Source organism: Curtobacterium pusillum (genome assembly GCF_007680845.1).
GTDB lineage: Bacteria > Actinomycetota > Actinomycetes > Actinomycetales > Microbacteriaceae > Curtobacterium > Curtobacterium pusillum_B.
In genome coordinates this window covers 251,898-309,568 of the sequence record NZ_VEIY01000001.1, presented here as the reverse complement: position 1 = coordinate 309,568, position 57,671 = coordinate 251,898, and the positions used below count along the sequence as shown (strand labels likewise).

Annotated in this window: 52 protein-coding genes (2 of these 52 cut by a window edge); 21 read left to right on the top strand and 31 right to left on the bottom strand. The window is 70.0% G+C overall.

The window, feature by feature from the left end; all coding sequences use genetic code 11:
- Positions 1-765, top strand: the 3' portion of a protein-coding gene (locus FS825_RS01415; protein ID WP_144710165.1) for a shikimate dehydrogenase family protein. It extends 102 nt beyond the left edge of the window; only the last 765 of its 867 coding nucleotides appear in the window; the start codon falls outside the window, past its left edge; it ends in the stop codon at positions 763-765.
- Here FS825_RS01415 and FS825_RS01410 read toward each other — a convergent pair.
- Positions 758-1,144 (bottom strand): YchJ family protein, encoded by a 387-nt coding sequence (locus tag FS825_RS01410; RefSeq protein ID WP_144710163.1) that lies wholly within the window; start codon positions 1,142-1,144, stop codon positions 758-760. The genes FS825_RS01415 and FS825_RS01410 overlap by 8 nt on opposite strands.
- A 9-nt stretch (positions 1,145-1,153) precedes the next feature.
- Entirely contained in the window at positions 1,154-1,579 is a 426-nt protein-coding gene (locus tag FS825_RS01405; protein ID WP_144710161.1) for an organic hydroperoxide resistance protein, read from the bottom strand.
- 139 nt (positions 1,580-1,718) lie between these two features.
- Between FS825_RS01405 and FS825_RS01400 the strand changes: the two genes are divergently transcribed.
- The gene (locus FS825_RS01400) at positions 1,719-2,396 is read left to right on the top strand and encodes a hypothetical protein (RefSeq protein ID WP_144710159.1); all 678 of its coding nucleotides are present in this window, start codon (positions 1,719-1,721) and stop codon (positions 2,394-2,396) included.
- Between the two features lie 40 nt (positions 2,397-2,436).
- Positions 2,437-3,177, top strand: a complete 741-nt coding sequence (locus FS825_RS01395; RefSeq protein WP_144710157.1) for an SOS response-associated peptidase — start codon at positions 2,437-2,439, stop codon at positions 3,175-3,177.
- A 73-nt stretch (positions 3,178-3,250) separates the two neighbouring features.
- Here FS825_RS01395 and FS825_RS01390 read toward each other — a convergent pair whose 3' ends face one another.
- Together FS825_RS01390 and FS825_RS01385 are read right to left on the bottom strand one after the other, a co-directional pair.
- Positions 3,251-3,580 carry a hypothetical protein gene (locus FS825_RS01390; protein WP_260980961.1) on the bottom strand — a complete coding sequence of 110 codons (330 nt, stop codon included), beginning with the start codon at positions 3,578-3,580 and terminating at the stop codon, positions 3,251-3,253.
- 72 nt (positions 3,581-3,652) lie between these two features.
- Positions 3,653-3,982, bottom strand: a complete 330-nt coding sequence (locus tag FS825_RS01385) for a hypothetical protein (protein WP_144710153.1) — start codon at positions 3,980-3,982, stop codon at positions 3,653-3,655.
- Positions 3,983-4,241: 259 nt separating this feature from the next.
- Between FS825_RS01385 and FS825_RS18525 the strand changes: the two genes are divergently transcribed.
- A complete protein-coding gene (locus tag FS825_RS18525) occupies positions 4,242-4,712 on the top strand; it encodes a VanZ family protein (RefSeq protein ID WP_186377012.1) in 471 nt (156 codons plus the stop codon).
- Between the two features lie 21 nt (positions 4,713-4,733).
- Here the strand turns inward: FS825_RS18525 and FS825_RS01375 are convergent, their stop codons facing one another.
- On the bottom strand, positions 4,734-10,148 hold the full coding sequence (locus FS825_RS01375; protein WP_186377011.1) for an Ig-like domain-containing protein: 5,415 nt from the start codon (positions 10,146-10,148) through the stop codon (positions 4,734-4,736).
- Positions 10,149-10,470: 322 nt separating this feature from the next.
- Here FS825_RS01375 and FS825_RS01370 point away from each other — a divergent pair, with 322 nt between their 5' ends.
- Positions 10,471-10,656, top strand: coding sequence for a hypothetical protein (locus FS825_RS01370; protein WP_144710147.1), 186 nt, complete (start codon positions 10,471-10,473; stop codon positions 10,654-10,656).
- A gap of 73 nt (positions 10,657-10,729) precedes the next feature.
- Here FS825_RS01370 and FS825_RS01365 read toward each other — a convergent pair whose 3' ends face one another.
- The 13 genes from FS825_RS01365 to FS825_RS01305 all read right to left on the bottom strand — a co-directional run bounded on the left by FS825_RS01365 (position 10,730) and on the right by FS825_RS01305 (position 25,211).
- Positions 10,730-11,278, bottom strand: a complete 549-nt coding sequence (locus FS825_RS01365; RefSeq protein WP_144710145.1) for a cytochrome c-type biogenesis protein — start codon at positions 11,276-11,278, stop codon at positions 10,730-10,732.
- Positions 11,279-11,678: 400 nt separating this feature from the next.
- Positions 11,679-13,499 (bottom strand): DUF4012 domain-containing protein, encoded by a 1,821-nt coding sequence (locus FS825_RS01360; protein WP_144710143.1) that lies wholly within the window; start codon positions 13,497-13,499, stop codon positions 11,679-11,681.
- 35 nt (positions 13,500-13,534) lie between these two features.
- Positions 13,535-14,506, bottom strand: coding sequence for a GDP-L-fucose synthase family protein (locus tag FS825_RS01355; protein WP_144710142.1), 972 nt, complete (start codon positions 14,504-14,506; stop codon positions 13,535-13,537).
- On the bottom strand, positions 14,506-15,534 hold the full coding sequence (gene gmd, locus FS825_RS01350) for a GDP-mannose 4,6-dehydratase (RefSeq protein WP_222126869.1): 1,029 nt from the start codon (positions 15,532-15,534) through the stop codon (positions 14,506-14,508). The genes FS825_RS01355 and gmd overlap by 1 nt, the downstream gene beginning before the upstream one ends.
- Positions 15,531-16,334: a glycosyltransferase gene (locus FS825_RS19105; protein WP_395885510.1), complete on the bottom strand. Its 804-nt coding sequence runs from the start codon at positions 16,332-16,334 to the stop codon at positions 15,531-15,533. Before FS825_RS19105 ends, gmd begins: the two co-directional genes overlap by 4 nt.
- A gap of 27 nt (positions 16,335-16,361) precedes the next feature.
- A complete protein-coding gene (locus FS825_RS01340; protein WP_144710138.1) occupies positions 16,362-17,183 on the bottom strand; it encodes a glycosyltransferase family 2 protein in 822 nt (273 codons plus the stop codon).
- Positions 17,184-17,202: 19 nt separating this feature from the next.
- Positions 17,203-18,219: a glycosyltransferase gene (locus FS825_RS01335; protein WP_144710136.1), complete on the bottom strand. Its 1,017-nt coding sequence runs from the start codon at positions 18,217-18,219 to the stop codon at positions 17,203-17,205.
- The gene (locus FS825_RS01330; RefSeq protein WP_260981008.1) at positions 18,216-19,283 is read right to left on the bottom strand and encodes an EpsG family protein; all 1,068 of its coding nucleotides are present in this window, start codon (positions 19,281-19,283) and stop codon (positions 18,216-18,218) included. The genes FS825_RS01335 and FS825_RS01330 overlap by 4 nt, the downstream gene beginning before the upstream one ends.
- 26 nt (positions 19,284-19,309) lie before the next feature.
- Complete coding sequence (locus tag FS825_RS01325) at positions 19,310-19,921, bottom strand: acyltransferase (protein ID WP_144710132.1); 612 nt, start codon at positions 19,919-19,921, stop codon at positions 19,310-19,312.
- Positions 19,918-21,267: a lipopolysaccharide biosynthesis protein gene (locus FS825_RS01320; protein WP_144710130.1), complete on the bottom strand. Its 1,350-nt coding sequence runs from the start codon at positions 21,265-21,267 to the stop codon at positions 19,918-19,920. The genes FS825_RS01325 and FS825_RS01320 overlap by 4 nt, the downstream gene beginning before the upstream one ends.
- Before the next feature lie 60 nt (positions 21,268-21,327).
- Positions 21,328-22,791: a sugar transferase gene (locus tag FS825_RS01315; RefSeq protein WP_260980960.1), complete on the bottom strand. Its 1,464-nt coding sequence runs from the start codon at positions 22,789-22,791 to the stop codon at positions 21,328-21,330.
- Positions 22,785-23,690, bottom strand: coding sequence for a beta propeller repeat protein (locus FS825_RS01310; protein WP_144710126.1), 906 nt, complete (start codon positions 23,688-23,690; stop codon positions 22,785-22,787). The genes FS825_RS01315 and FS825_RS01310 overlap by 7 nt, the downstream gene beginning before the upstream one ends.
- Before the next feature lie 75 nt (positions 23,691-23,765).
- Positions 23,766-25,211, bottom strand: coding sequence for a tyrosine-protein kinase domain-containing protein (locus FS825_RS01305; protein ID WP_144710124.1), 1,446 nt, complete (start codon positions 25,209-25,211; stop codon positions 23,766-23,768).
- Between the two features lie 153 nt (positions 25,212-25,364).
- Here FS825_RS01305 and FS825_RS01300 point away from each other — a divergent pair, with 153 nt between their 5' ends.
- Genes FS825_RS01300 through FS825_RS01290 form a run of 3 tightly spaced genes read left to right on the top strand, consistent with a single transcriptional unit; the run spans position 25,365 to position 28,674 of the window.
- Positions 25,365-26,084 carry a CPBP family intramembrane glutamic endopeptidase gene (locus FS825_RS01300; protein WP_144710122.1) on the top strand — a complete coding sequence of 240 codons (720 nt, stop codon included), beginning with the start codon at positions 25,365-25,367 and terminating at the stop codon, positions 26,082-26,084.
- Positions 26,085-26,140: 56 nt separating this feature from the next.
- Complete coding sequence (locus FS825_RS01295; RefSeq protein ID WP_144710120.1) at positions 26,141-27,442, top strand: PP2C family protein-serine/threonine phosphatase; 1,302 nt, start codon at positions 26,141-26,143, stop codon at positions 27,440-27,442.
- The gene (locus FS825_RS01290) at positions 27,439-28,674 is read left to right on the top strand and encodes an MFS transporter (RefSeq protein ID WP_260980959.1); all 1,236 of its coding nucleotides are present in this window, start codon (positions 27,439-27,441) and stop codon (positions 28,672-28,674) included. Before FS825_RS01295 ends, FS825_RS01290 begins: the two co-directional genes overlap by 4 nt.
- A 114-nt stretch (positions 28,675-28,788) precedes the next feature.
- On the opposite strand, the gene FS825_RS01285 is transcribed toward FS825_RS01290, so the two are convergent.
- Together FS825_RS01285 and FS825_RS01280 are read right to left on the bottom strand one after the other, a co-directional pair.
- Positions 28,789-29,346 (bottom strand): arsenate reductase/protein-tyrosine-phosphatase family protein, encoded by a 558-nt coding sequence (locus FS825_RS01285; protein ID WP_186377009.1) that lies wholly within the window; start codon positions 29,344-29,346, stop codon positions 28,789-28,791.
- A gap of 5 nt (positions 29,347-29,351) precedes the next feature.
- Positions 29,352-30,641, bottom strand: a complete 1,290-nt coding sequence (locus tag FS825_RS01280) for an adenylosuccinate synthase (protein WP_144710118.1) — start codon at positions 30,639-30,641, stop codon at positions 29,352-29,354.
- A gap of 177 nt (positions 30,642-30,818) precedes the next feature.
- Between FS825_RS01280 and FS825_RS01275 the strand changes: the two genes are divergently transcribed.
- Entirely contained in the window at positions 30,819-30,992 is a 174-nt protein-coding gene (locus FS825_RS01275) for an antitoxin (protein WP_144710116.1), read from the top strand.
- 97 nt (positions 30,993-31,089) lie between these two features.
- On the opposite strand, the gene FS825_RS18520 is transcribed toward FS825_RS01275, so the two are convergent.
- Both FS825_RS18520 and FS825_RS01270 read right to left on the bottom strand, forming a co-directional pair.
- On the bottom strand, positions 31,090-31,260 hold the full coding sequence (locus FS825_RS18520) for a hypothetical protein (protein ID WP_158521898.1): 171 nt from the start codon (positions 31,258-31,260) through the stop codon (positions 31,090-31,092).
- Between the two features lie 107 nt (positions 31,261-31,367).
- Positions 31,368-35,006 (bottom strand): S8 family peptidase, encoded by a 3,639-nt coding sequence (locus tag FS825_RS01270; protein WP_144710114.1) that lies wholly within the window; start codon positions 35,004-35,006, stop codon positions 31,368-31,370.
- Positions 35,007-35,166: 160 nt separating this feature from the next.
- On the opposite strand from FS825_RS01270, the gene FS825_RS01265 reads away from it, so the two are divergent.
- The 6 genes from FS825_RS01265 to FS825_RS01240 all read left to right on the top strand — a co-directional run bounded on the left by FS825_RS01265 (position 35,167) and on the right by FS825_RS01240 (position 41,005).
- The gene (locus tag FS825_RS01265) at positions 35,167-35,826 is read left to right on the top strand and encodes a TetR/AcrR family transcriptional regulator (protein ID WP_144710112.1); all 660 of its coding nucleotides are present in this window, start codon (positions 35,167-35,169) and stop codon (positions 35,824-35,826) included.
- Positions 35,823-36,554, top strand: a complete 732-nt coding sequence (locus FS825_RS01260) for a hypothetical protein (protein WP_144710110.1) — start codon at positions 35,823-35,825, stop codon at positions 36,552-36,554. The genes FS825_RS01265 and FS825_RS01260 overlap by 4 nt, the downstream gene beginning before the upstream one ends.
- Positions 36,551-38,620, top strand: coding sequence for a YhgE/Pip family protein (locus FS825_RS01255; protein ID WP_144710108.1), 2,070 nt, complete (start codon positions 36,551-36,553; stop codon positions 38,618-38,620). The genes FS825_RS01260 and FS825_RS01255 overlap by 4 nt, the downstream gene beginning before the upstream one ends.
- 159 nt (positions 38,621-38,779) lie before the next feature.
- The gene (locus tag FS825_RS01250) at positions 38,780-39,583 is read left to right on the top strand and encodes an NAD-dependent epimerase/dehydratase family protein (protein ID WP_144710106.1); all 804 of its coding nucleotides are present in this window, start codon (positions 38,780-38,782) and stop codon (positions 39,581-39,583) included.
- Between the two features lie 105 nt (positions 39,584-39,688).
- Positions 39,689-40,696 carry a LacI family DNA-binding transcriptional regulator gene (locus tag FS825_RS01245; protein WP_260980958.1) on the top strand — a complete coding sequence of 336 codons (1,008 nt, stop codon included), beginning with the start codon at positions 39,689-39,691 and terminating at the stop codon, positions 40,694-40,696.
- A 30-nt stretch (positions 40,697-40,726) separates the two neighbouring features.
- A complete protein-coding gene (locus tag FS825_RS01240) occupies positions 40,727-41,005 on the top strand; it encodes a hypothetical protein (protein ID WP_144710104.1) in 279 nt (92 codons plus the stop codon).
- Between the two features lie 181 nt (positions 41,006-41,186).
- On the opposite strand, the gene FS825_RS01235 is transcribed toward FS825_RS01240, so the two are convergent.
- Together FS825_RS01235 and FS825_RS01230 are read right to left on the bottom strand one after the other, a co-directional pair.
- On the bottom strand, positions 41,187-41,822 hold the full coding sequence (locus FS825_RS01235; RefSeq protein ID WP_260980957.1) for a TrmH family RNA methyltransferase: 636 nt from the start codon (positions 41,820-41,822) through the stop codon (positions 41,187-41,189).
- A 141-nt stretch (positions 41,823-41,963) separates the two neighbouring features.
- Positions 41,964-42,641, bottom strand: coding sequence for a TetR/AcrR family transcriptional regulator C-terminal domain-containing protein (locus tag FS825_RS01230; RefSeq protein ID WP_186377008.1), 678 nt, complete (start codon positions 42,639-42,641; stop codon positions 41,964-41,966).
- Positions 42,642-42,838: 197 nt separating this feature from the next.
- Between FS825_RS01230 and FS825_RS01225 the strand changes: the two genes are divergently transcribed.
- The 3 genes from FS825_RS01225 (at position 42,839) to FS825_RS18515 (ending at position 44,887) form a co-directional block, all read left to right on the top strand.
- Entirely contained in the window at positions 42,839-43,636 is a 798-nt protein-coding gene (locus tag FS825_RS01225) for an HAD-IIA family hydrolase (RefSeq protein WP_144710098.1), read from the top strand.
- A gap of 2 nt (positions 43,637-43,638) precedes the next feature.
- Positions 43,639-44,445 carry a methyltransferase domain-containing protein gene (locus FS825_RS01220; protein WP_144710096.1) on the top strand — a complete coding sequence of 269 codons (807 nt, stop codon included), beginning with the start codon at positions 43,639-43,641 and terminating at the stop codon, positions 44,443-44,445.
- Positions 44,446-44,632: 187 nt separating this feature from the next.
- Positions 44,633-44,887 (top strand): hypothetical protein, encoded by a 255-nt coding sequence (locus FS825_RS18515; RefSeq protein ID WP_186377007.1) that lies wholly within the window; start codon positions 44,633-44,635, stop codon positions 44,885-44,887.
- Positions 44,888-45,301: 414 nt separating this feature from the next.
- Here FS825_RS18515 and FS825_RS01210 read toward each other — a convergent pair whose 3' ends face one another.
- The 3 genes from FS825_RS01210 to FS825_RS01200 all read right to left on the bottom strand — a co-directional run bounded on the left by FS825_RS01210 (position 45,302) and on the right by FS825_RS01200 (position 49,150).
- Positions 45,302-46,177 carry a L,D-transpeptidase gene (locus FS825_RS01210; protein WP_144710094.1) on the bottom strand — a complete coding sequence of 292 codons (876 nt, stop codon included), beginning with the start codon at positions 46,175-46,177 and terminating at the stop codon, positions 45,302-45,304.
- A 173-nt stretch (positions 46,178-46,350) separates the two neighbouring features.
- Positions 46,351-48,150: a phosphatase PAP2 family protein gene (locus tag FS825_RS01205; RefSeq protein WP_144710092.1), complete on the bottom strand. Its 1,800-nt coding sequence runs from the start codon at positions 48,148-48,150 to the stop codon at positions 46,351-46,353.
- Between the two features lie 118 nt (positions 48,151-48,268).
- Positions 48,269-49,150: a CPBP family intramembrane glutamic endopeptidase gene (locus FS825_RS01200; RefSeq protein ID WP_186377006.1), complete on the bottom strand. Its 882-nt coding sequence runs from the start codon at positions 49,148-49,150 to the stop codon at positions 48,269-48,271.
- A gap of 22 nt (positions 49,151-49,172) precedes the next feature.
- On the opposite strand from FS825_RS01200, the gene FS825_RS01195 reads away from it, so the two are divergent.
- Positions 49,173-49,862 (top strand): metal-dependent transcriptional regulator, encoded by a 690-nt coding sequence (locus FS825_RS01195; RefSeq protein WP_144710088.1) that lies wholly within the window; start codon positions 49,173-49,175, stop codon positions 49,860-49,862.
- Positions 49,863-50,193: 331 nt separating this feature from the next.
- Here the strand turns inward: FS825_RS01195 and FS825_RS01190 are convergent, their stop codons facing one another.
- Both FS825_RS01190 and FS825_RS01185 read right to left on the bottom strand, forming a co-directional pair.
- Entirely contained in the window at positions 50,194-51,489 is a 1,296-nt protein-coding gene (locus FS825_RS01190) for a sodium:proton exchanger (protein WP_260980956.1), read from the bottom strand.
- Between the two features lie 473 nt (positions 51,490-51,962).
- Positions 51,963-52,607 (bottom strand): HEAT repeat domain-containing protein, encoded by a 645-nt coding sequence (locus FS825_RS01185; protein WP_144710086.1) that lies wholly within the window; start codon positions 52,605-52,607, stop codon positions 51,963-51,965.
- A 113-nt stretch (positions 52,608-52,720) separates the two neighbouring features.
- On the opposite strand from FS825_RS01185, the gene FS825_RS01180 reads away from it, so the two are divergent.
- Entirely contained in the window at positions 52,721-53,674 is a 954-nt protein-coding gene (locus tag FS825_RS01180) for an aldo/keto reductase (protein ID WP_144710084.1), read from the top strand.
- A gap of 101 nt (positions 53,675-53,775) precedes the next feature.
- Here the strand turns inward: FS825_RS01180 and FS825_RS01175 are convergent, their stop codons facing one another.
- Together FS825_RS01175 and pyrE are read right to left on the bottom strand one after the other, a co-directional pair.
- Positions 53,776-55,950 (bottom strand): septum formation family protein, encoded by a 2,175-nt coding sequence (locus FS825_RS01175; RefSeq protein WP_144710082.1) that lies wholly within the window; start codon positions 55,948-55,950, stop codon positions 53,776-53,778.
- Positions 55,947-56,498: an orotate phosphoribosyltransferase gene (gene pyrE / locus FS825_RS01170; RefSeq protein ID WP_144710080.1), complete on the bottom strand. Its 552-nt coding sequence runs from the start codon at positions 56,496-56,498 to the stop codon at positions 55,947-55,949. The genes FS825_RS01175 and pyrE overlap by 4 nt, the downstream gene beginning before the upstream one ends.
- Positions 56,499-56,575: 77 nt before the next feature.
- On the opposite strand from pyrE, the gene FS825_RS01165 reads away from it, so the two are divergent.
- Positions 56,576-57,671: the 5' portion of a hypothetical protein gene (locus tag FS825_RS01165; RefSeq protein WP_144710078.1), read on the top strand. It continues 572 nt past the right edge of the window; 1,096 of the gene's 1,668 nt are visible here — the first part of the coding sequence; the start codon lies at positions 56,576-56,578; its stop codon lies beyond the right edge, outside the window.

Genomic DNA, 57,671 nt, shown 5'->3' with positions numbered 1-57,671 from the left:
GGGGTGCCGTTCACGTACGGGAGGCACGACGTCGCGTCCGGCGGACTGGACGCGTTCGTCGCGGGGCTGGGTCCGGAGTGGCGCGGCCTCAGCCTCACCATGCCCCTCAAGCGCGAAGTCCTCCCCATGCTGGACCGGACCACCGCGCTCGTGGACGAACTCGGCGTCGCCAACACCATCGCGTTCCGGACCTCGGGCGACACGGTCCTGCGGTTCGGCGCGAACACCGACGTCGAGGGGCTCGTGCGTCCGGTCGAAGCGCTCGGGCACCTGCCCGGCGAAGCGACGATCCTCGGCGGCGGAGCGACCGCCGTCAGCGCACTCACCGCCGCAGTCCGGCTCGGGGCCTCGCTCGTTCGGGTGTTCGTCCGGGACACCGCGAAGACCGGACCGCTGGTGGACCTGGCCGTGCGCCTCGGCGTCTCGCTCGAGGTGCTCCCGCTCACCGAGCTCGCCGGCACGCACCACGGGTTCGTCGTCTCGACCCTGCCCGGTGGCGCGGCGGACGACCTCGACCTCGTGCCGTCCGGGCCGGACGCCGTGCTGTTCGACGTCGCCTACGAGCCGTGGCCGACCGCCGTCGCGTCGCGGTGGGCGGACGCCGGCGGGCGCGTGCTCAACGGCCTCGACATGCTCACCGAGCAGGCGATCGGGCAGATCCGGTTCTTCCTCAGCGGGGACGACGACGAGCTGCTGCCCGCGGAGGGCGACGTGCGACGGGCGATGCGCGCCTCCGTCGGCCTGCCCGAGGTCATCGTCAGCTGACGACGCCGTCCACGTAGAACCAGCGTCCGCCCTCGCGGACGAACTCGCTCGTCTCCTCGAGCGTGCCGCGCTCGCTGTCGGAACGCCACCACGCGCGGAAGGCGACCGTGCCCCGGGAGTCGAACGGGCCTCCAGAACGCGTCGACAGGATGTCCAACCGTGTCCAGCGCTGCTCCGGGTCCAACTCGAGCGTCGCCGGTCGCGTCGTCTGGTGCCACGTCAGCAGCAGGTACTCGGGCAGGCCGAGTGCGAACGCCGTGAACCGGGAGCGCATGAGCCGCTCGGCCGTCGGCGCAGCAGCGCCCGCGTGCAGCGGCCCGCAGCACTCGCCGTAGGGGTTCCCGCTCAGGCAGGGGCAGCGCGACTCGTCGGTGACCACCCCGGAACGCTAGTCGACGATGGACAGCGTGACCGTGATGTTGCCGCGGGTGGCGTTCGAGTACGGGCAGATCTCGTGGGCACGCTCGGCGACGCGTCGACGCTGCTCGGTGGGGATGCCGGGCGTGTAGACGTCGAGCTCGACCGCGAGGCCGAAGCCGCCGTTCCCGGTGCTTCCGATGCCGACCTCGGCCGAGACCTCGGCGCCGGAGGTGTCGACGTCGAGCTCCTTGCCGGCGGCGTGCAGGGCGCCGAGGAAGCAGGCCGCGTAGCCGGCGGCGAAGAGCTGCTCCGGGTTGGTGCCCTCGCCGCTGCCGCCCATCTCCTTCGGCGGTCGGGTGTCGAGGTCGAGGCGGTCGTCCTCGCTGCGCACGTGCCCGTCGCGGCCGCCTCCGGTGGCGTGGGCGGCTGCGGTGTAGACGATGTCGAGGCTCATGGGTCGAGCGGATCGTGTGTTCCTGGACGGTTGCTGGGCCGCCGCACGGACTCGGGCCGCAGTGGCGGGGCCTGCGCCGTGCGTCGGGCGTGTCCCCCGGTGCGTACCGCTCCCAGAACCGACGAGTAGAAGGAACCTCGTGTTCAGGCTCGGGTGGCAGGTGTTCCGGACGCGGTCCGGCGACGCGCTCGATGCTGCGCGGGTGCGCCGTGCCGTCTGGATCTCCGCGATCGTCGCCGTGGTGGCGCTGGCCGGGCTCGTCGTCCTGCAGGTCGCGTTCGGGTGGGCCGGTCACACCACCGTGCGACCCGTCGTCGTGATCGCCCTCATCGGCACCGCGGTGGGGCTCGTCCTGTTCGCGTGCTTCCCCATCGCCTCCGCACCCGACCCTGCGGCGACGATCAACGGCCGACAGGTGCGGCCCGACGAACGCCTCGCCGCGCGGGATTCCGTACAGCAGTACTTCGGGCGGCGCGAGCCCACCGTCACGAGTGCCGACCGGGAGGCTGTACTCACCGACGTCCCGTTGGTGCAGCGTGCGCTGGTCCGGCGGATCGCACGGTTCGGTCCGGTCTGGCTCGGAATGGCGCTACTCGCGACCGCGGCGCTCCTGTTCGGCGGCCACCACGGCTTCGCGTTCGTCTGGATGTTCGCGTACGTGGTCTCCGTGCCCGGCATGGTGGTCCAGCTCGGCCGCGCCGAACGCGCCCGGCTCGCCGCCCTCGCCGTGCCGCCGTTCCCGGACGGCGGCGCTCCGTCGGCCGACCGGAGGCGGCGCGACCCGCTCGGCTCGAAGATCCGGCTGCCCGGGGAGTGAGGCCCGGGCGCCTGTCGGTGGCGACGGGCACACTGGGCGCATGTGTGGAAGGTTCGTCGTCTCCGACACCACGGCCGATCTCCTGCCGGAGCTCATCGGTGAGCTCGCCGGCCGGACCGAGCATGTCGATGCCGATACCGGCGTCGTCGGCACCGGACTCGTCCCGAGCTGGAACGTCGCGCCGACCGACCCGGTGTACGCCGTCCGGCAGCGCCACGGCGACCGGGAACTCCCCCAGATCAGCTGGGGCTTCGTGCCGAGCTGGGCGAAGGACTTCCAGAAGCAGCGCCCGAAGCCGATCAACGCCCGCATCGAGACCGTCGCGACGAGCGGCATGTTCAAGCGGGCGTTCGCCACGAACCGGTGCATCATCCCGGCGCAGGGGTACTACGAGTGGGTCGTCCGCCCCGACGGCAAGGAACCCCACTTCGTCCACGAACCCGACGGTGCACTCGCGATGGCCGGCGTCGTGAGCGCCTGGCCGGACCCGACCAAGCCCGACGGCGACCCCGACAAGTGGCGGCTGTCGCTGGCGATCATCACCCGTGACGCGCACGTCGCCCCCGGTGAGGTGCACGACCGGATGCCCGCCTTCCTCACGCCGGACGGCTACGACGACTGGCTGGCAAGCGGCCCCGGCAGCCTCGGCACGGACGACCTGCTCGCCCTGCTCGACCACGAGTCGCTGACCGTCGCCGCGGGCCTCGAGCAGTACGAGGTCTCCCGCGCGGTGAACAGCGTCAAGAACGACGGGCCGCAGCTCATCGAGCCGGTCGCGTAGACGGCTGACGGGAGGCGCGGATCACGTCAGCCGATCGGCTGAGGTGATCCGCGCCTCCCGTCAAGAGCCGGTGTCAGGAGACCTGTCGGATCACGTCCGGCAGGAGCACGTGCAGCCGCTCGGCGAGGCGCGCCTGCGCCTCTTCCAGGGAGCGGAAGTCGCCGACGTAGGCACCGAAGGTGTCGGCGACGAAGTAGTGGTCCCCCTGGCGGTCGACCGTGCCGCCGTAGTAGCCGCCGTAGTTGGCGGCCCAGAGGCCGGTGTCGGCCTCGGACCATACGATACGGACGCGCTCGGGGCGAACAGGAGCGATGACCTCTGCCTCGATCTCCGCGATCACCTCGATGGTGGCGGTATCGAGGGTCACCTCAGCCTGGGGGCGGTGGGCAACGGTCGTGCTCATGGTCGTGCTCCTTGCGGTCGGTGCTGTGGTGCTTCGTGCTGGTGGTGCTTGGTGCTGGTAGTGCTGGATCAGCTACGCGACCGGACGGATCACGGAGGGCAGCATCACGTGGAGCTGGTCCGCGAGCTGCGCCTGCGCCAGCTCGAGCGAGTCGAAGTCGCCGACGACGAGCCCGAAGGTGTCCGAGGCGACGTAGCGACCCGCGCGCTTGTCGATGGAGCCGCCGAAGTAGCCGCCGTAGTTGGCGATCCACTCGCCGTCCTCTTCCTGCGTCCAGGTGAGCTTCGCGCGTGCCGGACGGGTGTTCGTGTCGGCGAGGGCTTCGAGGATCGCGATCGTGTCGACGGTCTCGGTGTCGAGCGTGACCTCAGCGTTCGTGTCGTTCGAGACGGTGGTGCTCATGTCGTGCTCCTTCGCGATCCGGGGTACATCTGCTGACACCAGAACGCTACGAGATCAGGGGACGTGGCCGCCACCGATGCCCGTCGATTCACGGGTTTCGTCAATGCACTCCCTTCAGGACCCCCGGGTTTCCGGGCCGAGACGTCGCACTTCCGGGGTACAGGGGACAGATCGGGGTACTCGTTCCGTGGATGAACTGGTTTCGGCGTCGCCGGTGCTGCGTGGTGCGGGGCCAGGGCCGCCCGCTACGGTCGCTTGCGTGGCCGACCTCGATCCCGCCGATGCCCATCCGGGCCCTGCAACCTGGCACTCGCGCCGTGTGGCGACCGGGCTCGCTGCGGCGTACGGGATCGCGGTCGTGCTGATCGGGTTCTGGGGCTCCCCCGTGGACGCGAGTGCGGCGCCCTGGCTCGACCGGGTCATCGCGGCTGCTCAACGGATCGGTGCCCCGGCCACGTTCGACTACGCGACGATCGAGTCCCTGGCGAACGTGGTGTTCTTCGTGCCGCTCGGGTTGCTCGTCGTGTTGTTCGCCGGTGCTCGGTGGTGGTGGGCTGGTGCTGGCGCCGGCGTCGTCGTCAGTGCGTGCATCGAGACCGGGCAGGCGCTGTTCCTGCCGGAGCGGACGGCGTCGGTGGCGGATGTGTTGGCGAACGGGGTCGGCGCGACACTCGGGGCGTTGGTCGGGGTCCTCGTGCTCCGGGCGACCGAGCGGCGACGGCGGCCCTGAGAGGCCGCCGTCCACCGCCCGTCAGCTCGTCCGGCGGACCCGGCGGCGGACGATCAGCAGCACACCGGACAGCAGGAGCGCGAGCGCAGCGAGCGACAGCCCGACGATGCCGGTGGTCCCGGTGAAGGCGAGCTCAGCGCGGTGCACCACTGCGGCGAGCCCGGTCGGGTACACCACCGTGATCGTCGCGAGGACCTGCTGACCGGCACTGTCGACGACGCTGTACCCCACCTGGACCGTGCCGGTGAAGCCGTGCACCGGGGTGAACACGACCTTGCCTCCTGCGACCGTCCAGGCCCCTCTGCCGTCGACGGTGATGCTGTCGACGAGCGCGCCGGCCGGGTCGACCACGTGCAGCGTGCCGCGGTCGAAGGTGGCGCCGCCGGTGGCCGAGTCGTTGCCCAGCGGATCGACCGTCACCGGGTCACCAGCGGTGCCGGTGCTCTTGTCGTCCCGGGCGACGGCGTGCGCGAGGACCGTGATGGTCTGGGTCGCCGTCGTCGTCTGTCCGGCCTCGTCGGTGACTGTCGCGGTGAAGTCATCGACGCCGGTGAACCCGGTGGCCGGCGAGTACACGTACGCTCCGTCCTTCTGCAGCGTCACCGTGCCCTGAGCCGGCTTCCGGTCGACGACCGTCCAGAGCGCGGTCCCGTCGGAGGCGGCGAGCACGCCGTCCGTGGCGTCGCGTGCGACCGGGGACCCGGCGATGGTCGTCGCCGTGCCGTCGACCGCGGCGATGCCGACGGTGATCGTGACCCCCGCGTCGGTGCGCTGACCGGACTGGTCCTGCGCCGTGTAGCCGACGTGTTCGACACCGGAGAAGCCGTCGGCGGGGGTGTAAACGAACGTGCCGTCGGCAGCGATCGAGACCGTGCCGTGCTGCGCGTCACGATGGCCGACGACCGTCAGCTCCGTGCCGTGGTCGTTGCCGAGGACGCCGGGGCCGGAGATCGTGACCGGCTTCCCGGCCTTCGTGCTCGTCTCGTCGTCTGCCGCGGTCGGCGTGACCGTGATGGTCACGACGCCGGTGGCCGTGTTGCCGTCGGAGTCCTCCCCCGTGTAGCTGAAGGTGTCGGTGCCGGACCAGTCAGCCTCCGGCGTGTACGTGTACCCACCCTTCTTGCGCAGCTCCACGGTGCCGTGTGCGGGCTTCGTGTCGAGAGCGGCCGTCAGGTCGGAGCCCTGGTCGTTGCCAAGGACGCCCTGTGCCGCCGTCACCGTGAGGGTGCCGTTGGTGACCGTGGTGCCCGAGTCCGGCCCGGCGACCGCACCGACGAGGACCGTGACGGTCGACGTGGTGGTCTGGCCGCTGAAGTCCGTGGCGGTGTACGTGAAGCTGTCCGTGCCGGAGAAGCCCGGCTTCGGCGTGTACACGAGTCCACCCTCGGCACCGGGGGTGACGTCACCGTGCTCGGCGTCGCCGTGACCGGTGACGGTCAGGCCGGAACCGTGGTCGTTGCCCGTGAGCGTGCTGCCCGCGATCGGCAGTGCCGTACCGGCAGGGGTCTGCAGCTGGTCCGGCGTCGAGGTCGGAGCGACGGTGACGGTGACGGTGGTGGGCTGCGTGCTCCCACCGGTCGGGTCCTTCGCCGTGTAGGTGAAGGTGTCGGTGCCGGAGAAGCCGCGCCCCGGGCTGTAGGTGACGGTGCCCGTCCCGGAGATCGCCGTCGTGCCGTCCGTGCCGGCCGTGACGGTCACTACCCGCAGGTCGGTGCCGGAGTCGTTCTTCGTGACGACGACGTCGACCGGGGTCGATGCCTTGGTGTCGGCCGCGTCCGGGACGCCCTTCGGCAGCACCGTGATGGTCACGGTACCGGTCGTCATGTTGCCCTCGCCGTCCTCGACGGTGTAGTCGAACGAGTCGGGGCCCGAGTACCCGGGCTCCGGCGTGTAGGTGTACCCGCCATCGTCGTCGACCGTGGCGTCGCCGTGGTCCGGCTTCGTGTTGTCGGTGACCTTGAGACCGGTGCCGGCGGAGTCCTTCAGCACGCCGTCATCGTCCGAGACCGTGATCGGCTCGTCGGCGGTGGCGGAGCCGGCGCTGCCGGCGACCACCGGTTGGACCGTCACGGTCACGGTGCCGGTGCCGGTGTTGCCGTCGGCGTCGACCACCGTGTAGGTGAAGGTGTCCGTGCCGGAGAACCCGGGCTCCGGTGTGTAGGTGACGGTGCCGTCGTCCGCGACCGCCAGATCGCCGTGCCCGGCACCGTCAGCACCGGTGACCTCCAGCCCGTCGCCGTGGTCGTTCGCCGTCAGCTCACCGGAGGTGACGGTGACCGCCTGGCCCGCCTTCGTGGCGACGGTGTCCTTCTCGGTGCTCGGGTCCACCGTGATGGTGACCGTGCCCGTGGAGGTCCTCCCCGAGCCGTCGGTCAGCGTGTACGTGAAGGTGTCCGTGCCGGAGAAGCCGTCCTTCGGCGTGTACGTGTACGAGCCGTCGTCGGCGAGGTCGAGGTCGCCGTTCGCCGGGCCCCGGTCCACCACGGCCGTCTTGCCGGTGCCCTCGTCGTTCGCGAGCACGCCGTCCGCCTTCGCCACGGTCAGGGTCTGACCGGCGGTCACCGTCGCGGTGTCCGCGGTTGCGGTCGGGCCGACGACGATCGTCACGACCGCGGTGGTCTTCTGCTGCGAAGCGTCGGTCACCTGGTAGGTGACGGTGTCCGTGCCGGAGAAGTCGTCCTTCGGCGTGTAAGTCAGCTCGCCCGTGACCGGGTCGACCGAGGCGTCGCCGTTCCGCGTGTTCGTCACGTCGGTGACGTGCAGGTCGGAGCCGGCGTCGTTCCGCAGCAGGTCGGCGGCGGGGATGGTCAGCGTGATGCCCGCCTTGGTGGTGGCCGTGTCCGGATCCGCAGTGGGGGTCACCGTCACGGTCACGGTCACGGGCTGCGTGGTGCGACCCGGCCCGTCGGTCACGGTGTAGGTGAAGGCTTCCGTGCCCGAGAAGCCGTCCGCTGGCGTGTACTGCACCCGGCCGTCGCCCTGGACCGTCGCGGTGCCGTTCGCCGGCCCGGCGACGACCGTGGTCGCGAGGTCAGTGCCGTGGTCATTGTGCTGCACGTCGATGGTCACCGGTGTCTGCGCCGCCGTGGTCGCCGAGTCGGCGGTGGCCGCGGGGGTCACCGTGATGGTGACCGTCGCGGTGGTCGGGGTGCTCGACGTGTCCGTCGCCGTGTACGTGAAGGAGTCGGTGCCCGAGAACCCGGCGTCCGGCGTGTACGAGTACGTGCCCGAGGCGTCGTCGAGCGTCAGCGTGCCGTCGGTCGGCGTCGTGTGGCTCGCGATGCTGAGCCCGGTACCGAGGTCGTTGCCGAGCACGCCCGTCGCACGGGTCGTCGTGGTGGCGGTGCTGCCGGCCGCGACCGTGACGCTGTCGCCGACTGCCTTCGGCGTGACGACGATGCTCACCGTGACGGTGTCCGACGTGCCCTTGCCGTCCTGGTCGGTGACCGTGTAGTCGAACGAGTCGGAGCCGGAGAAGCCGGTGGCGGGGGTGTACGAGTACGACCCGTCCGGGTTGACGGTCAGGTCACCGTGGGCCGGCTCGGTGCTGCCGGTCACGACCAGGCCGGTGCCGAGGTCGTTGCCCAGGAGGCCCGGTGCCGGTCCCGTCGTCGTGGTCCCGGTGGTCGCGGTGACGGTCTCGGTCGTCGCGCTCGGCAGGACCGTGATGGTCACGGTGCCCGTGACGGTCGATCGTTCGTCGTCCTCCGCCGTGTAGGTGAAGGAGTCGGTTCCGGAGAAGCCCGCCTCCGGCGTGTAGGAGTACGTGCCGTCCTCGTTCAGCGTCAGGTCGCCGTGGGCAGCGTCGGTGTGGTCCGTCACGGTCAGGCCTGTACCGCGGTCGTTGCCGAGCACGCCGGTCTTCGTCGTGGTCGACGTCGCGGTGGCTCCGGCGCGCACGCTGAACGCGTCGTCGGTCGCCTTCGGCGCGACGGTGATCGTCACAGTGCTCGTCGAGGTCGATCCGCCGCCGTCCGTCGCCGTGTAGGTGAACTGGTCGGTGCCCGAGTAGCCGGCTGCGGGGACGTACGAGAAGCTGCCGTCCTTCGCCGTCATCGTGAGCGTGCCGTGCGTCGGGGCCGTGTGGCCGGTGACCGTCAGGCCGTCGCCGGCGTCGTTCGCGAGCACGCCGTCCGCGGAGATCGTCAGGCCGGTGTCGACCGGAGTGGAGTAGCTGTCGGCGACGGTGGCCGCGTGGGTGCGCAGCGCCGCGTTGGCGAAGGTCACGAGCACGTCGGTGCCGTCCGACGAGGTCGCCGCTGGGAAGGTGAACGTGGCTGTGGAGCCGGTGCCCTGGGCGATCACGCGGTTGCTGTCGTTGAGGCTCACCGCCTTCCACGTCGTCGTGTAGTTCGCCAGGACAGTGGTGCCGGACGCGGTCTGCGTCACCGTGTACTGCTTGGACGGCGTGGTGAGCACCGCGCCGGCCTGCTGGTCCTGAACCCCGGTCTTCGAGCCGGAGGTCGTGGCCGTCGTGCCGCTGTTGGTCGAGGAGATCCCACCGCCGGTGATCGCGAGGCCGAACTGGTCGCCCGTGTTCCAGCGGTCGTCGACGCTCGAGGCACCGGTCACGGTGTCGGCGTAGTTGCAGGTCGCGAGGTCGCTCGCGGCGAAGCTGCCGGCCACGGAGAACTGACGGACCGACTTCCCCGTCGTCGGGTCGAGCTGGTACAGGACCGTCGACGTCGTGGTCGGGGAGTTCGACACGTAGAGGTAGCCGTCGGACGAGAACGCGATGCCGGGCGAGTTCGTGCCGGACGGCAGCGTCGCGATCGCCGTCGCCGCGATCGCCGTGGTGCCGCTGGCCGTCGGGAGCTTGGCCGTGCTGACACGGTAGACCTTGTCGCTCGCGACCACGAAGAGGAGTCCGCGCGAGCTGAACGCGAAGTCGCCGTTGCCCGTCTGGAGCCCGGTGATCTGACCGACCTGGCCGAGGTACTTCTTGGTGGTCGGGTTGTAGGCGCCGAGCCAGCCGGCGTTGTCCCCGTAGTAGTAGATGCCCGTGGTCGGGTCGACCGCGCCTCGGATGACACTGCGCGTCGTGTCCGTCGCGACCGTGGTCGACGACTCCGCTACCGTGCCGTTCGCCGCCGTGTACTCCTTGAGCGTCGCGTTCGCACCGTTCGACGCCGCGTACATCTTCAGGCCCTCGCGCGAGATGCCCAGACCGTTGTTCGCGTCCGTCCCCAGCGTCGTGACGTCCGCGGTGGTGCCGGCGGTCGACGTGTTCGTCACGTCGATCGCGATGACCTTGCCGGCAGAGTTCGTGGCGTAGACCGTGTTCTGGTCGCACATGAACGCACCGTTCGACGTCGCTGTGACCGCCGACGCGGGAGCGGCACTGACCACAGCGGTGGTCGCGGTGATGCCCGCACCCGCGAGGAGTGCGGCGCCCAGCATGGCGACGAAGCGGAGCCCGTGACGGGTTCTGGGCACACGGGTGTCCTGCGGATGCGGCATCGGTCTCTTTCGGGTCGGGACGTGCGTGGGGGCGACGCGCACCGGACCCCGTTCAGGGATGGAGCCGGGCGTCGCCCGCCGAACCCGATACTGACAGCTCGCTGAGCACCTGAGGGGACAATCATGGTCCCCAGTAGGGGGGACCCTCCCCGAAGTGGTGTCACGTCATCGGAGCGTGCCCCGACCAGCTGCGTGAGCCCGCAACCGGAGCACTGATCACGCACGAGTGGTTGCGGGACCCCGCACCAGACCAACGAGGATCTTTCAACTCACCGCCCGCGGAACGTACGTTCCGAGCATGACCCGAAGCCGCACGACACTCGAGCGGTACCCCGCACGCGGGTACCACCTACACCTGGACCACTACGAGACCCGGGGCGTGCCGCGTCCGGTCCGCCGAGCCCAGGTCTTCCCCTGGTGGATCTGGGCGCTCGGCCCGCTCCTCACCATCGGTGTCGTGTTCGCGATGCTGCAGGCGACGTGAGTCCCCTCGAGCAGGACACGAAGAAGCCCCCGGAGCCGATCGGCTCCGGGGGCTTCTTCGTGGTGGTTCAGTGTCAGACGGTCTCGCGCTGACGACGGACCGAGCCGCGGACGACCAGCAGGCCGCCACCGAGGACGATCGCGCCGCCGGCGACCCAGAGGGCCAGGGCGGAGACGGTCGACCCCGTGAAGGCGAGGGTGCCGTCGGTGCCGTTGGCACCGGTGGAGACCGCGGTGTCAGCCGGCGCGACCGTGAAGGACGCGAGGCCGACGACGCCGGAGGTGGCACCCGTCGCGGTGAGGCTGTAGGTACCGGACGCGCCGGCCGGGAAGGTGACGCGGACGGCCAGCGAACCGGTCGACGAAGCCGTGTAGCTCTTCGAGACGGTCGTGGTCGGCAGCGCACCGAGCGTGACGGCACCGGCACCGGTGACCTGCACGTTGACGGTCTCGTTGTCCTGGAACGCGCCATCGCTGAAGTTCACGGCAGCGGTGCCACCGGCGGCGTACGTGCCGGAGACGGAGACGTTGGAGTCGGGCGTGTAACCGGCGGCGTTCGCGGCGGCCGGCGTTGCGAGCAGTGCGGCCCCAGCCAGCACGACCGCAGCGATGAGCTTCTTCATTGAGTGTTCCCCTAGTGATCTGATCCGTAGGACCCTGGCACCCAGAGTCCGCCCTCCGCCTCGTCGACCGTCCCCGGCCACATGGACATAGTGGGTGCGATGGCGAAGTTCTCTCAACCTAGCGGGTTTTCACAGCTTGTTGTCACGCCCAACGCAACAATGACGTTAACTTCACGTGTCCACCGCGCCACGTGGACACCGAAGTGCACTCAGCCTCGGCCGACACGCACGTTGCGGGTTGCGAAACTCCCGGTCAGGGCGCTGGTCGCCGTACCAATGAGCCCGGTGCGAGAGCAGGGCGGTCCCTGTCCGATCACCAAGGTGGACCACTCCGTCCCCTGTTTTGGGGGTCACGTCCTGAGGACACGAAGCGCAACAGAGCGCCGACGTCCGGCAGCCGTCAGCCCGCGGTGAGCGGATCGGTGCACTCGAACGACACCGGCTCTGCCTTCGACTGCCGGACACCCGGCGTCGACTCCGCCTCGACTCCGGCGTTGGCGTTCTTGGCGTCACCGAGGAACGCGACTCGCAGCGTCGTGCTCTGCCCTGGCGCGAGCAGCGTCTGCAGCTGCGCGACCGGGTGCCCGCCGTCCGACGTGGTCTGCAGCGCGACGGACTTGCCGTCCTCCGAGGAACCGAGGTAGATCGCGTTCTTCGGCGCGTACACGGCGATCAGGGTCTTCACCTTGCCCGGTTCGACGCCGAATGCACCCCCGCCGGTCACGTACTCCGGCAGGCTCGTGGCCGCGTCGGCCGGTGCGGTGTTCTTGATCGTCACCTCGACCACCGAGGTCGGCCGGCCGTCCTTCCGGCACACCGAGCTGCCGACCGCCACCGTCTTGTCCAGGTAGTAGTCCATCTTCGAGCCGGTGCCGTCGTTCAGGTACACGCCGTACTGGCGGGTGGTCGCGGTCTCCGTCGGGAGCTCTCCCGCCACAGCGGTCCCGCTCAGGCGCTTCTGCTCGGACGCAGTCGCGCTCCACATCCGCAGCCGGCCTTCACCGGCACCCTGCGTGAGCGCTGCGATGAACTGCTTCGTGTCGAAGTCACCGCTGGAGACCTTCTCGAACACGGCGTTGGCTGCGGACGCGAAGAACGCGTCCTGCATCGCCGGGTCCGGGTACTTCGCGTAGACGTCACTGAGCAGCAGCTTCACGGCGTTGTCGGACGTCAAGGTGTCGCCTGTCGGCAGCTGCACCGGACCGGTCGCCCTGAGGATGTAGCTCAGGGTTACGGGATCTATCGCCAGAACGCCGTCCACCTGCTCGCCGGCGTCGCGCTTCCACATCTCGCGTGCCAGCTTCGCCGACAGGTCGAACCGCGGGGTCAGCGTGACGTCCTGCATGTACTCGCCGGTGATCTTGCCGTACAGGCTGCTCGTGTCGGCTTGCAGGGGCAGCACCGGCTCGTCGTAGGGCCCGAACGACTGCCCGGCGCGCTGGTCCAGCAGGTGGATGCTGCCGTCGACGGCCTGGAGGCGCGCCACTGATCCCGGGATCCCCCCGCCAGCGCGCAGCTCGGCATTGTTCTGGAACAACAGCAGGTAGTTCCGGTCGCCGTCGTGCCCCAGCATGGCGGGCGCGAGCTGCACAACCCGGTTGGCAGCGGCCGCCTGGTCGGACGCCGTCAGCAGCGCGTTGCGCAGCTGCCCGACGGCCTTCGTGACCGGCGAGAGCGTCCCGCTCGTGTCGATGGCGTTCGCGGTGGCCTTCGCCTTCGCCAGCGTGGTCGTCGCCTTCGCGACGGCCGGCTGCGCGTCCACGATCGGCTGCAGGTCGACCTTGCCGTTCTTCGGCGCGAAGGAGTCGACGCCGAGGTCGCCGATGACTCCGGCGACGGGGCTGACTGCGTCCTGGGCAACGTCATCGACGACGACGGATACCTGCCGCACGGCGCGCAGGTTCGTGCCGAAGAACGGCACGTGCTGTGCCGCACCCCAGACCGGGTCACCCGTCAGGGATCGTGCAGCACCGGCCTCGTCCTCGAGTCGCTTCGCCGTCGTCTGCGCGCCCTTGGTGTTCGCATCGGTCAACTGCGACCGAAGGGTGTCGACGTCGCCCACGGCTCGTTCGAGGTGCCCCTTGGCGAGCACCGCACGGACACCGACCCATGCGACAGCGAGGATCACAAGGAGGACGAGGGCGAGGACGACCCACAAGACGATTCGGGCCCTGGGCCCCCGGCGTACTGCAGTGCGTCGCGACTCGGGCTGGTCGGACATGTCGCAATCCTACGGTCGCTCATGTCCGACCCGACTCACTGTCGCACGGATCCTGCGTGTTCCCGATACCACTCGACAGTGCTGCGCAGTCCGTCCTCGAGCCCGATCTGCGCCGTCCACCCGGCGTCGGACAGCTTCGAGACGTCGAGCAGCTTCTGCGGCGTGCCGTCGGGCTTCGTCGTGTCCCAGACTGTCACACCGTCGAACCCGACGATCTGGGCGATCGTCTCAGCGATCTCACGGATCGTCACGTCCGAACCCGTCCCGACGTTGACCTGGTCGGGACCGTCGTAGTTCTCGAGCAGGTGGAACACGGCCGCTGCCATGTCGTCCACGTGCAGGAACTCGCGCCGGGGGGTTCCGGTTCCCCAGTTCTCGACCTGCTGGGCTCCGGACCGAGCGGCCTCGTCGTACCGGCGGATGAGCGCCGGCAACACGTGGGAGCCCTGCGGCGAGAAGTTGTCGCCCGGCCCGTACAGGTTCGTCGGCATCGCGGAGATCCACGGGAGCCCGTGCTGTCGGCGGACTGCTTGGACCTGCAAGATGCCCGCGATCTTGGCGATCGCGTACGCGTCGTTCGTCGGTTCGAGATGCCCGGTGAGCAGCGCGTCCTCGTGGATGGGCTGCTCCGCCAGCTTCGGGTAGATGCAGGACGAGCCGAGGAAGACGAGTCGCTCGACACCGTGCTCCACTGCGGCGTCCATCACGTTCACCTGGATCTGCAGGTTCTCACTGAGGAAGTCGTGCGGGTAGGTGTTGTTCGCCATGATCCCGCCGACCTTGGCCGCGGCCAGCACGACGTGCTTCGGCTTCTCCTCGGCGAAGAACGCGAAGACTGCGTCACGGTCCTTCAGGTCGAGCTCGGCGGAGCGGCGTCCCACGAGGTCGGTGAACCCCTCGGCATCGAGCTTCCGCCATACTGCCGAGCCGACGAGGCCACCGTGGCCGGCAACGTAGATGCGGTCGTCTCGGTCGATCCGTCCGGGAGTGAAGTTGGTCGAGGTCATCAGGAAGCCCAGCTTTCGAGTCGGACGGTGTCGATCCACGGGCGTCCCTCGTGCTGGAGCGCCTCGATGTCAGCGTCGACCATGATCCGCGCGAGTTCGGCGGTGTCGACCGTGGCTTCCCAACCAAGCTTGGCCTTGGCCTTCGACGCGTCGCCGACGAGTGCGTCGACCTCGCTCGGACGCAGGTACCGCTCGTCGAAGCGCACGTGCTCTTCCCAGTTCAGTCCGGCGTGGGAGAACGCGGTCTCCAGGAACTCCTTCACCGTGAAGTTGCCACCGGTGGCCAGGACGAAGTCGTCCGGTTCGTCGGCCTGCAACATCCGCCACATTCCCTCGACGTACTCAGCGGCGTAGCCCCAGTCACGGACCGAGTCGAGGTTGCCGAGGTAGACGTGGTCCTCCATGCCGGCCTTGATCCGCGCCACCGCACGCGTGATCTTGCGCGTCACGAAGGTCTCACCGCGACGCGGCGACTCGTGGTTGAAGAGGATGCCGTTGACCGCGAACATGCCGTAGGCCTCGCGATAGTTCCGGGTCACCCAGTAGCTGTAGACCTTCGCTGCGCCGTACGGGGAACGGGGCCAGAACGGCGTCTCCTCGTTCTGCGGCGGCGGTGTCGCTCCGAACATCTCTGAGGACGATGCCTGGTAGAACCGCGTGTGGATGCCCGACATCCGGACCGCCTCGAGCATGCGCATCGAGCCGACACCGGTGACGTCACCGGTGTGCTCCGGCTCGTCGAACGAAACCCGGACGTGCGACTGCGCTGCCAGGTTGTAGACCTCGTCCGGCTTCAGCTCACCGAGCAGGCTCACGAGCCGCGCGCCGTCGCCCAGGTCGCCGTAGTGCAAGAACAGCTTGGCGTCGGGGTTGTGCGGATCCACATAGAGATGGTCGATCCGGGAGGTGTTGAACGTCGAGGCTCGACGGATCACCCCGTGCACCTCGTACCCTTTGCGAAGAAGCAACTCGGCCAGGTACGAGCCGTCCTGTCCCGTGATGCCCGTAATAAGCGCGCGCTTGATCAACCGTTTCTCCTCTTGATTACACGGCGTCCCGCCGCTTTTCGATAGCCCCCGCGTCTGAGACCCGCATATCTCAGCAACTGGGCAGATATCCATGCCAGGTCCAAAACGCACTGCATAAGAAGCGGGCGGTCACGTAAGTAACGAGCCAAGGACTGACGACGCTTTACTAGCTTTAGCAGCGTACGAAGTGCACTGGCGGGGATCCTGCTATTCTGGCTACCGTGAACACGATATTTGACTAGCGATTCTGGAAGCGCGACGATCGACCCGAGAAGCGCTAGCCGGAGTAACAAATCATAGTCCTGCATCCGCATCAATGTTTCGTCATATCCTCCAACCTCTTCAAGGGCGGACCTCCGAACCATAAGGGATGAATGGATCACAGGGTTCCTACGCACAAGAAGTGAACGAACGTCCCCGCCCGGCCCCGTGGGGTACAGCGAGCGGAACTCTCCTCGCTCATCCACAATATCACCCCCGGTCGCCACAGCGATGATCCCGGGATCTGATTGCAGCACTTCCAGCTGACGATTGAACCGCCCTGGTTTCGAAATGTCGTCTCCGTCAAGTCGCGCAACGAAACGCCCCCTCGTCGAGCGCAACCCGATGTTTAAAGCACGACCAACACCTCCTCGCCTGCCCGTACAAACCACTTCCACGCCTTGGTATCGATCCCCCGGTGGCAACTCGCTCGCAGCGCCGTCGAAAACAACCACAGGAGTTGCGTGCTCGGGGAGGGTCGCTAGCACGCTCGCAACGGCCTCGCCAACGAAAGCGTCGCCCGCAACCGTGGTAATCAAAACTACCAGTTCATTGTCAGACAACCGTCACCGCCCCAAAGCGATTCGCCAGGCGGCTTTCGCGTAGGTAGCGGCGAAATAGACGGGCCATAGCCAGCCCCCGTGCCGCGCCAAGAAAAGCGCGTGTGACCGCACTGGGAATCCTTTTCGCCCAAACAAGCGCCGTGCTCTGTCTATACGCGGGACGTCAGAGTCAAGCCAAGTCCCCGAAACTGAGTTTCGCTCGCAAAAGCCAAGGTATCCAGGAGCCAGATAGAGCTCGATTCCACTGCGCTTCGCCCTGTAGCCGTAGTCCCAGTCGCCGTACGCGTGCGCGAACCGGGGCTCGACGGTGCCGAGCGCGTAGTAAACGCGCCTTGGTATCAGGACGATATTGCCGTTGATTGTGTCAACTCTCTGGGGCGCCTCGAGGGGATCGACTTGCGAGAGTTGGCCCGGCCGCCTTCCAACCCGTCGAAAACCGGAATAAGTCGTCGCGCCTGAGGCCTTGCTACTGACAGCACCGATTACAACGCCTTCGCACAGCGAGTACGTCGCTAGTAGCGAACGAATCGCATTGCTTACCAATTCCACATCGTCGTTTAACCAAAGCAAGAAGTCAGGATCTGTCTCGACCGCGGCTCGCTGGGCGGTCGCCATGCCGCTGCTCCAGTACTGATCGCCGGAACCACGGAGGACTGTTACCGCCCTCGGGAATTCTCTCCGGATTGCCTCAGCAGTACCATCTGTCGAGCCGTCGTCCAAAACCCACACATGAAGATCGAAGATCCTCTCCAGCCCCTCCTGGCCATGAAGCATCCTGAGACAATTCAGCGTCAATTCTCTTCGATTGAATACCGTCATGATCACAGCAACCCGCACGGTAGCACTAGCGTTTGGCACGATATTCCTCGAAGTAGATATCGGGTAGGGACGCGGGCACGGAATCTGGGTTGCCACGACTGGGAACTCCGTGACCTTCAAGTCCACCGGCGACAAGCTCGCCCAAGGCGACTGCAGTATCAACCCCTTGCCATCCTAAAGATTGCAGAGAGCGCTGCGATCGAACCACGATGGGAACCTCTGCCTCCTCCGCTTCAACAAGAGTCAAAGGCGCAGCCTCCCATGCTGCCGTATGTACATAGACCCCTGCCTGGCGCACCAAGTCCAAGGCGTCGGACCGGCCGACCCAACCCGACACGTGGACGCCCTCGGAAATCAGCCGATTGCGCAGCGCCGGGTCTCCATCGCCGACCCAGAGCCACCGCACGCCGGAAACCTTGAGGTCGACGGCGCGCTTGACCTCCAAGAAGTAGCCTGGATCCTTCTGAGCAGATATTCGCCCAGCAGTCACCACGAGACGTGCCCGCGTGTTTGATCCGCTTGAGTCCGCAGACTGTAACCTCTTTGGAAAACGGTTCTCAACCCAGCTGGACCGAATGCCGAGTCGGTCGCCTTCGTTAGCCTCCCAGGGGCTAACCCCGACGAGAAGATCTGTTCTCAGACCAAGCCCCCTCTCAACGCCGCGCGCCACCGTCCTAACGATCCGGGGGAGGTCCGTTCGTTCATGGAAGAAGCAGTGTGGGGAATATACTATTCCTGCCCCTTTCCTTGGCGACAATCTGCCAATCAATCCAGCCCAAGATGAATGCAAGTGCACTACGGACGGCTCTACCAGATCCACTACCTTGATGTGCGCTCGCATCAGCCGCACTAGCGAACCATCAATAACCGTTACAGATTCGAAAGGGCTCCGATCGAAACCCGAAAAGCTGCCGCTTCGTACACGGCCAACAAGATGATGCTCGACTTGAGGCGTTCGGTCGACGAAACTCTCCAGCGCAGACATGACGCCCCCACCCAACGATTCGACGAGATGCACAACGCGAACTCTCTTCGATTTCATGAAAAAATCCAATTGTAGGGCAAAAGGCCATCATAGTTCCGAAGCCAAAAGGCCAAGAAGACAACGCCTGTACAGGTGCAAATGACTCGAGCCATGCCCGGCCGCGCGACAGCGTCCAAGCGGCGCGGAGCTAGCAGCACAAGGTAGATCAAGAAATACTGGGCCATCCTCGCCACCGGGGCAGCCGCGACGCCCGCGATGAGGAATCCGACCCCGATGAAAAGATAGTTTTGCCACTGCCGAGCACGATCATCATATGTTTGCTTGCCTACGATCGCGCTCGCAAAGGCCAGAATGCCGAAGATCGCCGCGGTAGCGATGGTTCCGAAACCGGCCCCGGCGGTGTCCAGGTAGTCAGCGTACCGGGGATTGAGATACGCGACAACAACCCTAGCTTGTGGTGCGGCAATCAGCGCGGCGGCGCCAACAAGAGCTAGAATCATCAACACCGGAACAAAAAGGCGGCTGCGGCCGAAGAACCTTTCCAGAAGCTGCATGGCTATCGCGGCCACTGCACTAATGTGGATACTCACCGCAACCAGGTAAAGCAGAATCGCGAGCCACCTTCGCTCGCCCCAGACGCTTCTTGCGTAAAAGACGATCGATACAGCGAGCCCCTGTCGGACAATGTTGAACGGGGAGACATAGAAAGCGAAAAGAACATAGACGGTGACGCCCTCAGCAACTTGAGCGAGCTCTCGGCGCAGCACTTCGTAGACAAACACCACAGTAGCCGTCGAGCAAACGACGAAGACGGCGTTCGGAAAAGGGAGTAGCTTCTGAATCGCAAAGGTGAGAGTGGTAAAACCCCACTCTTGGGGGGAAGATGACAGGACCTGCGGCAACGTCAGCCCATGCATATTCTTAGCTAGGCCGTCGTACAGCCAGAAGTCAGTTCCCACGAAGTAACGAAGTCCCGCGAAGGCGCTCAGCAACGCTACGCAAAGTACGTCAAACGGCGTCCATAGAGTGCGACCGGTGGGAGTGCGATCATCTCTGGATCGCCGGTAGCTTCCGCCGACCCGGTCGCTTATGAACGAGAGTAGAGCGGCAAGTCCGCCCACAAGATAGTAAATTGGCACTCGGTAACCTAACTTTCGTCTTCCAGCGCCAATGACTTTATGCTCCGAGCAGGATTGCCCGCGATGACCGAGCCGCTTGCAAAATGGCCTTTCACTATCGCACCTGCGCCTACTACCGAATTCGATCCGATTCGGGAGCCTTTGAGGATGACTGCAGCAGTCCCGATGAAGACGTTGTCCCCGATAACCACCGCGTCACCCTCACGCGGAGGAGGGAGAGGAGCGTAGCGGCGTGCCGAGGAATCAACCGGGTGAAAATCGGTGTCAGCGATGGTCACGTTCGCACCGATGAGGACGCCGTCTCCAATCTGGACAAGACTCGCGGCACAGATTGAACCACCGCTTATACCAACATCTCGCCCGATCAGGATTCTCGCCCCAGACACGAGCGTCCGCAGTACCACCGGATGATTGACTCCCAAGTCCGTACTTCGAGAAGTCGAGACCAGCCGCGCCCTCGGTCCGAGGCGGATACGTGATTCGGGAACTGTTGTTAGAATCGGTTTCCCTGCAAAACTCACTGAGGACGACATCTCTAGGCGGCGCCCATTTTCAGCTCTGAGCAGAATCCGTACGCGCCCATTCTTCAGCTTGCGATAGAGTAACTTCAATAGCTTCATGCGACAACTCCACTCAACCGCTTTCGAAGCAGGGCTAACGGCACCGATTGCGCGATAACTACGGCCGCGGCTGAAGCAAGCAGCGGCCCAGGAGCTCCTAGTACGCTCGCGAGCGCCAAAGACCCACCAATACTCAACACGCACGCGACAACCGCAAGCGCCGCCTGCAACGTCAGACCTGTTGCTGTAGTCAAGCTCATCGAACTAGTCAACAGCGTGCTCTGGGCGAAAATCAGCAGCCCGGCCGCAATCGCCGTCTGCATCAGTATCGCCGAGTGGGAGGTACTAACAAGAAGCTCATACACAGGCGAGATAAGTACGAGTAATCCGCCCGTGATCAGTCCAGCCAAAGCGAATCCACCGGTCAACTTGAGCCAGGGATCTGATCCGCCTCTTGTCCGCAGCCGGGCAAAGTGCGGCCAGAGAGGCGTTGCGGCCGATGTGAGCAGATTGTACGCGGGGCCATATAACTGATATATGAGCGCGTAGGCAGTAAGTGCCGATGGACTTGAGACGTGGGCGAGCACCACTCGGTCAGACTGGAGCGCTAACGGGGTCGCCACGGAGATGACCAACATTGGCACTGAAGTGCGCATGAGCGAGGTTGCCGGGCCGCGATTAGTGGAATAGAGCCGAAGGCTCAGGGCGGGCGCGCCGAGGGCTCGAGATGCGAGGGTGCACATTATTGAGTTTGCAAGGAGTAGCCCTAGGGAATAGGCAGTGGCAAAGAATGCTGGCGGAACCAGCCCAGCGAAGGTGGCCCCCGCAAGAGCAACAGTCACGACGGGCGTAGCTAATTGGCAGAGTATAGCGACATGAGTCTTAGCCAAACCAATTAATACTCGATAGCCTACTCCTAGGCGGACGTTGACGCCGAAGATCATCACAGTCACGGTTGCCGCGAGATTTAAGAAGGAGTCGTCCCCGTCGACGTTAAGCACCGCGGGCCATGCGTTGAGAACGAACAGCGCGATTCCAATGAGTATTATCACCGTGCCCACTATGGTGAGAATTCTGTTGACGCGCCCTAGGAGATCACGCAGCTCAAGAAGGCGGGAGGCATCAACTCTTTTCGCCCCGATCTCGCTCATTACCGATGCTCCCAAGCCCAGGTCTGCGAATGGGAACAGAAGTGCGATCGTCGACACCAACATGATCACGCCGAACTCATCAGTGCCGGCTTGCTTGAGGACAAGCCGCGTACTGATTGTTACGAGAGCAAAAGATGTCAGCAAAACCGCTATGCGCGCGACGGTCGCGGCGCCAATGGCTCCCCGAAGGTCACTCTTCCGCCGTCTTCCTGGCTCGGATGCGCCGCTCAGGTTGCCCATTTCTCCTCGCTCCACGCTGTTTCCTTGGCGATGCTTTCCTTAGTTCGGTGGGTTACCCCGGCAGGAGTTGTTGTCTCAGTGCGCATCGTCACCGGGTGCGAGCACGGCCTTCACGGTCTTCCACAGAATGACGACGTCGCCGGTCAACGACCAGTTCTCGACGTAGTACAGGTCCAGGCGGATGGCGTCTTCCCAGCCGAGTGACGACCGGCCGCCCACCTGCCAAAGGCCACTCATCCCGGGCTTCAAGAGGAGGCGACGCCGGGCGGCTTCGTCGTAGAGGGCCACTTCCCCTTCGCGCTGCGGGCGCGGGCCAACCAGGCTCATGGAGCCGAAGAAGACGTTGAAGAGCTGTGGGAATTCGTCGAGGGAGTGTCGTCGCAGCAGGTGACCGATGGAGGTCACGCGTGGGTCGTTCTCCAGCTTGAAGAGCGGGGTGTCGCCCCGGCCCTGTGCGGCGAGGAGCGCGGCGAGTTCGTCGTCTGCGTTGATCCGCATCGAACGGAACTTCAGCATGTTGAACGGGTCGCCGTTGAGGCCGATGCGTTCTTGCCGGTACAGGACCGGTCCAGCGCTCGTGAAACGCACCGCCAGCGCGATGGCGACGAGGAGCGGCGACAGCACAGTGATCAACAGCGCCGACCCGACGATGTCGAAGGCCCGCTTGAGGAACAGGGTCGATCCGTCGTACCGAGGCATCTCCACGTGGATGAGCGGCAGCCCTGCGACCGGCCGCGTGTGGATCCGCGGACCGTTGATCTCCGTGAGGCTTGGGGCGACAACCAGGTGCTGGCGTCCGCCCTCGAGTCCCCAGCTCAGCTCGCGGACAGCTTGTGCGCCGAGCTCATCGGAACTGGTGACGGCGACGGTGTCCGCGCCGCTCGCCTCGATCGAGTCGAGCGCGTCGGGGATAGAGCCGAACACGGTGACGCCAGAGCGGGGCAAGGCGGAGCCGACCGGCACGCCGGACACGCAGGCACCGACGACTCGGTATCCCTCCTCCGGGTGGCGACCGAGTTCCCACGCGAGGTGCTCGACCGAGTTCAACGACCCGACCAGGAGGACTCTCGCGGAACAACGTCCCATGCGCCGCTGGCCGCTGAGCCACTGTCGCCACATCCAACGGGTGAGCAGCAACAGGAGCACACCGAGCGGGAAGGCGATGAAGATGTAGCCGCGGGCAAGGTCGATCTTCAGCGCGTAGGCGGCGATGGCGACGAAGGCGAACAGGCGGATCGCCGAGTCGACGATCCGCCGGTACTCCCCTGCACCGGAACCGATGTACCGGGCATCCCGGGTGTCGTAAAGGGCGAGGACGATCATCCACGCGACGACGATGAAGACCGAGACTGCGGTGTAGCCGACCGCAAGGTCGGCGATGCTGCCGTCGACCACACGGCTGTCGAACCCGAACCACGCGATCTGCACACCGAAGGCGACCCAGATCAGCGCAAGGGCATCGGTAACGACGAGTCGACGGGCATAGCTGGTCTCCCAGCTGCCGCCCTGATGAGCGGTCCGCGCGGTTACCGTCACCACGATGCGCCACCGTTCGCCGACACCTTCACGTCGTCACCGCTCCACAGCCAGACGTCGTCACCGACACGGTCGATGGAGACCGGTTGATCCGGGTCGGCGTCTGAGTCGCAGCCGATCGGGGTGGTCGAGGTCGACGACGTGACGGCGATCGCCGGCATGGTCTCGATCTGGACGCCGGCGCAGCTCGCCGTGCCGATGCGGGCCAGGGTGTACTCGGAGCCGTCCACGGCGATGGACCGGACACCGCCGAGCGGCAGGTCCACCCACGGCTGGGTGCCCATCCGCCACTCGACCTGGCCGTCGCAGACGACGACCGTCGTGCGCTCCCCCTGGAAGGCGTCGACCGGGTCGGAGCACGGGGCGGCCTCGGTAGCCGTGCGGAGCACGATCCCCTCGGGGGTGATCCCGGCGCCTGCGGCACCCGCCTTACCGTCGACCCAGGTGACCCCGCCGTCGGCGCTGGTCCGCACCGTGCTGGCGCAGTCGTCACCGATCTCAGCGAGTACGGACACGCCGTCCGTCGAGACGCGGAGCGCGCTGATCGCGCGCACGTCGCCGGCCAGCGTGACCGGCTGCCACGACACACCGCCATCGGTCGTGTGCTGCAGCACCGGCCCGTCAGCGGAACACGACCCACTGGAGGCGCGCCATGCCTCGGTGCCGTCCAGTGCGGACAGCAGGTTACGGCTCGGGGCGACCGATGACGCACCGTCCGCATTGGGCGACGGGACCGAGGTGGCGGACGGCGACGGCGAGGCGGGCTCGGATGCGTCGGGTGTGCTGGTGAACGTCGGGATCGGACCGGCGGGCCCGTGCTGCTCCGGCGACGTGCGCCCGAGCGCGAGCGCGACGAGCACGACGTCGACGACGACCAGCAGCACCACGACTGCGGCGACCACGATCAGTGTGGTCCGCGGAAGCCCGCGGCCGAGGTTTCGGGTTCCCCGGCGAGAGGTCATGTCCCCCAGCCCCTCTCAGCGTTCCGCGCGGCGGAGGGCGCCGAGCTTCTTACCGGTGCGCTTGGGGGCGCGGACTGGCGGGGTCGAATCATCGTCATCGATCCCGTAGCCGTACCCGTAGCCGTAGCGGCCGTAGCCGTAGGCGCCGGGGCCCTTGACAGGCATCATCGTGATGACGAAGCCAGCGATCGGCGCACCGACGTTCTCGAGTGACGCGACCGCAGCCGCGAGCTGACCCTTGTGGGTCTTGCCCGAGGCAACGGCGAGGATCGCTCCCGATGCCTTCTTCGCCAGGATCGCCGCGTCCGTCACCGGCAGCAGCGGCGGGGCGTCGAACAGGACGTAGTCGAACTGCTGCTCGAGCGTCGTGATGAGGTCCTGCATCGCGCGCGAGCCGAGGAGTTCGGACGGGTTCGGCGGGATCGCCCCGGACGGCAGGACGACCATGTTGCCCCGACCCCACGGGTGCGCGACGTCCTCCAGGCTCGCGCGGCCGATGAGGACGTCGGTGAGTCCTGCAGTGCCGTCGACGTCCATGTACTCGGCGACCCGGGGGCGGCGGAGGTCGGCGTCGATGAGGATGACGCGGAACCCGGCACTGTCGAGCGCGATCGCGAGGTTCGCGACCGTCGTACTCTTGCCCTCGGACTGCACGGACGACGTCATGACGAAGGTGCGCGCACCGGTTCCGATGTCGAGGAACTGCAGGTTCGTGCGGAGGGTGCGGAAGGACTCGGCGCGTGGGCTCCGCGGATCCACCTGCACGATGAGCGGTCGCTCGGACGCCTTGTTGTCGTACGCGATACCGCCGACGACCGGCTTGTCACTGATCTTCTCGACGTCGAGCTCGGTGCGGACGCGGTTGTCGAGGGTCTCCCGGAGCACGGCGATGCCCACACCGAGCGCGAGACCGACGAGCAGACCGAGCGCCACGTTGACGGGCACGTTCGGGCTGACGGGCGTGCTCGGGACCTGCGCCTGCTTGACGCGGGTGAGCTTGACGGTGCTCGTGCCGTTCGCGTCGGTCGCCTCGATGTCCTGCACGACGTTGGTCAGACTCTGCGAGGTGGCGTTGGCGATGTTCGCGGCCTGCACCGGGTCGGTGTCGTCCACCGTGATCGAGATGAGCGTGGTGCTCGTCGGCGCCGTCGCCGTGACCATCGTCGCGAGCTGGTCGGCAGTCAGGTCGAGCTTCAGCGACGAGATGACCGGCAGGAGCACGATCGGCGTCGAGACCAGGTTCGAGTAGGTGAGGACGCGCTGCTGCGTGAAGGTGTTGCCCTGTGCCAGGTCACTGGCGCTCCCGGAGGTCTCCGTCGACACGAACACCTGCGCCGACGCGGAGTACACGGGCTTCTTCAACAGCGAGAAGCCGGCCGCAGCCGCGACGCCGACCAGCGCCAGCACGAGGATGAGGATCCATCCCTTACGCAGCACCGTGATGTAGTCGCGTAGTTCCACGCGGCCCGCCTTCCCCGACCGTTGCCGTTCTCGTGGTCCCATCACGAGGTGACCGGGGTGGTCCCAGCACACGACATGGAAATAGTGCCACACGAATGAGGCGCGCTCGGCTGTCTGCTGCGTTTCGCGTCATCGGTCCTCTACGGTTGCCCCATGACCACGCAGCCGGACGCGGCCATGACCGAGCCCGACACCTCCCGCCAGCGCGACCTGGTCGTGATGCTGATCGCGCTCGGCGCGGCCGTCATCCTGGCCAGGGTCGCCAGCAGCGTCACCCGCTCTGGGGGTGTGCCGTCCCCCGTGCTGCAGGTCGTGCTGGCCGACCTGGCCGTCTGGGTGCCGCTGGTCGTCGGCGCCGCGTGGGTTGTGCGGCGGAGTCGTCACACCCTGCGCGCCCGTCTCCGTCTCGACCTCGGCGACGTCGTCTTCGCGATCGGTATCGTCATCGTCTGCCGGGTGCTCGACGTCTTCCTCGGTCTGTCCTTCACCGGTACGACCGGCCTGACGCCCGCACCGAGCCTTGGCCAGCCGGACGTCGGCTTGCTCCTCGTGTCGGCGGTCGGGGTCGTGCTCGTCAGCCCGTTCCTCGAAGAGGTGTTCTTCCGAGGGCTCTTCCAGCGCCGCATGGCCGCCGAGCTCACCCCACGGACCCGGTTCCTCGCGGTGCTGCTCACCGCGTTCCTCTTCGCGGTGCTGCACGTGCTGCTCGGCGCTGGATCGACCCAGATCGAGGGCTTCCGGGTCTTCTTCACCACGTTCGCCCTCGGTTCGCTCACCGGCACCCTCGTGGCGATGACGGACCGCGTCGGTGGCGCGGTGCTGGCGCACGTGCTCTTCAACGCAGTGGCGGTCGTCGCGACCTGGCCTCGCTGACCGTTCCAGGAGTCCTGCGCACGCGAGCACCTCTCAAGACGTAGCCTGGGCCGAGCATGATCCGCCCAACCAGCGTCATCGAGAGCCCCCTCGTCCGGCAGTCGCCACTCAGCGCACTGGTGGTGATCGGCGCGCTCCTCACGGTGCTGCTCCCGTCTCTCGAGGTCTCCGCCGACGGGCCCTTCCTCGCGAGTCTCGTGTGCACCGCCGTCGCGACCCTGTTCTCCGCGCTGGCGCTCGTGTTCCCACGGTCGTCGGCGATCGTGCCGGTGCTGCTCGTGCTCGACTTCGTGGCGATCGCGCTCTTCCGTACGGGCACGGGGTCCGGCTCGTCGGTGTTCACGTCGCTCGTCGTGCTGCCCGTGGTGTGGTGCGCGTCGCTCGAGGGTCGCCGCACCGTGCTGTTCGCCGCACTGGGCGTGACGCTCGTCATCCTCGCCCCGTACGCACTGACGCCGACCAACGCTCCGGGAACGAGCGAGCTCGTCCGCCTCGGCATCACCGTCGTGGTGTTCGGCACCGTCGCTGCCATCGTCCAGGAACTCTCACGACGCGGTCGGCTCAACGTCCGTGCCGCTCGGCTGGGCGAGGCGCGCATCCGCGCCGAGATCGACCGTGCCGCCACCGTCCAGCGATCGCTGCTGCCAGCGGCGACCGATCACCTCGGATCGAACGTCGCGGTCGCCGGGGCCTGTCTGCCGGCGAAGACCGTCGGCGGTGACTTCTTCGACTGGTACACGACGAGCAGCGGCATCGCCGTCAGCCTCGGCGACGTGATGGGCAAGGGCGTCGGCGCAGGCCTCATCGCAGCGGCTGTCCGGGCCACGCTGCGGAGCGCCCGCGCCGTCGATGATCCTTCCGAGGCGCTGCTCCGGGCGTCGGACGGGCTCGCCGCCGAGAGCAACGACAACGATGTCACGTTCACGACCCTCTTCCACGCACGCATCTCCGACGGCGGCACCCTGCGGTGGGCCGACGCCGGTCACGGGCTGAGCTTCGTGCTGCGGGGCGATGGCCGTGCCGAGCGTCTGCGCTCGACGGACCTGCCGCTCGGGATGGGACTGCGCGACGAGTGGGCGACGACGGAGGGGTTCCTCGAGCCCGGCGACCTGCTCATCTCGTTCAGCGACGGCGTGCTCGACCTGTTCGGCGGCCGGGAGGACACCGTCGACGCGGTGGCCGAACTGGCACGCGCTGACTCCGATCCCTCGGCGGTCGTCGCGGCGCTGTCGGAGCGGGCGCGGGAGGTCCCGCACGAGGACGACGTGACCGTGATCGCGATCCGCCGCGAGCCGGTCAGCGTCATGCCCGGGGGTGCGACCGCCGCCGCGAGCCCGGTGTTCGGGACGGCCACGTGACCTCGACCACCGCCCCTGCTCGCCGGGGCATCCTCGCTGCGTGGTACGTCGGGGCGGGGCTCCTGCTCATCGCACTCAACCTCCGGATGGGCGTCGCGTCCGTCGGGCCGGTGCTCGGCGCGATCGAGCGGTCGCTGCACCTCTCCCCGTCGGCGGCGAGCCTGCTCACCACGATCCCGGTGTTCGCGTTCGGGGCGTTCGCGTTCCTCACGCCGGTGCTCACCCGGCGGGTGGGGCTCCACCGGCTGCTCGGCCTGACGATGGCGGCGCTCGCCCTCGGGATCGCGCTCCGGCTCGAGCCGCACGGGTGGGCCCTGTACGGCGGGACGGTGCTCGCGGGCGCGGCGATCGCGGTCGCGAACGTGCTCATGCCTGCGGCGATCAAGACCGACTTCGCGCATCGGGTCGGCCTGGTGATGGGGCTGTACTCCACGGCGCTGTTCCTCAGTGCGGCGATCGCGTCGGCCGCGGTCGTCCCGCTCATGGCGGCGTTCGGGTCGTGGCGGCCGGCGTTGGCGTTCTGGGCGGTGCCCGCAGTCCTCGCGTTCGTGGTGTGGCTGCCGCAGGCGATCCGGAACCGGAGCCAAAGCGTCGACAGCCCGGCCGGTGTCGTCGTACCCGTCGTGCCCCGCGACGAACCGACCTTCGCCCGACTCTTCCGCGACCCGGTGGCGATCGCCGTGACGGGGTTCATGGGGCTGCAGAGCCTGTCGTACTACGCGTTCCTCACCTGGGTGCCGACCGTGGTGCAGGACGCCGGAGTCTCGGCGCACGAAGCCGGCCTCATGCTCGCGTACTCGAGCCTGCCCGGGATCCTCACGGGCGTCACCGGTCCGGCGATCGCCCGTCGCCTGCGGCCGATGTGGCTGCCCGTGGTCGTCGTGGTGGTGCTCTGCGCCGTCGGGTTCGGCGGCCTGCTCGTCGCACCGGCCGCGGGCGCTTGGGTGTGGATGACGCTGCTGGGGCTCGGACAGGGCGGGGCGATCAGCCTGTCGCTGAGCTACATCGTGTGGCGCTCCCCTGATGCCCGGCACACGGCCCACGTGTCGACGATGGCGCAGGGGACGGGCTACCTGCTCGCGGGGCTGGGCCCGCTCGGCCTCGGGCTGCTGCACGCGGCGACCGGGGGTTGGACGGTGCCGATCGTGGTGCTGCTGGCGCTCCTGGTGGTGGAGCTCGTGGCCGGGGTGATCGCGAGCCGCGACCGGCACGTGCTCGCGCCGCGCCCCTAGCCAGCGCGGACGGGCGCCCCGAGACTCGGCCTGGGCGACGCTCCTCGGGCTCCGGGCCGCGAGAACTGTCGCTCAGCCCGAGACTCGGCGCGGCGCCGGCAGCCCGCCACCACCTCAGCTCACCCGGCGCAACGCCTCCGCGATCACCGCGACCGCGGCGTCGATCTCGTCCGCGACCCGCTCGTGCGTCGCCTCGGACCGCCGGTACGGGTCGTCCACGTCGTCGTCGGCCGGGTCGGCGGGCGGCGGGACGGTCCCCCGCAACCGCGCGACCCGCTCGACGAGCTCCGGGCCAGTGGTGACCCCGTCGAGGTCCCCCGGCTCCAGGCCGCCGAGCACCCGCGCGAACTGCTTGATCGTGAACGCCCGCTTCGCCGCACGGGGCGCGAGCGACACCACGGCCGCACGGTGCGACCGTTCCGCCGTGAGCACGAGGTCCGCCGATGCCGCGATGGAGTCGGTCAGGTACCGCGACCGGTGCGCCGACGGCTCGCCGCCGAGGCGTGCGGACTGTCGAGCAGCCGCAGCGTCCATGGCAGCCCCGTCGTCGGCGATGGTGCCGGCCGACTCGACGACGTGGGCCGACGCTGCGGAGCCGAGCCGCGCCTCCAGGACCTGCGCCCCGAGCGGCGAGCGGCAGATGTTGCCGCTGCAGACGAACAGGATCCGCACGGTCGTCAGGCGCCGAGCAGGTCGTGCCGCACGACGATGGCGTCGCGGCCGGGGCCCACGCCGATCGCGGAGATCCGGGCGCCGGACATCGCCTCGACCGCGAGGACGTACGCCTGGGCGTTCGCGGGCAGGTCGTCGAACGAGCGGGCGCCGGTGATGTCCTCGGTCCAGCCGGGGAACTCCTCGTAGATCGGCTTCGCGTGGTGGAAGTCGGACTGGTTCACGGGGACCTCGTCCACGCGCTGGCCGTCGACCTCGTACGCGACGCAGACCGGGATGGTCTCGAGCCCGGTGAGGACGTCGAGCTTGGTGAGCACGAAGTCCGTCACGCCGTTGACACGGGCCGTGTAGCGGGCGATCGGGGCGTCGTACCAGCCGCAGCGGCGCGGTCGCCCGGTGGTGGTGCCGAACTCGAAGCCGTTCGCGCGGAGGAACTCCCCCGACTCGTCGAACAGCTCTGTCGGGAACGGCCCGGCGCCGACACGGGTCGTGTACGCCTTGACGATGCCGATGATGCGCTCGAGCTTGCCCGGGCCGATGCCGGAACCGGTCGCCGCGCCACCCGCCGTGGCCGACGAGGAGGTCACGAACGGGTAGGTGCCGTGGTCGACGTCGAGCATGGTGGCCTGGCCGGCTTCGAACAGGACGGTCTCGCCGCGCTCGAGCGCCCGGTGGATCTCGAGCCCGGTGTCGGCGACCATCGGCCGCAGGCGGTCGGCGAAGGACAGGAGCGACTCGACCACTTCTTCGGCGTCGATCGCGCGGCGGTTGAAGACCTTGACCAGCAGGTGGTTCTTCTGGTCGAGGGCGGCTTCGACCTTCTGCCGCAGGATGTTCTCGTCGAAGATGTCCTGGATGCGGATGCCGACGCGGTTGATCTTGTCGGCGTAGGTCGGGCCGATGCCGCGACCGGTGGTGCCGATCTGGCGCTTGCCGAGGAACCGCTCGGTCACCTTGTCGATGGTGCGGTGGTAGTGCGTGATGACGTGGGCGTTCGCCGACACGAGGAGCTTGCCGGTGTCGACGCCGCGGGCCTTCAGCGCGTCGAGTTCCTGGAACAGGACCTCGAGGTCGACGACGACGCCGTTGCCGATGATCGGGGTCACGCCGGGCGTGAGGATGCCGGAGGGCAGCAGGTGCAGCGCGTACTTCTCGCCGCCGACGACGACCGTGTGCCCGGCGTTGTTGCCGCCGTTGAACTTGACGACGTAGTCGATGCGGGAGCCGAGGAGGTCGGTGGCCTTCCCCTTGCCCTCGTCGCCCCACTGGGCTCCGATGATGACTGCTGCGGGCATCTGGTTCTCCTCACGTTGGCGGAGGACCTCACGCGACCAGACGGGCCGGTGGTCCACCCGAGTCTATCGGACGGCCACCTCCCCGCTACCTGCGACGTCCACCTGGGAGCCCGTCCACGGACTGCGGGGCAACGTCGGCGGCGTCAGACAGTCGGATCGAAGAGAAGGAGCACGTTCATGAGCGACCTCGGCGACAAGGCGAAGGACTTCGCGGACAGCGACAAGGGCGAGAAGGCGACGGACGCCGGGCTCAGCAAGGCCGGCGACGCGGCCGACAAGGCGACCGGCGGCGGTCACGGTGACCAGATCGACAAGGCCGAGCACGCGGCCGACGACAAGATCGGGAACTGACCGGACCAGGAGACAGACGGGAGGCGCGGTGCCAGCTGGCACCGCGCCTCCCGTCCGTCTGCAGTCGCCACCACAGCCGCGGCTGCGGCCGCGACCGTCAGCTGCGGAAGAAGTCCTGGTACGACGGGTCGCCGACGGGCTGCGAGTGACCCGGCTCGGCGAGACGCTGCTCGATCATCGACTGGATGACGTCCGGCGGGGTGAGACCACGTCGACGCCACTCCATCGGGTTGGCCCGGAGCTGCTTGAGGGTGCTCTGCGTCTGCATGCTGCAACCCTGGCACCGTTTTACTAGTTTGTCTAACTACATGTCCCCGAGACGCACTGCTGGCCCCGTCGTGCGGGACGACGGGGCCAGCAGAGGGACTGTCCGTGCTAGCGGCGCGACACCTTGGCGGTCGACTTCGAGATCGCCGAGCCGTCCTGGTACCCCTTGGCCTTGGCGGTGACCTCGACCCGGAACCGGTGCCCCGCGTCGGACGAACCGAGCGTGTACGTCGCCCCGGTGGCCCGCTTCACGGCCGAGCCGTCGCGGTACCACTGGTACGAGTACGTCACACCGTTCGCGTTCCACGTGCCGTGGTGCGCGGTGAGGCGCTTGCCCACCTTGGTGGTCCCGGTGATGCTCACCGAGCTGCCCTTGACGAGCGACAGCGTCGGCTCGACCCACTTCGCTGAGACGCTCTGCGCCTGCTCCCCCACGGCGTTGCCGAGGTGCAGCAGCAGGACCCGAGCACTCGCGACACCGGTGCCGCGGGTCACCTGGAGCGACCCCTCGTCCGCGAAGAGGACGCCGGTCGACTTCCCCTGTGCGAACGTGAGCGCCGGCGCCGACGGGTCGTACGTCGCTTCCGCCGTCTCGTCGACGACGTAGGAGCCGCTGGTGGCGAGGGCCGGTGCGTACGCCGACTCCGTGAGCACCGAGTAGGTGATCGGGTGCGCTGCCGCGTTGATCGTGGCCGCGTCGACCGTGAGCACCTTGACCGTGCTGTCGAACGTGTTCACGTCCTGACCGGGGGCACCGCCGTTGAGGGGCTGCGTGTCCACGGTCTCGCCGGTCGCGAGGTCCACCGTCGTGGCGAACGTCGCGTCGACCGCTGCCGACTTCGCGTCGTACACCAGGTAGTCCGGCGTGCCGTCGCTGTCGGAGTCGATGAGCACCTCGACGTTGGTCACGGCGCCGGGGTTGGCGTCGGGACCGGCGGTCTGCACACCGAACGCGAGGGTGCCGGACGCCTTGTCGTAGTTCGCGCCGTACGCCCGGATGTCCGCGGCCTGGAGCGACTGCTTCGCCGAACCGTCCGGGAACGACTCCTTGCCGTCCGTCCCGCCGAGCACGAACGGCGCGACGGCCGCGTGGTACCCGGTGGTCGCGTCACCCTGGTCGACCGTGCGGCCCCGCAGCGCGAGGTTCGCGGTGCGCTGCGACCCCGTGAAGGTCACGTTCGTGCCGCGGACCGCGCTGACGGGCTTCGGGGCGACGTAGGCGGCGAGCCGGAGCGGGTTGAGCGACTTGTCGGTCGGCGTGAACGTCACGAGCCCGGAGGCCGCCGCGACGAACTCCCGCTGGTAGCCCTGCTGCACCGACTCCTGGGTGGGGTCGATGACGCGGCGGAGCTTCGTCGGGTCGGCGATCGAGAAGGTCAGCGTGACCTTCGCGGTGCTGTGCGGACGGACCGTGACGCGCTTCGTGCTCAGCGAGAACGCGACGCCCGGCTGCGCCACCTGCGGCTGGTAGGCCACGTCGTAGGTGTGCGGACGCCCGTCGGTGTTCTCGATCTGCAGGGTGCGACGCTCGCTGGTCTTGCCGGCGACCTCGACGACACCGTACGAGGCGGTGACGAGCTGGTCGTTCTCGACGCTGCGCACCGTGGTGCCGGCGGTGACCGCCTGGAGCGCGTCGACGCGCCCGGTGCCCTGGCGGAGCAGGGTCGCGTCCTGGTCACCGTCACGCACGTCGTGCGTCGCGGTGTTCATGAGCGCGGCCTTGACCTGCGGTGCCGTCCAGGACGGGTGCGACTGGAACGTCAGCGCGGCGATGCCCGCCACGTCCGGCGTCGCCATCGAGGTGCCGCTCATCGAGAGGCGACCGTCACCGGTGCCGTTGGCCGCGGAGATCACGTTGACCCCGGGGCCGGCGATGTCCGGCTTGACGATGTCGTCGAACGACCCGTGCACGCCCCGGCTGGTGAACGACGCGAGCGTGTTCACGGCCTCGGGGTCGGTGGCGAGCTGGAAGCCGCGGAGCTCGTCGGCGAACTTGACGTGCAGGGTCCCGGCCTGGGCAGCGGCCTGGAGGCGCGTCACGCTGTCCAGGGTCAGCTCGGCCCCCGGGATGGTCGCGTTCCCCGCGATGCCCGAGTCGAACGTGTTGATCGTCCCGGCGAGGAGGACGCCGATGCCGCCGGCCGCCTCCACGTTGGTGAAGCGCACACCGGAACCACACTCGAGCGCGGCATCGGTCCACTTCAGCCAGACGACCTTGCCGGCGATCTTCGCGGCCTCGTCGGCACTGAACGCGGCACACCCGTCAACGTTCGTGGTCGGGACGACGACGTCACCCTCGACCGGGAGCTCGCCCGTGAAGTTCTGCGAGTACTGCGCGCGGTAGGTCGCGGCGACGTCAGCCGGGGCGGTCGCCTCGACACCGTCGTACAGGGACTGGCCGGTGGCGCTCGCGGCGACCGTCAGGGCACCCTCCGCGTTCCCCGGCGAGCCGCCGATGTCGGTGAAGTCGTCGGCGTTGCCCGAGGCGATCACGGGCAGGACACCGCGGGCGGTGAGCGCGTCGATCTTGGCGTTGTCTGGGTCGTCCGGTGCGCCGTAGTCGGAGCCGAGCGAGAGGTTGAGGACGTTGATGTCCTTGCCCTCGGTCAGCGCCTGGCCGACCCAGTCGAGGGCGGCACCGGTGAGGTCGGTCGAGCCGCCGCCGTCACCGAACACCTTGAGGGCGTAGAGACCGGCTTCCGGTGCGGTGCCCGGCCCGATCCACATGTCCTGCACCTGCTGGGTGGTCAGCTTCGTGTAGTCGCCGTCGAACGTGGTCTTGTCGGCGTCGAGGCCGTACCCGGCGATCGTGCCGGAGACGTGCGTGCCGTGATCGCCGCCCTTGCCGTCGATGGGGTTCGCGTCGGGCGCGGGGGTCGGGTCGTAGGCGGGGTCGGACGGGTCCGCGTTGTAGGTCGGACCGGCGAAGTCGTAGCCGCCGAGGAACTTGTCCGGGTCGTACGAGCCGGCCGCCGGAGCAGCGGTGCTCGCGAGCGCGGCGTCGTAGGCGGCGGTGGTGCCGGGGCCGCCGAAGTCCGCCTGGGTGTAGTCGAGGCCGGTGTCGAGCACGGCGACGTTGACGCCCTTGCCGGTGTGGCCGGTCTGCTGCCAGGCGTCGAGCGAGCGGGTGTAGACGTCGCTCGCCGCGTTCTTCGGCGTGACGCCGTCGGCACCGGGCTTCGTGAGGCTCGGGTCGACACCGGACGGTGCGGCGCTCGAGTCGGCGTTGACAGTGGGGTCGACGACCTTCTTCGGCGTGAGCGGGATGATGCTCTCGACGTCGGAGCGGGCGGCGACCTTCCGGAGGGCCGCGACGTCGGCGACGACGGCGACACCCGGGACGGTGTACTCGGTCGAGTAGAGCTCGGTCGCGTCGGCATCCGACTGCTTGACGGCGGCACGCACGGCGTCGACGGTGGAGCCGATCGCCTTGACGCGCTGCTTCGCGGCCGAGGACGGGGTCTTCGACTTCGTGAGGTCCCCGCCCTTCGCCTGGGCGTCGACCTCGAGCGCACCCTGACCGGTCGTCCGCACGAACGCGGCGATCGTCTTCGAGGGCTTCGCGTCCCGCAGCGGCTGCGAGAGCTTGAGGTCGGCCGCGGTCCGGCCGGACGGCGCCGCCGAGGCCGCTCCTCCGACTGCGAGACCGCCGCACGCCAGGGCCGCGGCGGCGATGCCGGCGGTCAGGACGCGCGCGATGCGGTGGGGATTCGGGTTCGGGTCGGTGTTCGGTGTTGCACGGTTCAAAGGGCGCACTCCCGGTTCGTCCGTGTATCGCAAGGAATTGCTGTGAAGTTATGCGGTTCCTCTCAGGTCGGACAGTCCGCTCTTTGGGGGACTGGCCCTCGTTCGGGGGCCCGTGTCTGATAACTTGCACACCCGTGTGCACGTTATTAGGATGGCGTGCGTGACCACCACCGACCAGCAGACGCGCGCCCCACGGCGTGACGCAGCACTCAACCGGGAAGCCCTGCTCGACGCCGCCCGCACCGCGCTGCAGCAGGACCCGGACGCCTCGCTCGAGACCATCGCGCAGACCGCCGGACTCTCGCGTCGTGCGGTCTACGGACACTTCCCCTCGCGTGACGACCTCGTGCGTGAGGTCGTCACGATCGGCGCCGCCCGCATCGCCGCGGCCATGCCGACCAGCCCCGACCTCGCCGAACTCCCCCCGGCCTCGCGGATCGCGGCCATCGCGGTCGCGCTCTGGTCCGAGGTGTCGCACGTCCGGTCGATGGCGGCCGTCGCCGTGCGCAGCCCGTTCATCGAGTCCGTCGCGACCGAGTTCGCCCCCGTCCGCGCCCAGGTCCGTCAGGCGTGTGCCCTCGGGATCGCCGACGGCACCATGCGCGACGACGTCTCGGCCGACGCCCTCGGCCGGCTCGTCGAGGACGCCTGCATCGCCGTGCTCGACGAGGCCACCCGCTCCGGCACCTCCGACGAGGACGGTCGCCGCACGGTCGTCCTCTCCGCCCTCGGCATCACGGGGATCGACTGGCGCACCGCGCTGCTCTCCGAACCGGCCGCACCGACTCCGCGCACGACCTCCCCGAAGGACGCAGCATGACCCTCGAACTCGACCACGTCGGCATCGGCGACGAACCCGGCGCACCGCTGCCCGTCGTCTCCGCCGTCGCCGCACCCGGCCGCCCCGGGGTCGTCGCCGTCGAGACGGAACAGGCGCCCGTGCTGGCCTCGCTCGTCGCCGGCGGCCGGATGCGCCCCGAGACCGGACGGGTCCTGCTCGACGGGCACGACGACGCCGCTGCCGTCCGGAAGGCGTTCGCCCTCGTCGACACCCCGGGCGTCGCCGAGCCGTTCCCGGTCATGACCGTCCGGCGCATCGTGCGCGAAGAGCTCGCGTTCGCCGAACAGCGACCCTCCCGCGAGCACGTCGACACCGTGCTCGACTCGCTGGGGATCGCCCACTACGCCGACACGCACGTGCAGCGGGTCCCGACCGACGTGCGCGTCCGGCTGCTCGTCGAGCTCGCGCTGCTGCGGGACGGGGTCACCGGTGTCGTGATCACCTCGCCCGAGCGGCACGGCGGCGCCGTGGAGGACTGGTTCGCCGTCGTCCGCGACGTCGCCCGCCGTGGCACCACCGTCGTGCTCGTCACCTCGAAGGCCGCAGCCGCGACCGTCGAGACCCTGCTCGGCACCATCGAGACGCCCGGAACCGACGAGGCGCCCGGAACCCAGACCGAGGACCCCGAGGACGTGGCCCGAACCGACGGAGACGACCCGCGCCTCCCGTCCGAGACCACCACCCTGCCCACGGAGGCGACCGCGTGACCACCACCTCGCTCGTCCGCGCCGAACTGGCGCGACTCACCGCGACCCCGCTCGCACGTCTCGCGTTCATCGCGCTCATGGTCGTGCCGCTGCTCTACGGCGGCGCCTACCTCTGGGCGAACCGCGACCCCTACGCCAAGCTCGACCAGGTCCCCGCGGCGATCGTCAACCAGGACGCCGGCGCGACGCTCGACGGCGACCAGGTGAACTACGGCGCGGACGTCACGAGGGAAGCGATCGACGGCGCCGACTTCAAGTGGTCGAAGACCACCGCGGCCGACGCACGCTCGGGCGTCCGGAACGGCACGTACGACTTCGTCGTGACCATCCCGCACGACTTCTCCGAGTCCCTGGTGTCCGCGCAGTCCGACGACCCGAAGCGGGCGAAGCTCGTGATGACGACGGCGGACACGAACTCGTACCTCGCGTCGACGATCGCCGAGCAGGCCGGCAAGACCATGCGCACCGCCGTGGCCGAGCGGGTCGGGAAGCAGGCGGCGAAGACCCTGCTCGTCGGACTCGCCGACGTCCGGGACAGCCTCGGTGACGCGGTCGACGGAGCCGGGCAGCTCGCCTCGGGTGCCGCTAAGGCGGCGTCGGGCGCGGCGACGCTCGCGGACGGCACCGGGAAGCTGTCGTCGGGGGCGGCCGAGCTCGCCGACGGGACGGCTTCGCTGCCGTCGCAGACCGCTGCGCTGAACAGCGGCGCGCAGCAGGTGGCGTCCGGTGCATCGACGCTGTCGTCCGGCCTGCAGTCAGCGGAGCAGCAGACGGCGTCGCTGCCGTCGGACACCGCGAAGCTCAACGACGGCGCCCAGCAGGTCGCGGCGGGCAACAAGCAGCTCGCGGACACCGTCGACGCGGCTGCCGGTACGGTCGACGCCCTGCAGCCGGTCGATGCGGACGACGTCATCGCCCAGATCGAGGCGAACCTGCCCGAGGGCGTCACGCTGACCCCCGAGCAGACCGCCGCGATCACGAAGACCGTGACGGACGTCAACACCGCCGGGGCGAGCGCGAAGACCACCTACGAGACGACCAAGTCGTCGGTCGACCAGTTGCGCGACGGGTCCGCCCAGGTCGCCGCCGGGACCGCTGCGCTCGCGTCGGCAGCGCCGACCCTGGCGAGCGGCATCTCCTCCGCCGCGGACGGGGCGTCGAAGCTGGCGTCCGGGTCGTCGCAGGTCGCTTCCGGCACGTCGAAGCTCGCCGCGGCAGCACCGACCCTGTCTTCGGGCGCGGCATCGCTCGCGTCCGGTGCGGCCTCGGCCGACTCCGGGGCGGAGTCCCTCGCCTCGGGCCTGGATTCGCTCCGTGACGGCGCGTCCGAACTCGCGTCGAAGCTCGACGAGGGCTGGACGAAGATCCCCGCGTCCACCGCCTCCCAGCGGAACGACCAGGCGTCGGTGATCTCCGACCCGGTGAAGGTCGGGACGGACGACGTCGCCTCGGCGTCGAACTACGGGGCGGGCCTCGCGCCGTTCTTCATCTCGCTCGCGGCGTGGATCGGCATGTACGCGCTGTTCCTCATCCTCAAGCCGATCTCGAAGCGTGCGATCACCGCCGTGCGGAAGCCGCTGCGGGTGGTGTTCGGCGGGTGGCTCACGCCGGCGCTGCTCGGGGTCGTGCAGATGGTGGCGCTGTTCCTCATCGTCCGGTTCGCCCTCGACCTCGACGTGGCGTGGACGGGGCCGACGATCGGCATCATGGTGCTGGCCTCGGCGACGTTCGCGGCGATCATCATGGCGCTCAACGTGCTGCTCGGGTCGGTGGGGCAGTTCCTCGGCCTGGTGCTCATGCTCGTGCAGCTCGTCACCGCCGGTGGGACGTTCCCGTGGCAGACGCTGCCGGGGCCGTTGGCGGCGCTGCACTTCGCGCTCCCGATGACGTACTCCGTCGACGCGATCCGGCAGACGATGTACGGCGGGTCGGCGGCGGCGACGTGGTCGGACGCGGGGGTGCTGGCGTGCTGGTTGCTCGGTGCGTTGCTCGTGTCGTACGTCGTCACCGCGCGGCAGACGCGCTCCCGGACGTTGCGCGACCTGCGCCCGAGCTTGATCGGGTAGCGCGGCGCGGCGCGGCGGCCCGCGGCGGCCCGCGGAACCAGGTTCCGGACACAGCACCACGAAGATCCACGGTGCTGTGGCCGGAACCTGGTTCCGGCAGGGTGGTGGCGTGCCGGAACCTGGTTCCGGCACGGTGGGGCCCCGGCGTAGCGTTCGAGCATGGCGACGCTGCTCATCACCGGGGCCACCGGACGGATCGGGACCGCACTGCGACCGAGACTCCTGGCGGCCGGACACGACCTCGTCCTGCTCGACGAACGCCCACCGGACCCGGGCGTCGGGGACCGCGAACGGTTCGTCTCCTGCTCGGTGAACGACCGCGCCGCGCTCGAGGCCGCCCTCACCGGCGTCGACACGGTCGTGCACCTCGCCGGGATCCCCACCGAGGACGAGTGGGACGCCCTCGTCGAGGTGAACGTCACCGGGACGAAGAACCTCCTCGAGGCTGCCGCGGACAACGGCGTCCACCGCGTCGTCCAAGCGAGCTCGATCCACGCCGTCGGCCGACTCCCCGAGCACCCCGACGCCCCGGGCAGCATCCCCGGCGACCGGCTCCCCCGCCCCGACTCGTACTACGGCGTGACGAAGGCCGCGATGGAACTCCTCGGGAGTCTCTTCGCCGACCGGTTCGACATGTCGATCGTGTCCGCGCGGATCGGGGCCTTCGGCGAGCGCCCGCACTCCGCACGCGCCCTGCTGATGTGGAGCTCGCCGGACGACCTCGCCCGGCTCGTCCAGGCCACGGTCGAGCTGACCGAGCCCGGGCACCACGTGGTGTGGGCGGTCTCGCGCAACAGCGGCGCCCCGGCGGACTTCACGGCGGGCGAGCGGATCGGGTTCCGGCCAGTGGACGACGCCGCGAACGTGCTGGACGCCGACGAGCGTGACGAGCTCCCGCCGGAGGACACCGAGTTCCTCGGTGGGGACCTGGCGAAGCAGGCGTTGGGGCGCGCACGCGACTGACCGTGGGACGCCGCGGCGGGACGGAGACGAGCCGCGCCTCCAGACCGCTTCCGGGCACCCACCGGACGGCCACCGATACGATCGACGTGAGAGCCACGGAGGTCGATGCAGATCATGGGAGCCGGCAAACCCGCGACCATCTACGACGTCGCCGCGCGCGCCGGGGTCTCGAAGTCCCTCGTCTCGCTCGTGCTCCAGCGGTCTCCGCGGGTGAGCCAGCAGCGACGCGACGCCGTGCTCAAGGCGATCCAGGAGCTCGACTACCGCCCCAGCACCGCTGCCGTGTCGCTGGCGGGCACACGCTCCCGGACGATCGGCGTGGTGCTCGACGACTTCCGGAACCAGTGGTTCGTCGACCTGCTGACCGGCCTGCGCGAGGCACTGCAGGACCAGGGGCACCGACTCGTCGTCGCGGACCGGTTCCTCAACACAGGGCTCGACGCCTCCCCCGTCGAGGGCTTCCTCTCGATGCGGGTCGAGGGCATCGTGATCGCCGGCGAGCCGGACACCGACCTCGCGATCCCGGCGAGCATGCCGGTCGTGGTCGCCGGCGGACGGGCCGCGCTCCCGCGTGCCGACACGGTCGCGAACGACGACCGCGCGGGCGGCCGGATGGCCGCGGACCACCTGCTCACCCTCGGACACACGCGGCTCGGTTTCGTGGGCGCGCGTTCCGCGGCTTCCGACGAGCGCCGTGCCGGACTGGAGGCGCGGGTCGTCTCCGCCCCGTCCGGCGCCTCCGTCGCGGTGAGCGTCCAACCCGGCGAGCCCACCGAGGAAGCCGGGTCCCGGGGCCTCGGCCAGCTCCTCGACGAGCACCCCGAGGTGACGGCGGTGTTCGCGGCGAACGACGTGATGGCGCTCGGTGCGCTGTCGGAGCTCGCGGCTCGGGGGCTGCGGGTGCCGGAGGACGTCTCGGTGATGGGCTACGACGACACCCCGCTCGCAGCCACCCGGTACGTGGGGCTCACGAGCATCGACGACCGGAGCGTGGAGATCGGACGCGGGGCGGGCGAGCGGCTCCTGGCGCGGATCGCGGACCCGGCGCTGCCCGCGACCGAGGTGCTGGTCGAGCCGCGGCTGGTGGCGCGCCGGACGACCGCGGCGCGCTGAGGGCGTCGTTCGTTCAGTACGGTTCTCGTCGTGCGTCCTCGTCTCCGCCGGGTGTCCCCGGTCGTCCTGCTCCTGGTGCTCGCCGTGCTGGCCGTCGTCGTGGCCGTCCTCGCCGATCACCTCGCCTGGCCGATGTCGCCGGCGTTCCCGTGGTTGCACGGTGCGGGGAAGTACGCGTACGTGGCGACGAAGAGCCAGTGGGAGCTCGCGGCGGCCGCGCGGGGCATCGCGTGGGCGGCTGCGGTGCTCGCGGGGCTGCTGCTCGTGGCGGCGGTCGGGGCGGGCGTGGCGCGGCGGCGCCGGCGCTGACGGGGCGGCCGCGCCGGAGCGCGGTGGGGCGGCCGGCGGCCGGGATCGAACAACGGTTCCGACGTCGAACCACGCGCACGGGCTGGTTCGACGTCGGATGCGTGGTTCGACGGTCCCGCGCGGCCGGCCGGCCGGGTCCCGCGCGGCCGGCCGGGCGAGCGCGCGCACCAGGGACCCCGCGTCAGCCGAGGTCGGCGTGCTGGACGATCCAGCTGTGCATGACGATCGCCGCGGCCGCCGAGGCGTTGATGCTCCGCGTCGACCCGAACTGCGCGATCTCGAGGTGCACGTCCGCACCATCGACGGCCTCGTCCGTGAGGCCGGGGCCCTCCTGCCCGAACAGGAACACGCAACGCTCCGGGATCGCGGCGGACTCGATGCGGTCGGCGCCCGGGGTGTTGTCGATCGCGATGACCGGGCGGCCCTCGGCGCGCATGGCCTCGAGGAACGACGACACGTCCGGGTGGTACCGCACGTGCTGGTACCGGTCGGTCACCATCGCACCGCGCTTGTTCCACCGACGCCGTCCGACGATGTGCACGGTCCCGGCCAGGAAGGCGTTGGCGCTCCGCACGATCGACCCGATGTTGAGGTCGTGCTGCCAGTTCTCGATCGCCACGTCGAACGCGTGCCGCCGGGTGTCGAGGTCGGCGACGATGGCCTCCATCGACCAGTACCGGAAGCGGTCGACGACGTTGCGGGTGTCCCCGACGGCGAGGAGCTCGGGGTCGAGCCGCGGGTCGTCGGGCCACGGCTCGGGGTGCGGCCCGACGCCGTTCGTCGTCCGCTCGTGGGACGGCTCGGGTGCGGAGGTCACCTCCCCAGCGTACGGCCGCCCCGTCGGCAACCAGGTTCCGGACATGGCACCACGGAGATGCGCGGTGCTGTGTCCGGAACCTGGTTCCGGGGAGCCCGCACGCCCGCGAGCCCGCACGCCCGCGGCCCCGCCCGCCCGGCGTCACCGCACGCGCGACTCGATCCCGGCGATGAGGACGTCGAGCCCGAGCGCGAAGCGGTCCTGGTACGAGTGCGCCCCGAGGAGCTCCCCCACGAGCGCGTGCCGCTCCGGGCGCCCGGCGTCGGCGGTGCCCCGACCGACCTGCACCGAGGTGTCCCCGACCACGAAGTCGTAGACCACGAAGAACGTGTACATCGCCTCGGCGTCGGGCAGCCCGGCCTCCTGCAGCGCACCGACCACCTTCGCCACCACGGCGTCGGACTCCGTCGACACGAGGGCACCACGCCGACTGTGCGACTCGAGCACGAGGGGGTGGGTGAGCATGAGGTCGCGGAACGTCGTCGCGAACACCCGGACCACGGCGTGCCACTCCGATGGCCAGACGAAGGTCGCGGTGAACTCGTCGACCGTGCGTCGGACGAGTTCGGCGTGCAGGTCGTCGAGGCCGCCGATGGTGCGGTGCACGGTCATCGGCGCCACCCCGAGCCGCACGCCGAGCGCCCGGAACGACAGTCGGTCGAGGCCGTCCTCGTTCGCGATCGCCGTCGCGGCGTCGATCACCTGCTCGCGGCTGAGCACGTTCGGACGCCCACGTCGTCGCCGCGGAACCGTCTCGAGGCGATCCGTCGCCGGAGCGGGACGGGCGGTGACGGTCGGCGATCCGGGTTCGACGAGCACGAGGGGCCTCCTTGATTCGGTACGTGTCCCGAAAAGCCTAGGGCAAAGCCGAGCGGCGTTCGGTGTCTCGACCATCCCGGGTCCGCGACCCGTGCGCAAGAGCCGATCCGCGCCTCCCGGCCTGCTCGGAGCCGACCCCGAGACGACCGCAAGCCGACCGCGGGCGGCCTGTCGCACCGGGCCAGTAGGCTCGGGGCATGGCAACCCGCGACGAGGTCGAGTGCTGGCTGACCGACATGGACGGCGTGCTCGTCCACGAGAACCAGGCGCTGCCCGGCGCTCCGGAACTGATCCAGCAGTGGCTCGACGAGGGCACGGAGTTCCTCGTCCTGACGAACAACTCGATCTTCACGCCGCGCGACCTCAGCGCCCGGCTGCGGGGCTCCGGGCTGCACGTGCCCGAGGAGCGCATCTGGACCTCGGCCCTCGCGACCGCGGACTTCTGCCGTTCGCAGATGCCCGGCGGCTCCGCGTTCGTGATCGGTGAAGCGGGCATGACCACCGCGCTGCACGAAGCCGGGTTCATCATGACCGAGACCGCACCCGACTACGTCGTCGTCGGCGAGACCCGCAACTACTCGTTCGAGGCGATCACCAAGGCCGTCCGACTCATCCGGGACGGCGCTCGCTTCATCGTGACGAACCCCGACGCGACGGGCCCCTCCGCCGAAGGCGTGCTGCCCGCCACCGGTGCGATCGCCGCGATGATCGAGAAGGCCACTGGCAAGCAGCCGTACGTCGTCGGGAAGCCGAACCCGATGATGTTCCGCTCGGCGATGAACCGGATCGGGGCGCACTCCGAGAACACCGGCATGATCGGCGACCGGATGGACACCGACGTGCAGGCCGGGATCGAAGCCGGGCTCCACACCGTGCTCGTCATGACGGGCATCAGCGACCAGGCCGAGATCGAGCGCTACCCCTTCCGCCCGAGCGAGGTCATCTCCGGCGTGCACGAGCTGGTCCGCACGGAGCCGATCGAGGTCGAGCTGTAACCGTGCACTGGGACCCGTCGCGCTACGCCGCGTTCGCGGACGACCGCGCGCGGCCCTTCCACGACCTCGTCGCCCAGATCGCGTGGCCGGCGGACGGACGGGAGGCGCCACGTCGCGTCGTCGACCTCGGCTGCGGCCCCGGGACCCTCACGGCCACGTTGGCAGCGCGGTGGCGTTCCGCGTCGGTGGTCGGGATCGACTCCTCGGCGGAGATGCTCGCGTCGGCTCGGGCTGGGGCTGCGACCGCGCTGCCGAACCTCGCCTTCGATCTCGGGACGATCGAGGACTGGGCCCCCGGCCCGACGGACGACGTCGTCGTGACGAACGCGGCACTGCAGTGGGTGCCGTCGCACGTGGTACTGCTGCCCGGGTGGCTCGACGCCATGCCCACCGGATCGTGGTTCGCGATGCAGGTGCCGGGCAACTTCGGGTCGCCGTCACATGCGCTCATGCGGTCGATCGCGGCGGAGGGGCCCTGGGCCGAGGCGCTCGACGGGGTGCTCCGTGCCGACCCCGTGCTGGATCCGGCCGCGTACCTCAGCATCATGCTCGACGCCGGGTTCGAAGCCCGCGCGTGGGAGACCACCTACGCCCAGGTCCTGCCCGGGGTCGATCCCGTGTTGGAGTGGGTGCGGGGAACGGGGCTCCGGCCCGCGCTGCAGGCACTCGATGCCGCCGATCCCTCGGGTGCACTGGCCGCGGCGTACACGGCGGAGTACTCGGCGGCCCTGCGATCGGCGTACCCGGCCACCGCGCACGGCACCGTCTACCCCTTCCGGCGGGTGTTCGCGGTGGGGCGGAAGGCCTGACCGTTGCGGCGGGAGGGAGTTCGCGTGAGACTCGGATCATGCATTTCACACTTCATTTCCTCGCCACCGCGTCGGTCGTCCTCGGAGCCGTCGCCGTCCCCTCCGCCGCGGACGCCGTCTCCACCCGCGACCCCGGCGCTCCGGGCTGCACACTCGAGGGCATGGCGCCGATCACTCCGCCGGCACCGTGGTGTGGCAGCTCTCGTGCACCGAGCGCCGCTGGGTGACCGTCGACGCGACGGCGTTCGCCGGCACTCCGGACGACCACGTCATCGTCGACGAGCAGCAGGCCGCGCGGTGGGTCGGGCCGGGCGAGACGTGGGTCGACCTGCTCGAGTTCGGCACGGTCGGCGTCGACCAGCTCCGGGCCCAGGCGACGACGAAGATCAGTCCGTCGGACTCCACCGAGCCGCCCGCGATCATCGGCGGCGCGACCGGCTGACCCGCCCGGCGCGGCGGCGCGGGCGGCGCGGGCGGCGCGGGCGCGGGGCGTCGCGGGCGCGGGGCGTCGCGGGCGCGGGGCGCGGTCTTCGACACCGCACCCGTCGTTCGACGCGTGCGGTGTCGACCGATGCCCACGCACCGACTGCAAGCGCATCGTCCGACACGACACGCGTCGATCATCACGTGGGATGTCGTACCCCGAGCCACGCCACATCCGTCCGCCGCGCCACCGACTGGTGCCGCCGCCGCTGCCCGCCGCCAGCGTCCGACACGGCACGCGTCGATCACCACATGGGATGTCGTACCCCGAGCCGCGCCACCCCCGGTCCACCGCGCCACCGTCTGGTGCCGCCGCCGCCCGCCGCTAGCGTCCGCAGCCACCCGCCGCCCGCGCCAGCGTCCGCGCCGGCCGCTACTCCACCGTCACGAGCGTCCCCAGCGGGAGAGCATTCACCGCGGCCACCGCGTCGGCGTCCAACCGCACGCACCCGTGCGACACCGCCCCCGAGGTCGTCGCGTTCCAGTGCAGCCCGATGAGCCCACCGTCGTGTCCGCCGTACGGCTCGTCGGCGGCGCTCGAGTGCAGCGACGTGAGCTGGATCGGGTGCGCCCCGGTGCCCTGCGACGGGTCGACGTACCGCTGTTCGAGGTAGCCGGTCACCCCGGTCGGCGTCGGAGTGTCCGCCGTGCCGACCCCGGCCTCGAAGCGCTTCGAGACGCGTCCGGACGCGGACACGATCGACACGCTCTGGTCCTTCGTCGAGATGACCACCCGCGACGACGGCGTCGCGACCTCCCGGAGGGACGCCACCGGCACCCACGCCGAGGTCTGCGCCGCTGCACCGGCCCCTCCCGACGCCGACGGCAGCTGCTGCCGAGCGGGGGTGAGCACGAGTTCCCAGCCCCCGTCGCGGCGGAGCCCGACGACGGTGGTCGGCTGGTGCAGGAAGTCCTTTGCCGCGAACCGGGCGACGGGCGTCGTCCGTGCTGCGCCGAACAGTGGGGCGTCGGCACGGAGCTGGAACACGGTGTCGGAGGTGACGGTCCGGTCGAAGGGCATGAGCCCACCGATCACGGCGGAGTACTGCGCCTCGGGCAGCGCGGCGAGCGCCGTGGCACCGACGTGCGGCACAGCGGGCGTGTCGGGGGTGGCGGAGACCGTGGGCGTGGGCTCGGCACCGGCGACGGCGCGGTGGCCGCCGGCGACGAGGGGGACGGCGATCGCTCCGGCGGCGACGACGGCCGCGACGGCGATGCCGACGGTGGTCCAGATGGTGCGGGTGCGCAAGGGGAACTCCAGGAACGACGAACGACGACGGAACGGGGACCGAACGGGGACCGAACGACGACGGAACGGGGACCGAACGGAGACCGAACGACGACGGAACGGGACGGAAGCGGGCGACCGGCCGGCACCCGCGTGGACGGGTACCGGCCGGTCAGCGGAGGATCAGCCCGGCGTCAGCCGGAGACGACCGGCAGGTGCACGCCGGTGCTCGGGTCGACGACGGCGACACCCGTGCTGCCCCCGGTACCCGTACCCGTACCGTCGCCGGTCGCCGCGGCCGGCGTCACGGTGATCGCCAGCGGCGCCACGAGCGCCGAAGCACCCGACGCGTCGACCAGGTCGATCGTGTGCGCTCCAACGGCGGTCCCGGCCGGGATCGTCACGGCGCCGGACACTGTGCCGTCCGCGGCGACGGTGAGCGTGCCCACCGCGACGGGGTCGGAGTGCAGCACGACCTGCAGGGTGGACCCGGCGGTGAAGCCTGTGCCGGCCAGCGCGAGCGAGGCACCCGCGGCGACCGAGGTGCCCTTCGGCGCGGTCAGCACACCGGTGACGACCCGAGCGGTGCCGCCGGTGGCGAGGACCTTCGCGGTGCCGTCAGCGGAGACCGCCACCGTGGCGCTCGTCGCGGCCGCCAGGTCGAGGCGCTCCCACGAGCCGCCCGTGGTCCCGGACTGGTCGAGCGGGTAGCCCGAGGCGATCTCGGTCTGCGCGAGCACCGAGGTGCGCTGCGCGTCGGTCAGGGTCGGGAAGGCCGTGAGGAGCAGGTTCGACGCACCGGCCGGCACCGAGGCGGCGAGCCCCTTGGTGCCCGTCTGGGCGAAGCCGTAGGTCATCCGTTCGCGGTACACCGAGGCGGCCGAGGCACGGTCGGAGACGACCTGCGCGGTGCCGCCCGGGATCGCCGCCCCGCCGTACGGGTTGTCCGTGTACGACTTCTCGGCCGCGATGCAGTTCGCGAGCGTGTCGCCGCACTGCTTCTCCAGGTACGAGACGAGCTCGGCACGCGCCGGTTCGAGCACCTCGGTGCGGTACTGCGTGTCCGACCAGCGGGCCGCGAGCGCGGCTTCGCCGTCCATGCGGCCACCCATGATGTCGAGCGGGTAGTGCACGCCGAGGACGATCCGGTCGTTGCCGGCCTCCGAGGCGCGGGCGAGGAGCTCCGGCGCCAGCTCGGGCACGAGGGTCGCGAGCGTGATGCCGGCCTCGTACGCGGTGGTGGTGTGGCCGGACGGGTACGAGCCGCCGGTGCAGATCCCCACGGTGCCGTAGCCGGCGTCGAGCACGACGTCGTTCGGCGAGAACTCGTGCGTGGTGTCGGTCACGGCCGGCACCCGCGTGATGGTCAGCGTGCCGGACGCGTCCGCCCAGGCCTTGCCGGCGCGGTTCGCCGCGAGCGAGGTGGCGTTCACCTTCGTCGGCGCGCAGTTCGCCTGGTCGTCGGTCGCCGGCAGCGTCGCCGTGGTCGTCCCCGGCAGGTAGGGCCGCGGGTAGCTGTAGTGCGCCTTCGCGTCACCGGTGCTGACGTACGCGCCGGTGGTGCCGTTCGAGGAGTTGATGAGCGCCGAGGTCAGCGGCAGCGAACCGTCGTTGCGGCCCTGCACGTAGATCTTCTCGAGCGCGTCGCCGAGGCCCTGGGCCACCGTGTACGACTGGTCGAACGCCGTGTTGGTGGCGTTCTGGTACTCGGAGTCCTGCAGCGCCTTGAGCTGCTGCGCCTTCGTGGCGTTCTGGTTGATCCACGAGGTCAGCTGGTCGTTCTTCGCGAGCGTGGCCGCGTCGAGGACGGTGCCGTGCAGGTCGTTCGTCCCGCTCGACTTCCAGTACTGGTCGTACCCGCTCAGCAGGGAGACGAGGTCGGGCTTGGCGGTGTCGCTCGGGTACCCCGCCGCGTTCGCGACGAGGGGCGAGCCGACGACGAGGGCGGTCGCGACCGCGGCGACGGTCACCCCGCGGAATACTGATCTGTGCATGCGCCGAACGCTAAGGAGACGCGGTTGCGCGACGGGGAACGGATCACGACCGTGAGGTGAACCGGACCGCAGCCTGTGCGGACTCGCAGGGCGCGCCTCCCGTCCAGCAGCTGCCGCGTCAGACCACGGCCTGGAGGCGCGGCTCGTCCCCCTGCACCGCGTACACGCCCATGGGCGGTACCGTCCGCCACCGGCGCCGCAGGCGGTACGGCCGGTCGTCCCGCCACGCGACCACCCCGCCGGCGACGACGCCGAGTGCGAGCACCGCGAACGAGAACAGCCCGAGCGCTCCGACCAGCACGATCCTCGACGGGTCCTGCACGTCCGTCGTCGCCGAGAGCCCGATCGACCCGAAGTCCCAGAACGCGTGCAGCAGCACGGGCAGGAGCAGGTTCCCGGTGAGCCGACGTGCGAGGTACAGCGTCGAACCGAACGACGCCGCGAACACGACCTGGACGAACGTCACGCCGAGGCCAGCACCGGCGAGGGCGTTGAGCAGGTGCAGCAGCCCGAACAGCACGCAGGACGTGATCCACACGCCGAACTCCGGCAGGCGACGCCGCAGTCCGACGAGCAGGACGCCGCGGGTCATCAGCTCCTCGAACACCCCGACGAACAGCACACCGACGGCGAGCAGCAGGAAGTAGCGCACGGGCAGCGCCGACCAGTCGATGAGCGGGAGCCGGGCGGCGCAGATCACCGCGATGAGCAGCGGCGCGAGCATCGTCCAGCGGAGGCGCGTCCTGGTCGGGTCGACCGTCGCGATCCGCCACCAGCCGAGGCCCGTCACCACGAGGCAGAGTGCGACGGCGGCGATGCCCTCCGGGACGACGAGCGACCGGACGACGCTGTCGACCGTCTGGCCGAGCGTCGGGTAGTCGTCGCTCGGACGGGCTCGCCACGCGCTGATCGCGGCGAACACGACGAGCGGGGCGAGGCCGACGAGCAGCGACGGCGGGACCGGCCAGCGGCGACGACGGGTGCGGGCTGCTGTGGTCACCTGCCGTTTGTACCATTGGGGCATGCGCTTGCCCTCCCTGTCCACGATGGCGGAGGACTACGTGAAACTCGTCTGGAAGGCGAGCGAGCGCGGCGGCGCGGGCCTGGCGACGCGGGACATCGCGGCGGCACTGAAGGTCTCGGCATCGACGGTGTCCGGGAACCTGCGGAAGCTCGACCGCGACGGCCTCATCGAGCACACCCCCTACTACGGCGTCGTGCTCACACCGCTCGGGCAGCAGGTCGCCGTCGCCATGGTCCGGCGGCACCGGCTCATCGAGTCGTTCCTCGTGTCACGCCTCGGCTACACGTGGGACGAGGTCCACACCGAGGCCGAGGCCCTCGAACACGCCGTCTCCGAGACCTTCCTCGAACGGGTCGACGCCGACCTCGGACACCCGACGCACGACCCGCACGGGGACCCGATCCCCCGGGCCGACGGCAGCGTGCCGGACTCCCCGGGCACACTGCTCGGCGCGGTGGAGCCGGGAGCCTGCGGCACGGTCGACCGGGTGTCCGACGACGACCCGTCGCTGCTGCGGTACTTCGACGAGCTCGGGGTCGGGCTCGGGACGCACCTCCGGGTGGAGCGGGTGCGGGACTACGCGGGCGTGATCGCCGTGTCGCGTCGGGACCCCGACGGGTCGGAGTCCCTCGTGGACCTGCCGGCCGCCGCCGCCTCCGCGATCTGGCTGACCCCCGACGCCGACTGACGGCGCGCGCCGGCGCCGCCGGCGGCGCGCCGCTCACGTCCGCCGAGCGGGCACGACGTGCCGCCCGGCGCCGCCGAACGGGACGTCCTTCGCCCGCTCGGGGCGCCGCCGACGGCATGTCGTGACCGCTCGAGGGAGCGCAGCCACCGGCCGGACGGGAGGCGCGGTGCCAGCCCGCACCGCGCCTCCCGTCCGATCGGGCGGAATCCACTGCCGCCCACCGGGCGCGGCGCGCCGCTCACGTCCGCCGAGCGGGCACGAAGTGCCGCCCGGGGGCGGCGAGCGGGACGTATTTTGCCCGCTCGGGGCGCCCGCGCGCCCGGCCGGGGCGTCAGCCGCGGAACGCGGGCGACGACGGCCGCCGGAACGGCGCCGCCAGGGTCGGCAGGACCTCCCGCCGGTTGACCCAGAACACCACGAGCGCCGCCACCACGTGCACGCCGCTCAGGATCCAGCGCCCGTTCGTGTCCGTCACGAAGAACTGCACCGCGAACAACGCCGCGAGCGCGATCGCCGACCACCGGTGGAACCGCAGCGCGATGATGATCGCCACCCCGAGCACGGTCTGCGATGCGGTCAGCATGAACTCCTCGACCTGCCGGGAGTCGAGCGGCAGCCCGCCCGTCGTCCCCCCACCGAGGACGTGCGCGATCGGCAGCGACCCGACGAGCAGCGACCACTGGTTCACCTTCGACGCGATGAGCGTCCCGATGGCCGCACCGCCCATGCCCCGCAGGGCGAAGAGGGCCGCGACGATGAACTCGGGCGCCTCGGTCGCGAGCGGCGCGAGCCACTGCACGAGGAAGTAGCTGTCGATCCCGAGCGCGCTCCCGGAGTCCACGAGGGCGTCGGCGAACGGCTCGGCCGACGACAGGATCACCGCGGCGGCCACCACGAACAGTGCGACGACCGTCCAGCGCCGGGCACGCTGCGGCATCGAGGCGATGTTGCCGGCCATGCCGACGAGCTCCTCGTCGTCATCGTCGTCGCCGTCCGACACCTTCGCGGCGCGCCAGAGGTACCAGACGAACGCCGCGAGCAGCACGAAGCCGAACCACATCGGGATCGAGCCCATCAGCGGGATGAGGAACGCGACGAGCGCCAGCAGCGCGAGGAACCCGATGTCCAACCGGGACGAGCGCTCGAGCTCGAGCACGCGGGTGGCCGACGCGGGGAGCGATCCGGTGCGGACGAACCGCCGGGCCACGAGCAGCGAGATGATCACGACGAGCGGCCACCCGAACCCGAGCAGCAGCCGGTTCGAGCCGGTCATGTTCGCGGCGGCGAACTGCTCGTACGAGGGGTCGTACCCGGACCGGAACGCGTAGTACAGGTCGACGGCGTACTCGGGCAGCACGGCGATGAGGGCGAGGATCGCGATCGCGAGCGCGCCGGCGATGTCCTTCTGCGCGGCCTCGGCGGCCCAGGCGAGCAGGAACGACGCAGCGACGACTGCTCCGCCGAACACGAGCAGGTCGACGACGGCGTTCGGGGCGAACCCGCCGATCCGGAAGACGACGGCGGGCAGGGCGATCGCGATGCAGATCGCGATGCGACCCCAGGCGCTGGCGCCCATCCGGGACACCGCCGCGGCGGGCGCCGGTGCGTGGGACAGGGTGTTCGTCATGGTTGGTCCTCGTGGTCGAGCCATGACGCTGCACACATGCGAGCGGCTTCGGCCATGGCGGAACGGCCGAAGGTCTCGCTCGCCTCGAGGGCCACGCGCACCGGGCCGATCGTCGTGATGGCCAGTGTGTCGATGCACGCGCTGGGAGCTACTCCCCTTCGTGACCACCTTGGCGCGCTCCGATCCGCCTGCGCAAGCCGATCCGGCCTGTTCGGCGGCCCGAATCCGGGTCTTCCCCGACCCGCCCCGGAGCGCCGCGTCAGTCCGACAGCAGGAAGTCCGCGCGACCGTCGAGCGCGATCTGGTGCTCCGCCGACCTGGGGAGCATCGTCGACTGCTGCGACGAGGCCGTGCGCACCGTCGACACGGACGCGCGCTCGCGGCCCACAGACGCTCCCGACTGACGGACGGGAGGCGCGGTGCGGGCCCGACCCGCGCCTCCCGTCCGTCAGCTGGTCACCACCACCGCGCGATCATCCCTTCGCGGAACGGGTGCGCCCGAGCGCGACCTCGCGCCGGGCGCGCTCGAGGGCGAGGCCGCTCGCGGCGTCGGGGTCGCGGAGCAGCCGTTCGACCTCCGCGACGTGGTCGCGGACCTCGGCGTCCCGGTGTCCGGCCGCTGCGTCGAGCACGGGGCGGAGCGTGTCCTCCCCGAGGGCGACCATCGCGCGCGCCAGGGTCAGGCGGGTCTCACGGTCCCCTGTGCCGAGGTGCGTGGCGAGCGTCCGGGCGAGCGCCCCGGACTCGGCGTCCGGCACGAGGGCTACGGCGGTGCGCCAGGCGGCCCGGGCGACCTCGTCGTCGGGGTCCTCGAGCAGTGGTCGGACGTCCGGCCAGGTGCGTCGGTCCCCGATCTTCGACAGGGTGTGCAGCGCCTGGCTCCGCGCCTGCGGGACTGACCGCCCGAGCTCGGCGACCACACGGGGGACCACCGCGTCGGCGGGCAGCCTCGTCAGCGTCCACGTGAGCATGTCCCGCACGAAGAAGTCGGGCTCGACGGCGCACTGCTCCACGAGCACGTCGAGGTCCGCCACGTCCGGGTGCGTCCCGGCAGCCATCACGGCGCGCAGGCGGACGGAGGAGCGCGGGTCGGCGAGGGAGTCGGCGAGCGAGGTCATCCCCCCATCGAAACCCACGGTCCTGCGTGACGCCCGGAGACGGTGCACCACGGCGCGCCAAGGGTCGGGGCATAGCGTGGCGAGGACCGCTCCACTGCACGAAAGGACCCGCAATGCCCCGCATCGGTACCAGTGACCTCACCGTGTTCCCCCTCGCCCTCGGCGGCAACGTCTTCGGCTGGACCGCCGACGAGCAGACCTCCCACCAGGTGCTCGACGCCTACACCGCGGCGGGCGGCGACTTCATCGACACGGCCGACGTGTACTCCGCGTGGGCGCCCGGCAACGAGGGCGGCGAGTCCGAGCGGGTCATCGGGTCGTGGTTCCGGAGGTCCGGCAAGCGGGAAGACGTCGTCATCGCGACGAAGGTCTCCCAGCACCCGGCGTTCCAGGGCCTCGGCGCGGACAACGTCGCCGCGGCCGCACGCGCCAGCCTGGAGCGTCTCGGCACGGACCACATCGACCTGTACTACGCGCACTTCGACGACGCGTCGACCCCGCTCGAGGAGACCGTCCGCGCGTTCGACCAGCTCGTCCGCGAGGGACTCGTCCGGTACACGGCGATCTCGAACTACTCGGACGAACGGGCCGCGGAGTGGATCCGCATCGCGACGGAGAACGGGTTGGCGAAGCCGGTGGCGATCCAGCCGCACTACAACCTCGTCACCCGTGAGCCGTACGAGTCGGACATCGCACCCCTCGCCGCGGCGGAGCACCTCGGCGTCGTGCCGTACTTCTCGCTCGCGGCGGGCTTCCTCACCGGCAAGTACCGCACGAAGGACGACTTCGCCGGGAAGGACCGCGAGGGCCAGGTCTCGGGCTACTTCTCCGACCAGGGGCTCGCCGTCGTCGACGCCCTCGCGACGATCGCGGACGCCCACGGCACCGAGGTCGCGTCGGTCGCCCTCGCCTGGCTGCAGGCGCAGCCCGACGTGGTCGCGCCGATCGCCAGCGCGCGGAACACGGAGCAGCTGCCGGCGCTGCTCGCCTCGGCGGACCTGGAGCTCAGCGCCGACGAGCTGCGGACGCTGGACGACGTGTCGTCGACGGTGCCCGCGGCCGCCTGAGCCCGGCGCGCGCGGGCGCGGGTGGGGGCGCGGGATCGACCCGGGACGACATCGCCGACGTCGGACGACACCGGCGATGTCGTCCCGGGTCGGCCGGACCCCTACGCGGCTGGCGCGACCGAACCCGTGAGCGTCCCGCCGGACGACCGGGTGACGAAGCACGAGATGAACGTGTCGCCCTGATCCCACGTCGCCTGGTCCGGCGCGTAGGACCCCTGCACCTGCACGTCCCCGTAGGCCGCGGCCGCCGAGGTGTTCAGCGCCGCGGAGGTCTGGCACTGCTCGGCAGCCTGCGCCGCGAGCGCGTCGGGCCCGGGCCACTGGTTCGCCGACACCGGCAGACGCGCGGTCAGCTGGGCGACGTGCGGCGCCGAGCAGTCCACGACCGTGAAGGTCTGCGCCCACGCGTCCGTGAACGGCGACAGGCACTCCCCACCCGCGAGCTCGGTCCAGGTGTGCTCGCCGGGGGCGGCCGGGGTGGTCGCGAACTGCAGCGTCTGCAGCGTGTCCGACGACGGCGCGGAGGACGGCGCGGCGGTCGTGGACGGCTTCGCGGAGGCCTTCGCCGACGCCGCCGACGTGGAGGTCGGTGCCGGGGTGTGGTCCTCGATCGTGTTCCCCAGGATCCACCGGGTCAGGGCGAACACCAGGACGAGCAGGACGACGATCAACGCGATCGAGCCCCAGATGAGCAGGCGCTTGCCGCGTCGGCCCTCGTTGCGCAGCTTCGCGAAGCCCTCGTTGATGAAGTTGTCGCGGTCGCGGTCGCCGCCACGGCCACTGCCGCGCGGAGTCGCGGCCGCCGCAGCGGTCGGCGGCACCGGGGCGGGAGTGCGCCCGGCGGCGGGAGTGCGTCCAGCGGCGGGCGTCGGGGTCCGCGCCGCGCCGACCGCCGGCATCATCCGCGTGCCGGTGTCGTGCGGGTCGTAGCCGGTGCCACCGAGCTGACCGACGGCCTCGGTGCCGAAGAGGTCCTTGATGGCGCTCGTGTCGCTGGTCTCGCGGCCGTCCCACTCGGACTGGTCGAGGTCGTCCGGCGCTGCGGCGGGGAGCGGCACGGGCTCGTCACGAGGCACGGGCTCGCGCTGCGCCGGCTCGTCGCGCGGCGCCTGCTCGTGCCCGCGGATCCCCATCACGGCGTCGAGGTCCTGCCCCACGGCCGGCGGCAGGTGCGCCGGGTACGCCTGCGCGTCGGCGCCGCCGTCCGCGGGTTCGACGAGCGGCGGTGCGGCGGTCGGGGGGACGGTCGCGTCGGGCTCGGTCCACCAGGGCGTCCCGGCCGCGGGGATCGCGGTGGTCGCCACGTCCGTCCCGGTCGTGTCCGCGGCGCTCGTGGGCGTCCCACTCGCCGGCGTCTCGAGCGCTTCCGACGCGACGTGGTCGTCGAGCTCTCCGGGCACGACGTGGCCGGGCACGACGTGGTCGTCGAGCTCCCCCGAGACGACGTCGTCGTCGAGGTCGTTGGAGTCGTCCGCGAGGTGCCACGACCCGCCCGCGAGGGCCGTCGTGTCGAACGCGTCGGTGGTCAGGGTCGCCGGGACCTCGCCGGCCTCGTCGTCACGGATCGCCCAGTCGAACGGCCGGTCCGGGCTGCCGGCGTCCGGAGCGGACGCGTCGGTGTCGGCGATGCGCAACAGTTCGGTGAAGCTCGGCGGCTCGTCGGTGGCGGGCAGCACGTTCTCGACGCCGAGCGGCTGCGCGACGACGGGCCCGGTCGGCGTCTGTCCCGGTCCCGTGGCGCGGCCGAGCCAGTCGACGTCGCTGCGGCCCTCGCCGAACGGGTCGAGACGGCGGCGCTCCTCCTCGATCGCACGGTTGTCGACGGCGCGCTGGTCCCGGTGGGACTGTGCGGTCGGCAGCGAGATCGAGGACGGGTGCGTCGCGGTCGAGGTCGGTGCCACCGGAGCGGCCGGTGGGATCCGCTCGGAGAGCGTGGCGCGCTCGTGCTCGGCACTGGCCTGGGGGTTCTCGGACGGAGCGGTGAGCTCCTCGGGCATCGAGATCGCCTGCGTGGCCCCGTCGTCGAGGACGGGCTCGAACGGTTCGGGCAGCGGCGAACCGGTCTCGCGAGCGGCCTTCTCGGCTTCGCGACGCTCGCGTCGGGACGGCCACTCGTCCTCGCTCCGGGGCGCGCCGAAGATGTCGGCGGCACTGCGGAGACCGTGGAACGGAGCGTCCGGGGCGGGCCCGCGCCGTGCCTCCAGTCCGTCGTCCCCGTCTGCGGGACCGGCGGCCTGGTCGGGCTCGTGCGCGTCGTCCGGACGCTCCTCGGTCACGCGCTCAGCCCCAGATCAGCCAGCCCGATGGCACTGAAGTACGGGTACCCGGCGGCCTCGATCTTCTCCTTCGCGCCGGTGTCGCGGTCCACGACGACGGCCACGGCGGCGATGATCGCGCCCTCGCGCTCGAGCGCTTCCGCGGCCTTGAGCGGGGAGCCGCCGGTGGTGGAGGTGTCCTCGAGCACGACGACGCGCTTGCCCCTGAGGTCCGGCCCCTCGACCTGCTTGCCGCGGCCGTGGTCCTTCGGCTCCTTGCGCACTACGAACGCGTCGTAGGCGAGCCCCCGGGCCGCTGCCTGGTGCAGGACGGCGCTCGCGATCGGGTCGGCGCCCATGGTGAGCCCACCGACGGCGTCGACGCCCGGGACCTGGGCGATCAGGTCGGTCATGACCTGCCCGATGAGCGGAGCGACACGGTGGTCGAGGCTCACCTTGCGGAGGTCGATGTAGTACGTCGCCTTCTTCCCGCTCGTCAGGGTGAAGTCTCCGTGGAACACCGCTTCGTCCGTGATGAACTGGATGAGCTGGTCGCGCGCGTCGGTCACAGCCCACAAGGGTAGTCGCTCGGGCTCTGGACGCGCTCCCCCAGCCCACGGGGTCCTCGGCTGGGTACGCTCCGGTCATGGCCTCCGACACCCGACCCGCCACCCAGGTGGTGCGGCCGTCGGGCGGCGACCGGTGGCGCGCGCGGCGGCTCGCGGTCGGCCAGGAGGCGCTGGGCGCCCTGGTCGCGCTCGCCCTGTCCGTCATCGCCCTGCGCCACGTCGTCGCCACGTCCCGGGTCGCGTTGCTCTGGTACGACGGCGACTCGGTGCTGCTGCCCCTCGTCACGCGGTCGATGCAGCTCGGGCAGCCGTTCGAATGGGCGATGTCGCCGGCGCTGTTCTTCTTCCCCGAGCTGCCGGTCTACCTGCTCTGCGCGCTCGTCACCGCGACCCCGCAGCAGGCCCTGGCGCTCAACGGGGTGCTCGTCCTGCTCGCCGTGTACGCGCTGGTGCGTGCCGCCGCGAACGAGCTCATGCCCGCCGCACGCCGGTCGGCGCGGGTCGCGGTGTCCGCCGTGGCGCTCGGGTTCGTGACCCTCGTCGTGCTCACGGAGTCGTCCGCGACCGCGACGTCGCTCGAGCTCGCGTCCCTGCTCCTGACGACGACCTACTACTACGGAGCCGTGCTGGCGATGCTCGGCACCGCGGTGCTCGTGCTCCGCACGGTCCGGACCGGACGCGCCACGCCGACGGTACTCGTCGTGCTCGGCCTGGTCGCCGCGTGCTCGACGGCCTCGAACCCGCTGTACGTGCCGTGGTCCGCGGCCCCCGTCGTCGTCACCCTCGTGCTGCTCGCCGTCGCCCGGCGGCTGCCGTGGCGTCCGGTGCTCCTGCTCGTCGGCACGGTGACGGCGGCTTCGGTCGTCGGCTACCTGCTGCGGATCCCGCTCCGCCCGTTCGTCTCCCTCGACCCGTCGACGTACGTGCAGCCGTCCAAGGCGGGCGCGACGCTCGGGTTCTTCGCGACGCTCACCGACGACCGCGCGGGATCGGCGGCCGGGGACGCCGGGCTGCTGCTGCTCTTCGTCGGGGTGCTCCTCGCCGTGGGCGGCACCGTCTGGGCCTGGCGGGTCCGGACGTCGAGGACGGTGCTCGTCGCCGCGGCGCTCCCCCTCGTCACGATCGTGGCGGTGTCGGTCGGCGTCGTCGTCGCCGGCTCGGAGACGCCCCGCT

What these genes read in the sequence shown, in the direction of transcription:
- FS825_RS01405 (WP_144710161.1), bottom strand. Translation starts at nt 1,579, where the DNA reads ATGAGCCTCGACATCGTCTACACCGCAGCCGCCCACGCCACCGGAGGC.
- FS825_RS01395 (WP_144710157.1), top strand. Translation starts at nt 2,437, where the DNA reads ATGTGTGGAAGGTTCGTCGTCTCCGACACCACGGCCGATCTCCTGCCG.
- FS825_RS01390 (WP_260980961.1), bottom strand. Translation starts at nt 3,580, where the DNA reads ATGAGCACGACCGTTGCCCACCGCCCCCAGGCTGAGGTGACCCTCGAT.
- FS825_RS01385 (WP_144710153.1), bottom strand. Translation starts at nt 3,982, where the DNA reads ATGAGCACCACCGTCTCGAACGACACGAACGCTGAGGTCACGCTCGAC.
- FS825_RS01370 (WP_144710147.1), top strand. Translation starts at nt 10,471, where the DNA reads ATGACCCGAAGCCGCACGACACTCGAGCGGTACCCCGCACGCGGGTAC.
- FS825_RS01365 (WP_144710145.1), bottom strand. Translation starts at nt 11,278, where the DNA reads ATGAAGAAGCTCATCGCTGCGGTCGTGCTGGCTGGGGCCGCACTGCTC.
- FS825_RS01360 (WP_144710143.1), bottom strand. Translation starts at nt 13,499, where the DNA reads ATGTCCGACCAGCCCGAGTCGCGACGCACTGCAGTACGCCGGGGGCCC.
- FS825_RS01355 (WP_144710142.1), bottom strand. Translation starts at nt 14,506, where the DNA reads ATGACCTCGACCAACTTCACTCCCGGACGGATCGACCGAGACGACCGC.
- FS825_RS01335 (WP_144710136.1), bottom strand. Translation starts at nt 18,219, where the DNA reads ATGAAATCGAAGAGAGTTCGCGTTGTGCATCTCGTCGAATCGTTGGGT.
- FS825_RS01325 (WP_144710132.1), bottom strand. Translation starts at nt 19,921, where the DNA reads ATGAAGCTATTGAAGTTACTCTATCGCAAGCTGAAGAATGGGCGCGTA.
- FS825_RS01300 (WP_144710122.1), top strand. Translation starts at nt 25,365, where the DNA reads ATGACCACGCAGCCGGACGCGGCCATGACCGAGCCCGACACCTCCCGC.
- FS825_RS01295 (WP_144710120.1), top strand. Translation starts at nt 26,141, where the DNA reads ATGATCCGCCCAACCAGCGTCATCGAGAGCCCCCTCGTCCGGCAGTCG.
- FS825_RS01280 (WP_144710118.1), bottom strand. Translation starts at nt 30,641, where the DNA reads ATGCCCGCAGCAGTCATCATCGGAGCCCAGTGGGGCGACGAGGGCAAG.
- FS825_RS01275 (WP_144710116.1), top strand. Translation starts at nt 30,819, where the DNA reads ATGAGCGACCTCGGCGACAAGGCGAAGGACTTCGCGGACAGCGACAAG.
- FS825_RS18520 (WP_158521898.1), bottom strand. Translation starts at nt 31,260, where the DNA reads ATGCAGACGCAGAGCACCCTCAAGCAGCTCCGGGCCAACCCGATGGAG.
- FS825_RS01260 (WP_144710110.1), top strand. Translation starts at nt 35,823, where the DNA reads ATGACCCTCGAACTCGACCACGTCGGCATCGGCGACGAACCCGGCGCA.
- FS825_RS01250 (WP_144710106.1), top strand. Translation starts at nt 38,780, where the DNA reads ATGGCGACGCTGCTCATCACCGGGGCCACCGGACGGATCGGGACCGCA.
- FS825_RS01245 (WP_260980958.1), top strand. Translation starts at nt 39,689, where the DNA reads ATGCAGATCATGGGAGCCGGCAAACCCGCGACCATCTACGACGTCGCC.
- FS825_RS01225 (WP_144710098.1), top strand. Translation starts at nt 42,839, where the DNA reads ATGGCAACCCGCGACGAGGTCGAGTGCTGGCTGACCGACATGGACGGC.
- FS825_RS01205 (WP_144710092.1), bottom strand. Translation starts at nt 48,150, where the DNA reads ATGCACAGATCAGTATTCCGCGGGGTGACCGTCGCCGCGGTCGCGACC.
- FS825_RS01195 (WP_144710088.1), top strand. Translation starts at nt 49,173, where the DNA reads ATGCGCTTGCCCTCCCTGTCCACGATGGCGGAGGACTACGTGAAACTC.
- FS825_RS01190 (WP_260980956.1), bottom strand. Translation starts at nt 51,489, where the DNA reads ATGACGAACACCCTGTCCCACGCACCGGCGCCCGCCGCGGCGGTGTCC.
- FS825_RS01185 (WP_144710086.1), bottom strand. Translation starts at nt 52,607, where the DNA reads ATGACCTCGCTCGCCGACTCCCTCGCCGACCCGCGCTCCTCCGTCCGC.
- FS825_RS01180 (WP_144710084.1), top strand. Translation starts at nt 52,721, where the DNA reads ATGCCCCGCATCGGTACCAGTGACCTCACCGTGTTCCCCCTCGCCCTC.